Genomic DNA, 57,671 nt, shown 5'->3' with positions numbered 1-57,671 from the left:
CAACCTATAATAGAAGAGCCTATCACTAACCGTAACTAACCCTATGTTCTCTCTTACCTTTTTTTCGTCCTTTACTACGTCGTAACCGTTTACTGTTGCCGTACCAGAGGTTGGAATTACAAGGGTTGAAAGAATCTTAAGCATTGTAGTCTTTCCAGCACCGTTATGCCCAACAATGGAGGTGATCTCGCCTTTCCTTGCCTCAAAGGAAACACCGTCCAAGGCTTTAACCTCCTTTCCGCGGGTGCTATATATTTTTACAATGTCAGTAACGACTATCCCAGACATGTGATATAATAGCCTGAAGAGGTAATAATCTTTTATAAGGGATCTAGATAAGCGAAATGATTATCAGTTTACAGCCAAAAAGTAGATTGCAAGTAAACTCTTACAGAATTTTCTAGAATTGCGAAAGACAAACTTCTATTCTTCCCCTTCTTTTTCGTTTCTACCTTTTTCAGCATCAAAATTAAAGAACTCCACATTAATGTGAGGTTATCTGATCTTCGTCCACTTTTCATTGCTATACTTGAAGCTTAACTCCTTAGCTAGGTCTCTCTCTATCTGGGTCGTATTTCCTTCCTTTAAACCTAGCCATGAGAATCCATTTATTATTGCGGTCAATGCTTCTTCTCTGCTTACTCTTCTCCCCAGCAATAATGAGATAGTAGTTACCCTAGATGACGGTCTACCTCTTACGCTCTCTTTTGCAGAGGGAAGCCTTATAACGGAGAGCATTGACAAGTCGGTGTTGAACATGAAAGTACCGTGAATCAAGGTAGCTCTCCTTCTGGTCGCTCCGGCCATACCGCATATTTTCTTTCCCTCTGCCTCTACATCGTTTATCGGAGTAAACGTAGCTGAGACACCCAACTCCCTTGCGGCGTTGACTATAGATTTCCCCGCAATTTCGTATCCTTCAGTCATGGAGAAATTCCCTACGATGGTCCATGTTATTTCTCCTTTTTCGTCGTGAAGAGCTGGACCTCCTCCGGTAAACCTCCTAACTACGGGAATTGACAATTCTAATCTTTTACCTTCGTCTACCCAATCTTCGTATGCAAGAAACCTTCCTATGGAAAGAGTAGTTGGTAAGAAGTTCCATATCCTAACTGTGGGTTCCAATAACCCGTTTGAAAGTAGAATGAGCATGGATTCATCCATCGCCATTTGCTCCTCTCCAGACGCTCCACCAGATATGATGAGCCTCATTTTCTAACTCCCATTCTAAAACGATCGAAGAATTCCTCTGGTAGGGAACAACAAGCGTCATACATTTCCATGTTGTCTCTTAATGAAGGATGTGGATTCGCAATCCTATCAACGTAGTTCATTGCTATCTTGTCCAATTCCTTTTTCATGGGATAAGGCCTCATGCAGCCAAGTGAGGTCTTGTTCAATGATGACGATATTTTCATCGCTTTTACCACGTCTTCTAACTTGGGCATTTCGTAACTTTCTGAAGGGGTGCCCTTAGTAGGTATTAGCACGAGTAAGTTAATTAAGTAAGGATGAAATGATGAAGCAATCCTTATCGATGATTCAGGTTCATCTCCCGGAATTCCTACCATTACGTGAGGTATAACATACTTTGGACCTCTGTCCATAAGGATCTCTAACATTTTCAAGTAATCTTCTGGTTTCCTGTTTAGTCCCTTCTCCCTAATTGATTTCTCAGTGTAAGTGAACTCAAAGTCAACCATGTCAACCGCGTCAGACATATCCTCCACTACATCCTTTGTCTGCAACCCAGGATGAACGTTGAAGATCACTCCCAATTCCCTCTTTAACTTTCTCATGACTGGAATGTATTTACTTAAGTGAAGGGATCCCTCTCTATCGAAACCACCGCTCACTAGAAATCCATTTACACCTACTGAGTTCATCCTTCTGACTGCCTTTTCAAATTCATCTATAGACATTGCACCTTCCATAGAGGAAATATAGTGTGAGGAACAGTAGGAACATGATAGAGCACAAGAACCTCCTGTGAGGCTTATTGTGGCGAACTTCCGCAGCTGAACGAAACCCTTAATCCTTCATCACCACGGAGAAGTTATACGGAATAGGAGCAGTGGGAGATTCGTTATAGAAAGGTCTATCACATGTGGGACAGCCTGATGTTAAGTAATGGGTCGAGTCGCTGGGTAAAGTCAACTCTCCGTTCCTCATTAACTTGGAGAGAGGTATACCTCTAGAAAGATAGTACCTTACTGTCTGAACCAAGCGGTATTGATGTAAACTTGGAGGAGAGTTGTTCTCCATCGGCGTGCCCTTCACCGGAGTGAAGGCAAAGAGAGCTACCTCTGCTCCAATATTGTATATTTCCTGCATGAGGTTAAGAAATTCATCTAAGCTCTCACCCAACCCGAAAACTAGGTGTACGAATACCTTTCCCTTGCCGAATATCTTAACTCCTTCCCTAATGAAGTCCATGTAAGTGGAAAAGGAAAAGGGCTTACCCACCTTTGGGAACATTGACTCGGTTGTGTCTAGACCCACGCCTAGGTAGTCCACACCAACGTTCAAGAACCTCTTCAACTCATCTACTGGGACAGTCGTAATTGACTTCCCGCGTGTTTTCACCGTCTTCATGATCTCTAATGCTTCTTCGTCGAAGTTAGGCTTATACACGGTTTGGAGGCAGAATCGCATAAAATTAGAGGATATTATATCGCTGAAATCCTCCAAGTTGGCGGAGTACCATTTTACCCTTGAAAGGAAATTCTTAGGTGCTGATGAAAGTGTGGATTGCGAGCAAAAGGCGCATTTGCCTTGGCACCCTCCGTCCTGTAAAGCGTAAGCAGTGTTGCTGTATTTCCTTGCCTTACCTGTTATAAAAAAGAAAGTCCCAGAAGAAAACAGTAGCTTCATAACTTCATCTGGTTTATTACGGCATTTATTAAGCTTACTAAAGAGTTAACTAGGTTAGTTAAGATTCTCCTATAAACGAAAAGAATTATCCACCTCATATTGATGGTTAAGAGTATCCTCTTGGCAACCTTCAATTGTTTCGTAAGAAGTTCTCTGAAACTGAGGTCTGTAACCTCTCCGTAAATTGCCCTTGTAAATTCCACGAATTCCCTCACGACAGCTTTGAGCGACTTGGGGCTTTCCCTGTTGAGCTTAAGTTCGTCCTCGAATTGAGCCAATCTCTTCCTCATAATTGAGAAATTTAATACATCCCGAAAATCTGTCATGTATATATACTTACACAGTATATGCTATAAGGCATATGCCATTTCATAACCTTAGTTGAACCATTTCCTGTTTAATGTGTAATACTTCTACTTCAATTGAAATATTTTTCTATGGCTTTGATCTAAAGGTAGGCTTTTTCCATTCATGACGTCGTAGATTTAAAGTAGATATTATGAAACGTTTCTCCTTTCATGTGTCGCTTGAATGCTATAAAAAAGGTTTAAGGCTATTTGGGGTTATGATTGTCGTGATTTTCCACGTACTCCTGAACAGCCCTTAAACCTTCTCCTAATCTAATTTCCTCGCCAAGGGACTTCAGAACCCTCTCCAACACGCCTATTGTAATTAGAGCGTCGTTAATCGTAACCCATCCCATGTGACCTATTCTAAAGTACTTGAATGCAGGATGAACTCCTGGAGCGAACTCTATTCCCTCAGTAATACTAGCTTCCATTACCTTCTTAGGATCTGCGTTTCTTAATTCAACCCCGGTGACGCTATTGCTATAAGTCTCTGGAGCCTTAGCCACTATTCTAAGTCCCATACTTTCAATGCCTGCTCTTATAGCACCAGACACTAAGGAGTGTCTTTTAACTCTATTATGGATACCTTCCTTTCTTACGTCATCAAATGCTTGTGCCAACTGAAGAATTGTGTGCACCGGTGGCGTGGCGAAATACATGGCTTTTCCCTCCTCCATGGAGCGCATAACTGGTAACCAATTCTTCAGGTTTAAATAATATCCAGCTACAGAATCGTCGGATATCATTTCTACAGCTTTATTTGAAAGAACTAAGAGTCCAGCCCCAGGGGTGGAACCCAAAGCCTTCTGACTTGCGGAAATATAGACATCTACTCCCCACTCTTCCGCGTTAACTTCCTCTGCTCCCATGCCTGATACTCCATCAACAACAGTGATGTCAACGTCGTTCCTAACCTTCTTTACAGCCTCCCCAACGGGTTCCCTGACTCCAGTGCTGGTTTCTACGTGAGTGAAAGTCACTAACTTGTAATGTTTCTTCTCAGTAGCTTCCTTCACTTCATCAGGCTTAACGTAGTATCCAGGCTTAGGTCTTAGGACTTCTACATTAACTTGGTATCTCTTTAATATTGCCTCCCATCTATCGCCGAAGACTCCATTGGAAACCACTAAAACGTTATCTCCCTTCTTTAATAAGGAAGTTATACTCTCCATTGCTGACGTTCCGCCCCCAGGGATTATAAACGGTTGATATGACTTTGCATTGGTTATCTCCCTTAACCCTTTCAAGGACGTGGAGAAAGCGTCAACAAACTCCTTTGACGTAAAGCCTACGTTGTTTTTTACTCCTGCCAGAAGGATGTCGTCCTTGATCGTTACTGGACCTACGTGCATTAAAACTTTATCCATGGTGAATAATAGAGTTCAGTCCCTTTTTAAATTATATCATAAATTACAGTTTATCTTTATTTTATTAAATAAATATTTTAGCCAGAACGTGAAATGCCATGAAAGATGATTACGACGACGTTATCATTTCCACTTTTAAGAAGGATAAATGAACAACTCTACCAAAACGCTATGAAGGAAAAGAGAAAAAAATATTTATAAGCTCAAAATAATTTCATAAACAATTTTTAGCTTCTCTACCTCTATAAGTTACTTCCTCCTTAACAATAAGGCTATTCCTACAGCTATCAGAATTACAACTATTACAGCTATAATGTAAACAGTGTAGTTTTGAACGTTAGATGAAGCCGAAGAAGATGGAGTGGAAGTTGACATACTAGGAGAAATTGTTGAGGACGAAGTTGAGGAGGATGTATAGCTTGATTGCGACGATGAGCTTGAAGAGGACTTGAAGAGGACATACTTGAAGTTGAGGTATAGCTCGAGGATGAAGTAGAAACTTGGGACGTGTTATTAGTGTAAATTAAATAATATTGTTGTGCGGGGTCAGAGAACACAATTAAGGTGTTATTCGAAATGAAGTAGTCCTCGTGGTTTACCAGAATTAATTGCCCGTTTACGTTCTTATAAAGTAAGAATGAACCGTTTTGTACCGTTAGGTTAAACAGAGCGTATCCGCTAGCATTTATATCGGCTTCCAGTGCGTTATAAATTGTGGAGTTTACCTTAATATTAACATGTGTCAACTGCGGTTTAACTTGAGGAACAGTAGTTGCGTTGCTAGAATTCACGAACAAGTAGCTTGAGGAATTCACGAAAATCTTGACCAACAGTCCGTGTTGAACCTTATGAATTCCTTTCACGTAGGCTGTTGTAGAAACGTTATCATGATTGTAAACTACCATAACCTTTACTCCATTACTCTCTATCGTAAAAGTAGGTCCACTTAATAGGCTAACCCCCTCATATCTAACAATGAGGAGACGAGAATGTTGGAATGAATTACTCGCGAAACCTATCTGACCTTCGTTGGATACGAACATTGATCTTACGAAACCAGCTTCAGTGCCGTTAACTCCAAAGAACTCTACGTTCATATAATTGACCTCAGCACCATTGCCCACGATAACGCCAGTAGTCATAGCCCTCCATATCATAGAAGGTACGTATTTACCTTCGAAGTAGGAAGTTGAGAGTGAGTAATTTACGCCACCTATGTTAATATATGAGGAACCATTCATCATGAAGTTTCCAGAATGATACCTCTCAAATCCGTTCAACTCTACTGTAATTTCACTCTCACTTGTGCTCTTAATTGTCAACGAAGGTTCGTTCACAGTGTAGTTAATTGGTAAAGTGAAATTACCTTCTGCACTTACGTTAAGTTCTATCTTATCCATAGAGGTTCCGTTTAGGAAATAAGCAGTTAAAGTTCCCGTCCCGTTAATGTAAGCGTAGCCTTGAACTTCACTAGACGGTGCACCCGCCCACACTACTTCATTTTGGGAATCCGTGCTTACCTCAACTTCGGTAAGAGGAATTGGAGATCTCACGCTCACAAACCCGTCCTGATTTACATGTACTGTTAAGGTCCCATTCACGTGGGTTGTTTTACCTTCGCTTACTAAGTACGTGGCAGTCTGTTTCATAACCTTAAACTGACCTGATACCGTTCCGTTAAAAGTAGCATTGGATATGGTCATTGTAGTAGTACCAACATTCAAAACTGAATTAATAGAATGAAAAGAAATACTGTATTCAGAGAAATTAACCTGCGTAGTCTGAGCCTCACTTCCGCTCACTGTGAACGCAAACAGTAGGGAAGGAATCAGAAGCAAAAGAACCGAAAATACTTTTACTTTCATTTGTAACGTATCAGTAACAAAGAAATTAAAAAGTTTTCTATTTTTCAGAAATTAATTGGATGAATAGAATTTTATTATCAGCGAGATTAAATATGTAACCAACCTAATCTACGCTGATTCAACTTGTCTACCTTATCCATCATAATAATCAAGGGCATATTTGCTAGGTTTGAGAATAGCTCGTCGAACTGCGAAATGTCTTTCACCTCATGTTTTATTTGATCTAAGTATTCAGCCTTAACAGCGTAAAGCCACTCGTGATATTCGTTCTTACGTCGGGTCTGCTCAATTAAACCTCTCTCCTCCAAATCAAAAAGTATGTCCGTCACGTCCCTGGAGTAAAAGCCATGAAACCATCTTTTGAATTTTACTCCAGTTTTAATTTTATATTCTTTATCTAGGATATAGAATAAGTAAAGCAAATTAGTAGTAGAAAGTCCAAAGGTTGACTTAAGTATAAGGTAAAGCGCTACCTTATGCTTATCGTATTTAGTTCTGCTGAATAATCCCATTAGTTCCCTATCAAACTTTATATAGAAGTGAAGCTTAAATCTTTTTCTTAAAGTATTTGAAGGCTTAATGAAATGTTTCTCTCTTTCATGTAGGTTAATCTAAATGATAGTATTTGAGAAGTCGATAAATCTTTTCACTTTCAAGTAGGCTGGATGTATATACCCTCGATGAAAGACCTTGTAGCCCATATCCGCTATTTGTTCAATCTCACTCGTGTAAACGAAGACGTAATTGTAGCCATAAATTGCGTAAGCGTAAGCCGGATTAGTCTCCTCCGCTATCCTTCTGAAATCGCTTATCAACGAGGGGACTTCAACCACAGCACTGGGTCCTCCGCTCTCCTCTACTGCAGGGATACCCTCATCTATGGAGAATCCCTCTGCGTGTATGTCCTTTTTTGTAAAGGAAGCATGTACACTGTATTTTCCTCCTTCATACTCCATCACGAACGCTATTGGTTTATTCCTAGCTATTATGAAGGAGTATAACATGAAATATCCTGGATCAGGGGTTGTCCTTTCGTAAATGTATACGTGGTCTGGTCTCTTAAAGGTTCTCATCTTAGCGAAGCTGATTGCTCCCAACACTCCCTTTGAACCTATGAAACCCTTCCATGAGATTGGTCCCTTAGGCGTTATTGCTCTAACGTAGTCTGCGAAATTGCTAGGAGTCCCGAATCCTGTAGACAAGGAGCTCATGACGTTCATGGCTAAGGCTCCACCTACAGTACCGTCGTATATTAGAGGAAGTAGTAGATCTTGACTAGACGCCTCCTCCCTTATTTTAGGAACCAAGGCACCAGCCTGCGCCTCCACTATTCCGTCCTTTATGGAAAAGTCAGTCATTTCACTTGTAGATAAGATGTCCTCAGAATATCTAGGAAGCAATCTAGCGTCATGATTTCCTGTTCCTATAATCCTTATCTTCTTGTCTGACTTGCTGAACTCGCTTAGAATCTGCGAAACCTCTGTCTCATCTTTCGGCCTCATTATCATGAAGATATAGTTATCAAGGAAGATTTTTAAGAGGGATACCGAGGATTTTGAGTATTACAGAGTCAGAATCATAGAAGGAAATACTTTTAATTAAAGAGGTATCGCAAAAAGTTTTCTATTATTTGGGAGATAGAATTTTAAGTCTTAAGCTTTTAGTCTTAACTTGCGTTATTTTTATATTATGTTAGTTCTTTCTAGTTCTTTCTCCATTTATTTCATTAGATTGCTTGTAGCAAAAAGTGAAATTATCTCCATCCTTAGATATAGCTTTTATGCAAGTTCCCTTTTCTTCATCGTACCATTTATCTATCGGAATGAGATCAGAATCCAACTGTGGCTCATCCTGATGAAAATATAGTGAGCTTCTCTCCTTCATAGAAATTTTGTCATCTGATGAAAGAGGAGAGTCCTGATTCTTCTTTGAGAAATCTACGTTTTCATCTCTAAGTGGTGTAAATGCATTACCCAGGAAGGAAACAAAGAGTATTATTCCCTCAACTTCCAGAGCTATAATTAAATAAGAAAGGATTGGAGAGTGCATAAGGCTCTCTACTCCTGAAAGCACTAAAGTCACAGTGAATGCTATGGCTGCTATCATGAAAACGTCAACGAACATGTCATCAAGTTTACGCAAAACTAACACCTGTTTAAATTAGTTTATAATATCGAATGGGTAGCTTTTATGCCTTTTCATCACTACCAACTGACGTAATCTCTAAAAAGTTTTAATAAATTAACTCGAACGATTATAAAGATTAAAAATTTTAGGCGTTAATGTTTAGATTCCTTGTTGCTTATTTGAATCCTGATTACCTTTAATTTCCTTTAATTTCTCGTCATATTTCTTTAAAATACCCTGTATTTCTTTCTCTACCTCCTCATATATTTTCATCAATTCCTCCATCTCATGTGTTATAGCTGAACCTCCAGCATTTCTTCCTCCCTTTCTCATATTAACTCCATCTATTGAACTATCAATCCTCTTAACGTATTCCCAAGCGAACTTGTAGGACATACCGGTCTCCTTAGAAGCGTTAGTAAGAGATCCGGTCTTTTGTATAGCCTTAAGAAGCTCCAGCCCTCCTTTTCCGAGGATAGGCTTTCCTTCATCGGTTTCAATCCATAACTTGAAATTGAATCTCATAGATCTAAGCCTTTAATGTAAATTTGTTTCATTAAATTATCAATCTTTCCCTTTACTTCAGCCAAATCCTTGCCCACAACGTTTATGTGACCCATCTTTCTCCTCTTCCTGGCTTCCTTCTTGTTGTACCAGTACACTTTACCTTCTGAAATTTGCGGGATCTTTTCTACTCCCAATAAATTGAGCATCCCAGAAGGCGTGGTTACTTCAGTTGAAAGAGGACTTGAGCCAGTTATTACGTTAACGTGCTGATCAAACTGAGAGAACAGAGCTCCATCCAATGTGTAATGACCTGTGTTGTGAACCCTTGGGGCAAACTCGTTTATCATTACCTTTGAGCCTTTGACAAAGAATTCTACCCCCATTGCTCCTACATAATTAAGGGAATCTGCTAGTTTCCTTACTATTTCCTGCATTGCAGGATCTCCATAAGGACCATAGTTGTAAACTAGTATACCCTTTAGATTCAAGTTAAACGTTGGAGGATATGCTGAGAATTCTCCCCTTATAGATCTCACTCCTATTACTGAAGCCTCAAAGTCAAAGTCCACAAATTCCTCAACTACAAAGTAGCAATCCATACCTTTCACTTCGGACGCAACTGCTGGATCTCCCCTAACGAAATATTGTCCTTTACCATCATATCCTCCCTTTGACCTCTTAATAACACCGTAATTGTTGAACTCATCTTTGAGGGTCCTAAGGGCTTCGTCACCTCCCCTTACTACGGTAAATCGAGGGGTAGGCAAGCCGTGATTACGGTAATATTCCTTTTCCTTATACCTTTCCCTCTTTAGCTCTACCGCATCTAGTGAAGGATAAAGCTTTCTCTCGTCATGTGCGTAAATCAGAGCCTCTTCGCTCACATGTTCAAACTCAAACGTTACAACGTCACTGGAGTCCACAAATTCCTTGTAATTAGACGGGGAAAAACACTTATCAGCTATCATACACGCTGGAGAATCTGAGTCGTCCATTACGAAGAACTTAAAGGGTAGACGTCTACCCTCCATTATCATCATTAAACCTAGCTGACCTCCCCCCATAATTCCAACGGATACCATTTCAAAGCACCGTATTCATTACATCGTTCTTCATATCCTGCGAGAACTTTTCAAGTTTTTCTTTAAGTTCTTCATGTTTCAAGGAAAGAATTCTGATTGCCAACAGAGCTGCGTTTTTAGCATTACCTATGGCAACCGTTGCTACGGGAACTCCGTAGGGCATTTGGACTATTGATAAAAGAGAATCTATACCGTTAAGTGACTTGGATTGTACTGGAACTCCGATCACGGGTAACGTAGTTAGGGAAGCTACCATCCCTGGAAGATGGGCTGCACCCCCAGCTCCAGCAATTATGACTTCTAGGCCCCTTGTACGTGCTTCCCTGGCGTACTGAAACATGAAGTCAGGAGTTCTGTGTGCTGACACCACTTTGACTTCATGGTCTACGTTGAATTGCTGCAATACTTCCGATGCACCCTTCATTGTTTCCCAGTCAGATTTACTTCCCATTATGACTCCAACTAAAGGCATAATGATCTATTAAACAAGTGGAATTTAAGAACATCCTGACTTTCTCATAATGTGGCAAAATGCTTTCGCTCCTTTATAATTTGATAGGCTTTACGCTTAACATGAATCACTTTCAAAGAGGAGTATCTCAGCTACCGTGGCTTGTTCCCTGATAAACTAAAAAGGAAGGTATTTCTTTATTATTGACTTTAAAACAATTTTCGGTTTATCCTTCATTAATTAGGTGCTTATTACTCCCCTCCACATAAGGATAAATGATGGACGTAACAGAACTTACCGTGCTAACTTTGCTCTCGGAAGGCGAGCTTAGCGTAAAGGAGATTAGACGTTACTCTGGAATGAGGAGAAGTTCTCTGCTTCGAGCTCTAAAGTCGCTGGAAGACAAGGGACTAGTGGAAAAGAAGGTACTAATAGGAGATGACATAGTTTTAGGAATAACAGATCAAGGTATGGAGGAGCTTTACAAGTATTATTTGTACTTAAGAGATCTGGTAAACAACATGGAACAGACAGTGTGTCTAAGGTTTAATTGTTAGCATGGTATTTTTCAGTACAAACATTAATTATAATGCTAACTTCTTAATGATTGAGCTAGTCATAAAATAACGAAATGGTGTATCAATATTTTTGTTACGTTATTTGATATTATAATATGTTATATTTTTAAGTCTTAGTATATAAATTTCTACTTTTAAAACTATATTAAAATCAAAGAGTTCATCTTTCTAACTTAGAGACTCCGTCCACAGTATCATGGTAATTTACATTAAAACGCTTTTGACGCTCCAGAGGAACATGAAATAATTAATATTGTGAATCTTCATAGGAAAGTTTTTTAGTTTTTTATTAGATATAGAGAAAGAGGGGATATAGTTGGCAAACGTTTCAAACTGTGAAATCCCAGAAGACCTCTATTATTTTATAGAGGGAAAAAATACGGTATGGGCTAAAATGGAAGGCTCGGACACAATAATAGTAGGAATAACTGACGTTGCCCAGACCATGGCTGGAAAAGTTGTTAAGGTAAGAATAAAGAAAAAGGGAATGAAGATAGAGAGAGGAAAACCAGTTTCAACTATGGAGAGCGGAAAGTGGGCTGGTCCAGTCCCATCACCTGTCACGGGCGAGATATTAGAGTCCAATACTGAGGTAGAGAAGAGCCCCGTACTGGTGAATCAAGATCCGTACGGAAAAGGATGGCTAGTGAAGATGAAGGTCAATAATCCAGAGGAAATTAAGCAACTCCTTACTGGCTCAGACGCAGTAGCGAAAATGAGCGAGATAATAAACGGAGAAAAACTACAATGCAAGAGGCTCTGAAATGAGCTGGAGGTATATTACCTTACCTCCACAAGACGGCTACCATATGGTAACTTCTTTTGTTTCCGTAGCCGATTACGTGTCCAATGGAGGTAAGAATACTTTACTTCTTTTTAACGTTAAACAGCCTTTCGTCAATGTAGGCGTTCATCAGGAAGTATGGTTAGAGGTTGACCTTGAATATACCAAGAAAATGGGAATACCAGTAGTTAGGAGAGATCTTGGAGGAGGAACTGTAGTAATAACCCCTGGGGAGCAGGACTTCTTTCTAGTTGTAAGGCATGAGGATGCACCGTCATCTCCTTCTGCTCTGTATCAGAAGTTCCTGACTCCCATAGTTAACGTAATAAGATCCTATGGAATAGACGCCACATTAAAGGATCAAGATATAGTTGTAAAAGGAAAGAAGATAAGCGGAAACGGTGCCATGACTAGAGGTAAAGCAGTAGTAATCACGGGCAACATACTCTTAACCTTAGATGTGGAATTGATGAGCAAGTGCATAAAGGTTCCCTCCGAGAAATTTAGGGATAAAGTAGCGAAGGATATGAGAGGATGGTTAACGTCAATTCAGGACGAAATCGGTTACGTCCCTTCAAAGGAAGAGTTGTATAAGAAGATTAAGGAAGAGTTCGAAAAAGAGCTAAACGTAAAGTTCGAGGAATCTAACCTAACTCCAGAGGAGATAGAGGAATGGGATAAGCTTGCAAACGAGAAAATAGACGAGGAATGGATATATTTTAAGGATAATAGACATCCTGATTTGAAGACCGAAAGATGCGTGAAGATAAACTCTTCCCTCGCCTTGTGCCACATGGATTACAAGGCAAGGAAGCTACTTAGGATTACTCTTAGAGTGTTCAACAAAACCATAGATGAAGTATCCATATCCGGAGACTTCTTTGTTATGTCACCTCAGGGATTCCTTGAGAGACTTGAGGATGCATTAAAGGGTACTCCACCGTCAGAAGTTGACAGAAAAATAAAGGAAGTCTTCGATAAAGAGAAACCAGTGATATTCGGCTTTACTCAAGAGGATTTGATTAAGGCTTTCCAAGAGCTCATCAGTAAGCCTGAGATACAAGAAATAATTTAGGTTTTAAGTCAAAAACTAAATATTTGAACTTATTTTCTTATAGTTTATATATGTATTTTCTCTTGTCAGTATTTCATATATACATTATTGTAATCTATTTTAGGTTTTAAGATGACTAGCTTATTCAAGTCTAGATAATTGATTGCTATAAGGAAATTTTTTGTAAAAATTAATGTTAACCTTAAATAGTTCATTAACCAAGAGAATAGTAATGACAGACTATAATCTACTTAACTTTAACGAATCTGCAGCAAGGGTCACAGTGATGAAGATATTAAATGAAAATGAAAGAGCAACCTTCATAGTTGATGAGAAACTTGAAAAGATAGTCGAGGATATAGCAGATGAACTTGACATGGAGAAGAACGTGATGAAGGACGGTAATACAATAAAGATAACTGTTTATCCTTCAAGGAAGGAAGAAGTTTCCAAGTCTACGTTAATAGATGTTGACGTCGAACCCAAGATCGCGTTCAACATTATTAGGGACCCTACACTTCTCATGGCTATCATACCTCAAATAAAGTCTGTTTCCAAGTTGGGAGAGGACACATACTCGTTAAGAATAAAATGGGTAATCAGCTGGGATACCCCACTTTCGGTTCAGGCCTTATCACTAAAGGAGACCTCCTTCACTGTCAAGTTCAGTGCGTCCCAGAAGTTACCATTATTGAAGGTATCGTTTGGATTCGACTTCCTCATCTTCGAAGTGACTCAAGGAAAGTCCATGATCAAAATAAAGGAATGGTACACTGGACCCTTCTCCTCCTTAGCTAAGGGAGAGATGGAGAAACATCTCAAGAACGCTGAAAAAGAGTTACCTTCGATTATAGCCCAGCAGCGGACTTAATGGATTCTATCTCAGATATTAGGGGATCCACTTCGTTTGTTATCCTATCCTTGATAGTGGGTACAGATCTGCATTTGTCAACTAATGACTTGAATTCATTCCAATATTGCATGAATAAGTCTGGATTGTATCTGTGCATGGTCATAATTCCTAGAATAACGCTGAGCCTGGAAGATACACCAGCATCAGCAAGTGCTCTTTTATTTTTAGTAAGAATGTCGTTCATGATGTCTAACAACTCTCTAATGTAACCTTCCATTTCCTCTACTTGTCTCTCTCCAGGTTTGACTAACTCTTCACTCATAATTTCACCTGATTATATTTTCATGATTTAATTTAAAAAATCAACTTTCAATATCCCACTTGACCACGACCTTAACACTTCTTGCTAGGGTATCCCTCATAGGACATCTCTTTTCAGATTCTTCCAATATTTCCTTGATTCTTGGATCCTTACTCCTCACGGTCAAGTTGTACCTGACTTCAAGTACACCCGGTGGTATTGAAGGGTCACCTTGGAATCCTTTAGGATCCATGTCTCCTTGTATACAACCTTCAATGTCTTCAACCGCAACTCCCTTCTCCCTTGCGATATAGACAACTGTCAACATTAAACAAGAAAGAGAAGAAGCTAGCAACACCTCCTCTGGAGTCGGATATTCCCCTCCCATTAACCCGATCTGAAACTCCTGGCCACCAGCGCATACATTTACATGATCCCCCTCAACCTTTCCGTCAGCAGTAAACGTGATCAACTTATTACACCCACATCCTTCAGAATTGCGGCCTCTATTCCATACCTTACGTACATGTCAGTTCTCTCCTGTGATGTAAGAGATCTTCCTTTCTTTCTTTCTACCTCGTTTAGCTGTGCAGTTATCACTGTGCTTATGTTGGTCTCTACGTTTGGTCTACCAGCCTTAAATACGTCATAGATTGCCAACAAGAAGTTATGCATCTCCTCGGTAAGGTTCAAGATGAATTTGTCGAGTATAGGTATTCTATCCTCGCCCACCTCCAAAAGTTTACCTCGAAAGTAAGGTCTCCAAGTTAGCATGTGAGATTTCACGAACTCCCATGACGGTGGAAATCCCCTATACTCGTCAGCGTCTGGAACGTTAACAACTGTATATTCCTCACCTTCAATGTTAATCTTTCCTGCCACTTCCAACTCAAGGTTTCCGACTTTCACTTTAACACTGTCCACGTTTATCTTTATAAAATGAATGAGAAAAATTTTTTCCTTTGTAAACCTCTTAATTAATTGGTGATTGAAAGTTGGTAGAAGCTAAAATAGAGGATCCTTGCCTACAAGATTGTCTAGTAAATAAGAACGGAGCATGGGCTGAAACGATTACGGTAACTGAGTGCCTTCAGAAGTGTAAAGGATTTCGAATAGTGAAACCATGAAAGTTTCAGAGATAATGACAAAGGAAGTCGCCAGCGTTTCTGAGGATACTAAAGCTAGAGTAGCTTTAGATATAATGTTGAGATTGAACATAAGAAGGCTCCTAGTGAGGAACGGAAAGCTAACCGGAATATTGACAATAAGGGATATAGTTTACGATGGAAATCTGGAGAGGAAAGTAGGAGAGCTTGCATCTCGAGATCTACAATTCGTCATGCCTACTGCTTCCTTAAAGGAGGCGTGCATGATCATAACCTCGCAGGCTTTAGGTTCATTAATTGTAGGAAACGGCAACGACGTAGAAGGCATAGTTACTGAGAGGGATCTCCTAAGGTATTGTAAATCACCTCCATCTAACGTAGGTGATATCATGAACATTGAACCAGTGATAGCCAATAGGGACGCTACCTTAAAAGAGGTACTTGAATTTATGAAGAAGAAGTGGGTTAGACACGCCATAGTTATTGAGGACAGCCTTCCCGTAGGTATTGTCTCAGTTAGGGACATAGCCAGAGCCCTCCTAAGTAAGGGATTGGACGTGAAGGTTGGCGGCTTCATGTCCTTATCTCCTTTTAAGGTGACGCCAGATTCCACAGTGGAGACTGCAAGAAGGATAATGGTTGAACATAACATAGGTTTTCTCCCGGTAGTGGACCCAAGAACACTCCTAGGTAGCGTAAGCGAAAGGGAACTTATAGCTGCAATGTCAGTATAGAAAGGTCACTCCTTATTTTTAAGAGAATTTTTTTATTTCGCTTTTTGAATCATTGTCATTTCTTAGCAAGGATATAATCAGTCCAATTACATTTCCTTAATTAAAACTAGAGTTAATCTATAATAAATGAGAAAAGGAGAGAAGGAACTTCCTCGCTTAATAAAGCAATGGACTTCTAGCAAACGTTATAAGGTGATTGACTTATTTAGGTACTTTGTCATAATTATTTTTTCACTTATAATAAAACACTTCTTTTTAAAAATTTTTGTAATAAAAATTCTGTTTATCATAATATGGGTAGCCAAATATTTAGGACTATGATTGCAGTTGAACCTTCCCTAGATAGGAGCAACTATCACTTTATTTTTAATACTGTTAATTAAACTATATATAGCTTATATTATAAGAAGATTTTTATCCGAGTATGAATATGTATTATCATGGAAAAAAGGAAAGTAGTAAAAATAGAGAGAAAAATGGGTAGGTGTAACTACTCACCTTCATGGGGTCAGTGAGGTGAGTGAGGACGAAACTATCTAAATTCAATATTTTTCTTTATAATTATAATATACTTTTTAATACCCTAACTGGATACGCTGTGAAAGTTTCTGATGAGGAAATGAAGGCTCTCTCTGGCGGAGAAATTCCAGATAGTTTAAGTGATGTGATCGACGGTTTCGTTGATCAAGAATTTGACCCTGAATATATGATATTTAACAAGAAATATCTCGAACCTACCATTCTTCTAACGTATAATTGCAACTTCGATTGCCCATACTGTTTCCAAAAGGACTACAGAAGAAAGGATGTAGTACAAGACAAAGTAATCAGAGGTTTCATCAATTACATTAAGAGAAACAGTAAGGGAAGAAAAGTAAGGGTATCTTATTTCGGAGGAGAGCCGTTACTTCAATTAAAGAAAATAGAAGATATCTCCAAGGAAATAGATTCGTCTGGATTGGATTATTCCTTCAGTGTAATAACTAACGGCTCTTTGCTGAGCCCCAGCGTCTTGGATAAATTGGTCTCTTTAGGACTTACCCACGTTCAAATAACTCTTGACGGTCCAAGGGAAGTACACGACAAGAGAAGGTTCTTCGTGGGGGGAAAAGGATCCTTTGACTTGATCTTGGATCACCTTGCTTATGCCCAGGACAAAACCAACGTAGTTTTAAGGATTAACGTTGACTACAGAAACGTTGATGAAATTAGAGAGTTGTTGTCAACCTTAAAGGAGAGGGGCATTATAAGGGTTAGAATTGACCCCCATTTGGTTCACGAGAATATATTTAGAAATGAATACTGGGATAATCTAATAGCTAAGGAAAACGAAGGTGATATTCTGGCTAAAGTATGGGAGATTGCAAGAGAAGAGGGCTTCCAAGTACCACATGAAGCCTTCAGGTTAGGGATTTGTGTAGCTCACGTGGAGGACGACATTGTAGTTGATCCTTACGGGAACGTATATCCATGTTGGGCTTTCACAGGGAATCCTCTATATGTGAAGGGAACGTTAAATGAGGACGGCACAGTAAAACTAAATGGAAAGTTTTCCTCCAAGGTAGCCAGAGAAGTTTGGAAGGGAAAGTGTGACAATTGTCCATTCCTTCCCATGTGCATGGGAGGTTGTAGGTTCTTCTCAGTTCTTAACAGAAAAGGTTTTGACGGCGTTGATTGCCAGAAGAGAAGCTATGAGGAAATAGTCAAGTTAATACGATATTTCGTATAACTTAAATAAATATATTATAAGTTTTTATCCTGTAGATTATTAATTTTTAAATTATCCTCATTAGCAAAAATCTTTTTAAAAAAGTTATTATTAAATATAATGCATTTTAAACTAACAATTTACAGATTATAATCAACTAGATATCAAGTTGTTTTTCAAATAAGCGATTAAGGGTACGGAAAGGAGGACATTCACATGAGGTAACTTGTTGGTAAGTCCCTTCGAAGGCTTAGGATGAGACTGCACGATGTTGCTATTCATGAACTTAAGAGCATCATGGAGTATTAGCTTGGGAAATACGGTAAGGAGATTCTTTTCGTTAATCCTGCATTCACGTCCATGACTTATGCTAAATGTGGATACGTTAAGAGGAATTTGACGTTGGCTGATCTTGTGTTTAGTTGCCCTAATTGTGGTTGGGTCGTTGCTCGTGGCTACAACGCTTCCCTCAACATCCTGAGCAGATCGGGGTCGGTACGACCCTCAATGCGGAGCTTCGTCCTCTGCGTTGATAGATGAGGCTAGGAAGCAGGAAGTCTCGTCCCAAAGAGCGGGGTTAGTTCACTTTATAATGTAAATCCTTTTAATTTGTTACGTAATTTTGGTAAAGGCTTTTTTTGATAATTAACTTCAGCTACTTATGCCCTCGCTAGAAAGCAGAAGAAATTTCCTTAAAATGATGCTAGCCGCAACTTCGCTAATTGCAATATGGAAACTAGGTAGTAGTGGAGTTTTCACTTCTCACACTAACAAGTCATTAACTCCTTTTTCCTCATGGTATGTAGTCCAATATAGTAATTACACTCCTAATCTTTCCTTAAGTAATTACATTTTAACAGTAGACGGAGAAGTGAATAATCCACTTCAGCTAACTTATGAAGACCTAATTAAAATGCCTTCTATTTCTATTAAAGATACTATACAATGCGTCTCTGATCCATATTTTCTTAAGGCAAATGTTGAGTGGACTGGTGTGCCTCTCAAATATATTCTAAATATGGCAGGAGTCAAGCCCAACGCAACTAAAGTAATAACTTTCAGCGCTGATGGATATACGGCAGACCTACCATTGTATAAAGCTATGGAAGAGGACACGTTAGTTGCGTATATGGCTGATGGTAAACCTTTACCTCAGTTTCATGGATATCCAGTTAGACTTACTGTTCCAAGATGGTGGGGATATTGTTACACAAAGTGGTTAGTTAGAATTCATGTAACTGATAAAAACTATTTAGGTTATTGGGAATCAAGAGGGTATCCAGATGTTGCAAGGAAATAGAATAACACTAATTATAGGTACGTTACTAGCTTCAATTTCACCTTATTATTTACCTTTAGCTTTTCCAGGTTTAATAATGGTAGCTATGTCTAAAAAGGCTTTTAGCCCCAATTTAAAGGAATCTATTTACACACCGTCATTTCAGAGATCTACAGCATGGTTTTTGTTAGTACTAGCTTTGTTTGAAGGTATAACAGGTTTTGGTGCTGGACCTCAAACATCAACTACAATTTCAGATTTAACCTTTGGACTATTAAATAGAGGAAATAGCTTACAACTTCATATATTATTAATTGGTCCTTTAATTTTTTTCTTTGTACTACATTCAGCTTCAGGTATAGGCTCAATGTTACTTAGAAGAGGAATAAAGAACTGGTTAATATTTAAAATTATAATACCAAGTTTAACTATTGGCATTTACATAATAGGTATATACCTTTATGTGCTACTCTTGTAACTCTTGCAATAAATAAAAATTATTAATTGACTATATTTTAGATTAAAAATTTTTAGTTTTATATTTATATCTAATTAACTAGGTTTAACGAGATTATATTACACAATTAAAAATATTTGCCTATGATACAGCTTCCTCTGTTGAGAATTCTATTGGAATTTGAAAGATTTTGATAGATCTGATATCATTTGGTAGATGAAAATAGTTAATATAATGTCTTATTATTATTTCCTAATTAGATTCAATTATCATATATGTTTTTCATTTTCTAATTTTGTCGAATTGGATAGAAATTATCTAGGCAGTGAAAGCTACATCTACGTCACCATATAGATTCAGTTTTCGTTTCCAGAATCTTAGTTTCCATAAAGGTTTCTATAAAGAAAATGGAACTCGCTGTTATTTATATGGTTATAAATCTAGTGAAGTGCTTAGCCTTTACGGACGGATTCTCTAATAAGAAAGATGAATAAACATTTTAAACAAATTCTTTGCTTTATTTTTCTGGCTTTAATCAACTTATATTTATATTATGAGACATTAACTTTATCTTCTTTTTATTATAATATAAATGGCATTACTTATTAACTTAGTCGTATTTCAAATAGCACATGAAGATAGCCGTAGTAGGTTGTAGAGGATTCGGAAACGTTCACCTTAAGGCATATCAACAAATAAGAAAGGAGATAGACCTTGAGACCTACGTATTTAGCAGAGATATAAATAATGCTAAGCAATGCATGAATGAGTTTGAAGCCAACGGATACTTCATATCTTACGATGATGTGCTTAGCTCTGACGTTGATGTTGTAGACTTGATAGTGAGCCACGACTCCCACGAATCCATGGGAAGGTCAGCCATGGAGTCTGGGAAGCATCTGATGTTGGAGAAGCCGATTGGGAGAACTGAAGAGGAAGGAATCTCTTTGATAGAGACGTCAAATAAAACCAAAGTTAAGTTCATGGTTATGGAAAACCATTACTTTGACCCATCCGTTTGGAAAGCTAAAGAACTCATGGCTAAACTTGGAAGAATTTCTGCAATTATAGTCAGGAACACCAGATTTAATTCTCCTTCAGGCTGGAGAAGGAACAAAGCGATGATGGGAGGAGGAGCCTTAATAGATGGTGGAATACATTACGTTGATACACTACTAAACCTCGGGGGTGAATACAAAAGAATTGAAGGTCTATGCAAGTCCACGTTCGCTGGACTAGAGGGGGAGGATACGACCGAAGCCATTTTCGACTTTGGTGGATTTCTTGGTACCCTGATCTATTCCTGGGCTACTGAATCTCGTTATTTTCCTAGATTTGAAATATATGGGGAACATGGTAGCATAGTGGAGGATTACAAGTCGAGAACTTCCGAGAAACCCTATGGAAATCTTATCCTACAGTTGAATGGAGATGAAACGGAAACCATAGAGGTGAAAAAGGTAAACACCGTGGAGGAGGAAATAAAGGGTTTCCTACAGTCGTTGATAGAAGGGAAGAATGTGCCCATGAATCCCACCTTAGCGTTAAGGGATCTAAAGGCCGTTATTGACATATATAGAAGTTGCGGTGAGATTTAATGGCAACCTAATACTTTCAAATTAAGCTTCTATCTCAACACTATCACATAAACGTTTTAACGAACCTATGTAAATTTGTCTCTATGTGTGAGGAGTTCCTAAAGAGTAGGAGAAGCATAAGGAAATTCCAGGATAAGGACGTGCCAAATGAAGTTCTTATCAAGCTGGTAGAGATTGCAAATAATGCACCAAGTTCCAACAATAATGAGCCATGGAAATTTATTTTTATAAGAGATAAAAAAACTAAGCAAGAGCTTTCAAAGCTACACAAGGGAGCTTCCCATTTAGCTGACGCGCCGATTGTTGTGGCTGTAGTAGCTGAACCAGATAGGAATCCGAATACTTGGATGGTAGACGTACCTAACGCTGCCCTCTATTTTGCTTTGGCTGCGCACTGCTTGGGACTTGGAGTGGGATGGGTCGCTTCGTACTACAATAAGACTGCGTCGTCAATCTTGGGTATACCTTCCAATAAGGTCCTTGTAACCTTGATGTCAATAGGATATCCGGATTATACTCCTAAGCCAAAGACAAACCTTAAACCAGAGGATGTAATTCTTTATGAGAGGTGGTCATGATAACCGTAAAGTTCACGTTCTTTCACGATGTACTTTGCCCGTTCTGCTATATAACCTCAAAGAGACTCATGAAAGTGGTCAAGGAATACGGCAAGGAGGTAACCGTAGTACATAAGGCGTTCATGATAATATCATCTTTAGATGACTTGAAAGCTGCAGCTCCAGACGAAGAAAGCGCCGTAAACTTGTTTCGCGGTGAATTTTCTATCTTGAAAAACTACATCAAGGATTACGATCCTGACAAGGTATTATCGAAAGGTAAAATTAAGTGGGTTTGGTCCCTTCCTCCACTCATGGCATGCAAGGCAGCTGAACACCAAGGTGGAAACGAAGTTCATTGGAAGTACTTTGACAAGCTTCAAGACAAATTCTTCATGGAGGGAGAGGATGTAACTCAAGACGAGGTTTTACTTTCAACCGCCGAATCTTTAGGTCTTGACATGAAGAAATTTAAGGAGGACTATAAATCCAAGAAGGCTAAGCTCGAAGTTATAGAGGATGAGGAGGAAGCTCACGCTATGGGATTAAGGGGAGTTCCGGCAATTCTAGTAAATGATCATTGGCTTATAAGGGGAGTTCCTGAGGAGGATAAAATAAGGGCCGTTATAGAGGACATATTGAAGAATGGTGAGCCTAAGGAAACTAAACTTAAGGCTTACTGGGAGAAGTAAGGGGAGAATCAGACTTAAGAACTATAAAGAGAATAAAATATTTATGAAGAAAGTAAAAGAAGCCATGTCGAGCCCCATATTTCAAGTTGAAGCTAATACATCCCTTATGGAAGCATGCAAGTTAATGGTTGAAAGAGGTGTAGGATCGATAATAATAACTGAAAATGGAGTTCCAAAGGGAATATTCACAGATAGAGATGCTACTAAAGCCATCTCAATTGGACTAAGCCCAAACGACGCAGTCAGGTTAGCCTCTACCTTAGGTGAACTATTGACAGTTAGCGAAGATACTGACGTATTCGAGGCAATAAGCCTCATGACCAAGAACAAGATAAGGCATCTACCTGTTAAGGACAAGGATGGTAACATAGTAGGTATGTTTGCAATTACCGACATATCCAAGGTGCTCTCCAGTTTATAAAATACCATTTACTCCATACTTTCCCTTTTTCTTTTCTACATTTTACTTAGATTTATTTTATTTTCTTTTTAAATATAGCTAAAATTCACGTTATATTAAACAACTCTTAAAAAGGAACGGGTAGAATTATTTCTGTGAAGATAGGAGTTCTAAGGGGAAAGAATGGGGACATAACAAATCTAGTTAATGCCGTTTCAATTTCCACCTCTAACGGAAAACGAGAGGATATAATGCTGACCTATGAGAAGATTGAGAGCTTAAAGAGGACAGACCTTCTCATAGCTAGGGGTTTATTAGACGGAGAGAAGGGAATACTCAGGAATTTTACCGAGTTACTAATCGACTTAGAGCCGTTAAAGGAAATCAACGTTGAAACAAGTAACGTTGAAATAGGCAAGTTCGGACTTTGCGTTGAAGGTTCTTGCGTTAAGATAGGTCATCTTCTACCCATTAGGGATAACGTATTCAAGGAGGTAAGCGTTGTTGACATTTTAGATCTAGGTATACTTAAGGAAGTAAACAGGATAATTAAGGATAAGGGTACGCTTAGGTTGTTCTTAAGGGATAAAAGCATGGGAGGACCTGACCCTAAAAAGATAGTAGGTTACATAGAAGCATCACGCTTCATCGTAATCGAGGTAAAGGCTCATCAGTTTACTTGGGAATATCGTTGTTCTAAGCGAACTGGGAGGTTAAGTTAACGTAGTCAGGTATTAGCTTGTTCTCCATTTTCACGTCATAGTTGATCAGATGTTTAACCAGCCTAGTTACTTCTTTCACAACTAGGTCAAAGTACTCCTGGTCCCCTTGTACCGGTAAATCCGCGTCACTATGGTATAGAGGAATCATGTCGTCATTGTAGAGGGTTATGGCTGGAACGCCTCTTGAAATGAAGGACCATCCGTCAGAGAATGGAGTCGGCATTTCTATTCTCTTTAAAGGTATTTCGGACTCGAAGGAAAGGCTCCAAAGCTCAGGCACAGAGGAAAAGACCACTCTCTTGGGAAATAGGGAATCCAAGACTATGGCTGAACTAACGTTCCCCACGTCATATTGTAGGGATCCAGTACAACATCTAGGTCCTTCCTCTGAAGGGAAAAATACTAACTTTAAGCCTCTCTTGCCCTTAATACTAGAAAGGTTTTTCTTCAAGGAGAGAAGAACTGCAACGGAAAACAAGTTATCATGGAAGCCTGTGAGCCAATGGTCATAATGTGCTGAAACTACAACGTACTCGTCTCCCTCTTGAAGGGTAACCTCGTAAATAGTGGACTGCGAGTCTTTGAAAGACGACTGTGCATCGATTTCAATTTCCCCTTCTGGTCTAAAGGACATACTTAACGCAGGTAGATCCCCTGATATCCCTATTCTTCTCGTTTTACCTTCTTCGTAGAAAATCACTGCATCTGCACCGTTATCCTTAGCCACCGCGTAGAGGTCCTTAATCTTGAATGGATGATCTGGAAACCTAAATGCGTGAATATTGCCTCCTATTTTACCTTTAACCGAACCCTTGGAATAAGGCATAAGCGTAGCTCCAACGTCTCTTCCGTTCAAGGTTACCTTGCACGAATATATCCATTCCTTTGTGTTAACATGAATTTCCCTTCCTTTAGCGTGATGCTTTATGAAGTTTAGCACTTCCTTTTCTTTCTGGCTTCCATGGATAGCCTCTCCTATTTTTAATAGTTCCATAGCCTCAGAAATTGACATTAAAAGAAAATAGCAAAACGCTAAATAAAGAGTAATCCAGATCAAGGACAGCAAGAAAAGACTTATTGACTACTTTATCCCCTTTCTAATTTCGTCCCTCTTTCACGCTTCACGCTAATTCTTCATCACAATCACGGGGAACTTAGAAAGCTCCTCATTCATATCTCCAACCTCGGTTCCTCTAACTACATCGAAGCCCGAAATTTGAAGGTTTAACTTCCCCGCCCTAGAGAGAGTCCTCACAATAACGGTGTAACTTCCACGTTTGAAAGCTAGGTAACCTTTATCCACCTTTAAAGGCTTATACTCAGTTCCATATATTTCTCTTTTTACTTTCAATAATTTCCTTATTAAGTTAGTTTTCGTCGAATGTTTGCCTAAATCTAATGATGGGGTTTCGTCCCTAAGGGAATTCAACCAACGAAAGTCTACCTTAAGTCTATTGTCCGGATCCACCAGAAGGTAACGCCAAGTCTCTGTTCCTTGATAAAAATCAGCTATTCCGGGAGTCATTATCTTTAACGTTATCATTGCAAGCGATTTCTCTTTTCCTTTCAGATCCACTTCCTTTACAAAGGAAGAGACGTCATTCCTGAACCCGTCGTTGGAGAATCCATCCTCAACCATCTGAATCACCTTCTCTTCATACTCCAGATTAGGTTTCTCCCACGTGGTCTTCTCTTTGCTTTCTCTCATTGCTTTGATCATGTATGCCTTAAGCCTTTCTTTATATTCCTCAGTGAAGTTCTCTAGGGAACCCACTAGAACCTGATAAAATCTATATTCGTCTATAGGGTCTGCCTTAGGACGAAGCAAACTCCTCCATTCCTTTATTTTAGAACTCCACATGTCAGGTATCTCGGACAAGTAATCTATCCTAGCCCTAACATCCTCGCTTACCTTCGTATCATGAGTTGACGTAGAGTTCATTGTGGTTTCTTGCCTCGATGAAATGAATGAATGAAACTGATCCTGCGTGATTCCAAACCTTTCTAAGAATCCGCCTACCTCGTTTATTGAGAGAAGCTTGATAAAGCGATAAAACACCGTATCTTCTATACCTTTGGCGTAAGCGCCAGGGAGTATCTGCTGGAGCTTATTATATGTGTATGTATCCTTTTCACGAAGTTCTCTTACAACTCCATGAGGATCGCATTGGTCATATTCTCCGCTGTAAACCCTGTATACTGGCAGGCACTCAGCGAAGTTATAAATGTCCTCTGATACGTCCCTCCCCAGAGAAGAGGAAGCCAGCTTAGCTACATGAGAGAACTCGTTCTTCATGTAGTTTCTGATTACTGCCCTCTTGCTCTCCCTTATCATGGAATCTAAATTGTCGTGCTTGCCGGTAAACTCCTCGTATAGTCTCTCTATTTCATCATGGTTATCTCCATCTATGAGGAGGTGATTTACGTAATTCATGAAGTCATATCCTGTAGTTCCATCTGCTGGAATCTCCAGTTTCTCCCCCCAAGTTAATATCTTTTCAACTAAAACTAGGGGGTAAAGAGTCTTCATTCTCTTTACGTAATTTACAGGATCGAAAAGTCCATCAATATGATCTATTCTTATCCCATCTACCTTAGGTAAATTCCTGATTTGTTCTTGTAAAACTTCTTCCCTCTCTACATTAACACCTATCAGACAATTAACGTAAAAGAAGCGTCTATAAGACGGACCTTCAATCCACCATGTCAAGTGGTAGCATCTCCTTAAAGTCTCATCAACTGTGCTAACGTCATCGCATAGAGGAAGTCTCCAATCCCTGTAGATCAGTTCTCTCTTTTCTTTGTCTATACTGATCAGATGCTTAACTTTCTCTAACTTGTCCTCGAGTATCGGTAAAGTGATTACGTCCCCCCACCAATCGAACATGGAACTCCATTTGCTGTTCCTTCCTTTCCTTAGCACGTCCATTAGACGCCAATTCTCTGTGCTGACAGCCATGTGATTTGGAACAACGTCCTGTAGAATCCCTATTCCTTTTTCCTTCAATGATATACTCATTCTCTCATATCCTTCCCTGCCTCCTAGTCTATCGCTTATGACGTAGTCTACCACGTCATAACCGTGAGTGCTACCTTTCCTAGCTTTGAAAACCGGAGATAAATATACATGAGAAATGCCTAACCACGACAAATAATCTGAAATTTCTTCAACGTCCTTGAAGGTAGGACCGTCTTCCCTAAGCTGAATCCTGTAAGTTGATATCATGTTCATGAGGACACTCTCCTGTAAACTAAAACAGACTTTCCTTCAACTTCAAGTTCCTCTCCGCTGTTGACCTCTTTCTCTTTATCAGATAGATGTCTCATGTAAGAGTAAAGAACAATGTTCCACTTTCCATGACCAGGGATCTTTACCTTAATGTGACCTTGGTCAGAGTTCATTATGATCAGGAAAGTATCGTCGGCTATTCTGTTACCTAACTCGTCATGCTCGTCGATTACTCCTCCTTCTAGAACCAAAACCAAAATCTTAGTAGGAGAGCTCCACGTGTTCTCATCCACTTCCTCACCGTTTACCTTATACCAAGTAACGTCCTTAAAGGGCATTCCCAACAACTTCTTACCTTGGAAATATTTAGCTCTCCTGAAGATAGGATGTGCGTCATAGAACTTTACAGCTCTCCTGACGAAATTTAAGAAGTCGTACTCGCCGTCACTTAAGTTCCACCTGACCCATGAGATTTCGTTGTCCTGACAGAAGGCGTTGTTGTTACCACGTTGGGTCCTGCTAAGCTCGTCACCTCCTAACAACATAGGTATTCCCTCACTTATGAACAACGTGATGATGAAGTTCCTTTTCATTCTTTCCCTACATGCTATCACGTTAGGATCGTTAGTCTCACCTTCAAAACCGCAGTTCCAGCTAAAGTTCTCGTTTGTTCCGTCCTGATTGTTTAGACCGTTGGCTTCGTTGTGTTTAGAGTTATAGCTCACTAGATCCTGCAGGGTAAATCCATCGTGAGATGTTACGTAATTGACCGAGGCATAAGGCGTCTTTCCAGTACCTAGGTAAATGTCGGGAGATCCCATTATTCTGTTAGCTATCTCTTGGTATGGCAATGAATCTCCTCTCCAGAACTTCCTTACTGTGTCCCTATACTTACCGTTCCATTCTGCCCAAAAAGGGGGAAAATTACCCACCTGATATCCGCCTGGACCCACGTCCCAAGGCTCAGCTATCAGCTTCACCATAGAGAGAACAGGATCCTGTTGTATCGCTATGAAGAAAGTGGATAACATGTTAACGCTATAAAGTTCCCTGGCTAAGGCTGCTGCCAAATCGAACCTGAAACCGTCTACGTGCATTTCGGTCACCCAATACCTGAGACTGTCGAGAACCATCTGTAGAACCCTTGGATGGCTCATGTTTAGCGTATTACCTACTCCAGTATAATCTAGGTAATACCTCCTGTTCTCAGGGCTAAGCATGTAATAAGAAAGGTTGTCAATGCCCTTGAAGGAAAGGGTTGGACCCATATGGTTACCTTCAGCCGTATGGTTAAACACAACATCTAGTATTACTTCCAGTCCTGCATTGTGAAGTGCGTTAACCATTTCCTTGAATTCCTTAACTTGCTCTCCTCCACAGCCTGAGCTAGAGTATCTGCACTCCGGTGCAAAGAAACCAATTGTGTTGTACCCCCAATAGTTCTTTAGCCCTTTCTCCACTAGGAAACGATCGTCAACGAAGTGATGGACTGGCATTAGCTCTACGCTTGTTATTCCAAGATCCTTTAGATACTCCGTTACTTTGTCTGAAGCCAAAGCCTTGTAAGATCCCCTTATGTTTTCATCTAGATCTTCTCTAAGCTTCGTAAAGCCCTTTACGTGAAGCTCATAAATCACTGTCCTATTCCAGGCGAACCTCTTGAAATGGTGATCATCCCAATTGAAGTTAGGATCAATTACTACACTTTTAGGTATGAAGGGAGAAGAATCACGTTCGTCGAAGGAGAGATCCTCCCTTTGATCTCCTATTTTATAAGCGAAAAGCGAGTCGTCCCATTCTACTGATCCTGATATTGCCTTAGCGTAGGGATCTATCAATGCCTTGTTTGGATTAAAACGTAATCCCTCCTCCGGCTTATAAGGCCCGTGGACTCTATAAGCGTAAAGATGCCCTGGTCTTATCCCTGGGACGAATGTATGCCATATGTCTGCCATCCTGTTTCGAACTTCTATTACTTCCTTGGGATATTTCTTGTTCCTTGAGAACAACAATATCTCTACCTTGGTTGCATTCTCCGAAAATAGAGAGAAATTGACTCCATCCTCCTCTTCTAGCCAAGTCGAGCCTAATGGGTACGGATTTCCAGGCCTTAAAGGTACATCTCTCCAATCGACCATAATCTTTAATGGTAATCATGATTCATAAGTCCGTCTTTTAACTGAATTTGCTTAAAAGTGAAAACGACCTAAGTTAACGATAATCTAAAATAGATGTAAAAGTGGTTTAGCATTTAGTAGTACCTCTTTTCAAGAGGAAAACCAGCATAAAACAGCCTGTACATTATTAAATACCATGGAAATAGATAGTAAGATGCAGGAACTTCTAGATAAAGGATTACTGTGCCTAAAGGGTAAATATAGTTCCATAGTTATAAGGAAATCTAAGACTGGATATACCATAGAACTTAGGTTACCGGAGAAGGACGCAGTGAGAACTGAGTATATCTTGACTGATAGAGAGGGTGTAATAAAATACCTGAAAGATATGACAGGATATTCAATAGTTGATCTTAACGAAGCTAAGAACGTAAAGCCATTAAGCAGTTGGTTGTAAACTCTAATAAAACTGAAATTTCACAAGAACGTTTGAAAAGGTATATCAACTTCTCTCTCTTTTTGTTTTTATATAAATTCATATACATATATTATGTTTCTATCCTTTTTAAAAATGAGACTTTCAAGAAAGGAAACTATCACGTTATTGTCCAGTTTTAGCGTATAGAAAAACCCTAATGAAAGCAAGGAAGAGCTTTAAACTAAAATTAAAAAACCTACTTTAAGTTAGTTTGTAAGAAAATATATTTGTTCATAATAAATATTTAAATTTATATATTTTTAAATTAATTAGTTGATTAAAAGGGATAAATGCTACGCTTTATTGCCCTTAAATGAGAAAGAAGCACATAGAACATTACTAAAGCCGAGAAGAGTGATGAAACTATCAAGGACGTACTCCCGGCAAGGTAAGATATAACAAAGCCCACAAGCCATCCAATTTGTTGAAAAGCGTTAACTCTACCGAACTCTTCTGGAGAATAAGATTGACTTCCCTCCAATGAAACTGGAATGATTGCTTCCCATAATCCGAACGACAAGGAAAAATATGGGAAGAAGGTTTCCCCGCCAACTAGAGAGAAGATAAACAAGTAAAGGGACAAAGCCAGCCAGTTAGGCATTCTGGTTGAAAGATATGAAGTTACAAAGCCAATCATTTCTACTATGGTTGAAATAATGCCTATGTCTTCCAAAGAGAAGCCGAAATGAACTTTCAAGTAGAGATATACAAAGGGAAAAACTATGGCTATAGGTATCATAGAAAGGAAGGGTATAAATACATTGGATTTGCCTCCTTTAGCTTTGGGCTTAACGTGGACTCCCAGAATAGGTATCGAGGAAGCCAAAGCTAAAACAGATGCTAAAATGAAAACCCAATTAATTCCGTAATAGGTTGAAATTAGTCCTCCAATAAATGGCATAAATAGGGATGGAACGATAGAAAGGGACCATATCCTAGCTATGCACTTACTGTCCAATGCCATCATCATGGAGTAAAAGTTCGGAAGGGAAATGAAGAAGGCATAAGCCATAATCCCTGCTAAGATTACCGTAAAAGTAGATGATGATATTTGGATTAAAAATAAACCAGTACCACTAACTACCATCCCTATAAACGCTGATAAATTAACTCCTAACCTTCGATGAATTTGACCTCCAAAAAGAGAAAATGGAATTGCAGAAATTGTAAACACAACAAAAGCTAGGGAGAATCCACTGCCTATGATGTTCTCTAGATAAATTGAAAGATATGGATAATACAAGTAGTATGATGCACCCCATAGAAACCATGACGAAGCTATAGGAAGGTTAACTTTCACGTTTTAACATATAAGGACAAGAGTTAAAAGTGAGACGTTTTTCAAGCTTAACTCGTGAACATAATTAAGAAAGGAATAGGATCTGAGTGAGGTAGTTAAAGAAAAAGATTTAAAAATTATTTTATTTCTATTTCTCTTCTTTTATAAGTTATATTTCCTAAAGACGAAGTTCTTCACTGTATCCATAGCTATCATCCAAGTGAAGGCTAACCCCAGAGCAAATAACACTGCGTCAAAAGGAACAGGAGTTACGAGTATACCTAACACTGAGATTAAGCTTATCACCAAAATGTCACCAGCTATGGAGAGGGACAGCCACTTGCTGGGAGAGGAATGCCAGAACCTCTTTCTTTCCCTTATCATAAGGACTGTGAAAAGACCGGAGAAAACCAGAAGGTCAAACACGAAGGTCTGTATCTGAATGTGATTTAGTCCAAGATAAAAAGAAATGAAAATTCCTACAAATCCCTCTAGAACCAACATCGACGAAAGGATCGCGGAACTCGTAATTAGAGGTTTGACGCTCCACTTTTCAGGAGACTTCGAGTATCTTACATTATCCGTTGCTATTGACATGGTAACGAAGTCGTTGGCAAAAAGAAGAAGAATTATATCAAAAGGCGTTGTAACGAAGAACCTAAATACGAAAAACGACGTAGTCAGAAATATAACTACTTGAATAGTCTTCATTATCTTGTTCAAAGTATAGGTTAGCATCCTCTGATAGATCTTCCTACCGCTTTTCACTGCGTCAACTATGTCAGTTATTCCCTCGTGGGTTAGAACTATGCTAGCAGCTGCCTTTGCCACGTCAGTGGCATTACTAACTGCTATGCCTACTTCGGCTTGCTTTAGGGCGGGAGCATCATTTACACCGTCTCCAGTCATACCTGTAACATGACCTTCTGATTGAAGGCTCTTTACAACGAAGAACTTGTCCTCAGGGAATACTTCAGCAAAGACTCCGCACTCGTCAACCTTTTCTTTTCCTTCCTTGACGTCGGAAATTGCACATGGACGGTCAGTAATTCCAACCTCTTTAGCTATCTCTCCCGCTATTGCTTTGTTGTCTCCGGTTATCATCTTAACGGAGACACCTAGATCTTTCAATTCGTGAATCAAGATTGGAGAGTCCTTTCTAGGTCTATCCAAGAGTGGAAGTAGACCAACTAAGTTGAGCTTTTCTTCCTCTCCCTTGCCTACTGCAATTACTCTAAAACCCCTCAAAGCAAGTTTATCTACTACATCCTTAATTTGATCCGTCATTCCACATAGAGATCCTACTACCTGAGGTGCACCTTTAACCACTTTAATTTCTTTACCGTTTTCCTCAACTATTCCCTCACTTCTCTTTGTGGAAGGATCGAATGGAGTGAAACTCTTCCTTTTAGAGAAATCTACTTTTATTCCCTTTTCTTTAGCGTAATTTATTATAGCTTTGTCTATTGGGTCCTCTCCTACCTCCTCTGACGCGAGCACAGCATATCTTATGAGATCATCTTCCTTTCCTTGGATAACTATTGGATCTATAACGTAGAGCTTATTTTCAGTAATAGTGCCAGTCTTGTCCATACAAAGTACATCCATAGACGACGCGTCCTCAATTGCATTAAGTCTGGTCACCAGAACTCCCTTCTTAGACATTTCCAGTGCTCCTATTGCCATTGCAATGGTAAAGGTAGCTGGTAAGGCTACTGGTATTGATGCTATCAGAACTACCAAGGCGAAAGGTAAGACGTTAGTCAGAGGAACACCAGTTAGGAAGGAGTAAAGTGACATCAAGAGAACCAAGGCTACGTCAATTGTAATTAAATACTTCACTATTCCAAGAATTAAGGACTCGATGTGAGATTGTACCTTCGCACTTTGAACTAACTCTGTAGTCTTACCGAAGTAAGTGTTTACACCGGTATTTACAACTACCCCGTAAGCTTCTCCCCTTTTAATTACCGAACCTGAGTAAAGAAGAGAACCTACCTTTCTCTCTACACTTATAGACTCTCCAGTAAGGGCTGACTGGTCAACTTCAACTTCTCCATCTATCACCTTTACGTCAGCTGGCACTATGTCGCCCAGCCTAACGTGAATTATGTCGCCCGGTACAAGCTCTCTTGCTGGAATACTTTTCCACTCTCCATTCCTTAGAACTGAAGCTTGAACTGAAAGTTTTTTCCTCAAAAGCTCTACCGCACTCTCTGCACGGGATTCTTGCACGAAGCTAACTATTGCGTTAAATATTAGAAGAAAAAGTATTATGCCCATATCATCATATTTCCTCAATAGGAAGGTAACTACTGCTGTTACTTCTAACATCCATGGAACAGGGGCGGAGAACTTTGATAAGAACTTCCTCAAAGGACTTTCCTTCTTTTCCTTTACTTCGTTGTATCCATACTTCTCCAAACGTAGTTTCGCTTCCTCTGAAGTTAGGCCTGAACGTGAAGTGGAAAGTAAAGAGAATACTTCATCAAGAGTTGCTTTAGAATAGTCCATCATATTATCATTTAGCCTTGTAGATAATAAATCAACATAATGTGATATTAATGGCATGTCCTCTTTCTATGGATAAAAACTGTTAATATGCAATGTCTTCACGACTTGAGGGCTGATTTGCCCTTACTACCTATCTCCGAGAACGCAACCCAGAACGGATCGTGGTCAGGCCTACCTATTTTCTTTCCATCTACCTCAACTCCGTCTCCTTCCACGACTTTACCCACAACTCCAGCCTCTATCCCTTCCTTCGTGAGTGAGCTTACAACGCCATCTCCGTCCGATGTAATTATGACCATGGTTCCCTCGCTTATTGAGGTGTAAGGATCTATTCCCACTAGGGAAGTTACTTCCTTCACAGCCCTTGGCATCGGGATCTCACTTTTCCTAACCTCTATTCCTTTACCACTTGCCTCGCTCATCTCGACTAAAGCGTTCCATAATCCTCCTTCAGTAGCGTCATGCATAGCCTTAACGCCTACGTTGGACGCTATTAAACCGTCCTTCCAGCACGACATCTTCCAATACATATCCAAAGCTTCCTTCATTACGTCGTTATCAAGTTCGTCTTGAAAAACCGTTGGGAACGTGTTTACCAACAGCGCTGTAGCTTCTATTGCTGGACCTTTAGTAACTACAACTTGGTCTCCAACCTCTACCTTAGATGGATTAGCCAGCTTTTTCTTCTCCCCTATCCCAAGCATTGTGAAACCTCCTAACATTGGATAGTTAACTCCCTCATATCTACCTGTATGACCGCCTATGACCATTACTCCTATTTCCTTTAATGAGTCACTTATTCCCTTCCACATTTCCTCAAATTCCTGATCTGTCATTGAAGGCGGCAAGTTAAGGTCTATCAAGGCGTATTGAGGTGATATCCCAGAAGTCATTAGGTCGCTCGCAAGTATATGAACCGCGAACCATGCTGCCTTTCTAAGACCGTACTCCTTTACTATGAAAACTGGATCAGTTTTAGTTACGAGTACCCTCCCGTCCATTAGGTCAACTACTCCCACGTCAACTCCATTCATTGGAGGAACAATAACCTCATTTCTCCTTTCCCCTAGATTTGGATAGATGATGTTATCGAATGTATCCTTACCTATCTTTCCTAACATTGGTTAAAATATGTCATAATTTTTTAAATCTTCATCTTAAAGGCTCAAGGAAAACGACAACTTTAATAAAGTTCTATCCTAAATGAATTAGTGTAACCCTAAAATGAGCAAAATTGGGCATGATTGTTGCAACATGACTAGGAAAACTGCATCTGACTTCCTTATGAAGCCAATGTATAAGACAAGTAAGATAGAAGGATATAATATTAAAACGATAAGGACTAAAAGGGAAATTATACAAGTGTTATGGATTAAGGAAAGGGACAAGTTGGCCGTAAGGTATTCAGGAATGCCATGCTTAACCAGTAAGGTGGCTTTAGAAGCCTTATGTGAATGGATAGACAAGGGAGAGGTAAGGACAACTAAAGAAGCTCTGACTAAGTTATCTAACATAAAAGGATTTAAGGTGACCAAGGAGGTGGAGGAATTAGTAAGGGAAGTTATGAGCACGGTAAGAGGATGAAAATAGCTTATGTTATTTTATAATTCAATAAAGAGATGAATGGGTTTATAATAATTAGATCTAGACAAATCCTCTCTTTGCTTTAATTTAGTTTTATTTTTTTCTTTCCATCTTAAAAATAAATATTTAAACTGATTAACCGAACCTCTCTTCCACGCCCTTATTTCCATTCACTGATAAGACATGTTTTGCAAGTTCCTTTACATCATTGAAGAAGTTAAGCTTCGCTACATTTCTCTCGTCCACATATTGGGGAAAGGCCTTCTCTAACAAGTCTGAGCTCATTCCATTTCCCTTCAAGATAAATGTGGGTTTTCCCATTGCGTAAGCTAACAAAATCTCTATGATAGTTCCAGCACCTCCTCCTAGGGCTACAACAGCATCGGCTGATCTAATTAGAGGAACAGACCTTGCTCTGTACTCCATTCCACTATCGATTCTCATGACTTCCTTCGGTACTTCAATATTCCTCTCTATCGGTAAGATCATGATCACTGGGATATCATCCTTTATAGCTTCGTCTGCAACAACCTTCATGAGACCCCAATATCCTCCCAACAAAATTGCCACTTCATTTCCCTTTATGAACTGCACGAACTCTCTAGCCTTTTTTGACAAATCCTCTGAAGGAGGAGAGCTATGTGCAGCTATAGCAATCTGGAACATGGTTAAAGATTAGCTCGTTTTTAATTATTAACGTTGAATATATACACAGAACATACGAACATGGAAACCACATAGGATAAAAATAAGACAATTTACAGAAAATCATTATAAGCATAATTATACTTTAGTATATAAGTTAAAAAAGTAATTAAAATATATTAACCTTCCTGTTCCTCTATTATCCTTTCTATTTCTTCAGTCCTAAATGCGCTCCTCACTGCTGCAAAGTGGAAAATAAGACCTACTATTGCAGCTACTATAGTATCCTCAGGGAATGGTATTAGAGGAGAACTCAAAGGACCGAAGCCTCCGAAGAAACTTGTCGCGTATAGTACCAATATTAGACCTATGAGCCAGAAACCACTCTTTATCTCTCTCCTACCCTCCTCATTAGAGAAGGAGTAGCCTATTATTGTTGGTACTACAAGCATACCTATGAAGCCTAGATAGTACAGAATAAAGGAGGATTCTAAGCTGGGTGAGGAATTTAATATTACGTTATAATACCCGAAGGATATCAAGCCTAACGACGCTAGGAGTTGTCCTATACCTAATAGGTAAGCTAGAGTTCTATTCATTTTTATGTGGTTTACAGCGTAGTATAACCAGAATAGAGGCACGCCTATAGTAAGGCCGCTCAATATGTAAAATAATGTAGTGAAGCCGGACCAATAAACTATCAATATAGCAGCAATGGTAGCTATAGGGGCAATTATTCTAGCTGCAGGTACTCTATAAGGTCTTTTTAGGTCAGATGCATTTCTCCTTAGTGACTCTAAACCTATTCCTCCCATTATATAAGTAAAGACAGTAGCCGAGGAAATGAAACCTACCAATAGGTACCAGCTTGGGAATGGAGCAAGGAATATGCTCCCTACTATCAATGATGCTAGAAGTGCAAAGAATGGAATTCCAGTCCTACCTACTTTAGCGAATATATTAGGGAAATATGAGTCCATCGCAAGACCGTATATAGTTCTGGTAGAGGTTCCAGTATATACCAAACCTGTTCCAGTTGGAGATATTATTGCGTCTATCAGAAGGATAGTTCCCCAAGCCCCAAACAGAGCTATTCCAGTAGAAGTAAATTCAGAGTAGAATGGCGAGGAAGCAAAGTTACTACTCAATAACGCTCCCCAGTCTCCTGGAGTTATTCCTGCTTTACCCCAATCTAAAGCCCCTATGAAAGAAACTTGTAACATTGTGTATATTGTTATTCCTAATATTAAGGAGAGTATGACTGCTCTACCTACGTCTTTTTGAGGGTTTCTTGCTTCTCCTGAGTACTCTACCGCTTGTCTAAATCCTAAATAGGAAAATATTATTCCAGAGCTTGGAATAGCGTAAAGCATAGCTGCAGGTCCTATGATTCCAGAAGAAGCGTCAGTTACGTTTGATGGAAATAAGCCTCCATAAGAACTAAAGTTAGCTGAATGGTAAACTGCAAATAATAGAATGAAAGTAATGGTGGGTATTACAACTTTCCATGCCGTTATTCCGGTGTTGGACTTTCCTAGAACCTTTATTCCCCCGTAGTTTAGGAAGAAGAAGAACAACATCAACAGGAATGCTAAACCTAATCCTTCGTAATTAAGCACTGTAACTGTGCTACCGTTTATAGTGGTTGTGTAAGAAAGTATAAAATTAGGGTTTACGCTAGAAATATATTCTATGGCTCCTTCTGCCTCAATGGCAGGCAAAGTAATTGCCGAAAGGAGATATAGAAAGCCTAGGATATATCCAGTATAGCTACCATGAGTATAGTGTGGATATCTTACTATTCCTCCAGTTTTAGGGATAGCGCTTGCTATTTCAGAATATGCTAAACCAACAAAGATTATTAGAAATCCTGCAATTAACCAGGAAAGTATAGCAGATGGTCCTGCAGTTGACGCAGCGTCTAATGATGCAAAGAGCCATCCAGAACCTATTATGCCTCCCATAGATAAAAACGTGAGATCGAGGAGGTTCAATTGTTTCCTTAAGAGCTTATCTGAATTTTTGACCTCTGTTTCCGAAGCCATCGAAGTATAAATAAACAGGAAGATTGTTATAACCTTTACGGTAGTTCGTCTACAGAATTTATCTAATTATGATGTCATTTTTAACAAAATGAAGCGTTGACGTTTTAAGCTTTAGAAAGAGATTAACATGATTGAAATGCCTTGCAAGGGAATTCACGCTATACCTTCCGGGCCACCCCAATTCCCGGAAATCATGACCACTTACGTTGTCTGCGGTGACAAAACTGCGATAATTGACCCGGGTCCGGCAAATTCAGTGGTTGATCTGGGTTTCGTTGATACAGCAAGTTATGTTGTACTTACCCACCTTCATATAGATCACGTTGGTTTAGTTAAGGAAGTAATGGAAAGATACAAGGAAGCTAAACTGGTGATCAAGTCTGGATTCAAGAGATACATGGTGACGGAGGACGGTGTAAAGAGACTTAACGAAACTGCAAGGGAAGTTCTTGGAGATTTGGTGGACATATATGGCGAGGTCGAACCATCAAGGGATGATGTAATAGAGGTTAATGATGGAGACGTTATAGATCTAGGAGGAAAGTCAATAAAGGTAGTTTACACCCCTGGTCATGCAAAACATCATATATCCCTCTTTTATGAGGGAATGTTATTTTCAGGCGATTCCACAGGGGTGATGCTTAACGGAGTCATGCTACCTTCTACTCCTCCTCCGTTAGATTTACAAAAGTACAAGGAAAGCATAAAGAAGCAGATATCTCTTGCACCTTTCTCTGTAGCCTTGGCTCATGGAGGAATAGTGGATGGAAATTTCTTATCTGACTACTTGGAGGCGTTGGAAAAGGCAGATTTCAAGGTGAATGAGGAAGATCTGGATCTAGGAGGAGAAAAAGGGGAAATATTGAAGAAACATTACAAGATAAACATGGAAGGACTTACATCCTCTTTAAAGGAAAATAATAATGCATGAAGTAAGTTTTTAGATTTAAGAGCGTTAGGTACCTTGAGGATTCTAACATTCACATAAGATAAATATAGGACTTTTTATGTGAGTTTTTAAATTGAAGTTTCTCTTTAAATTCATGAAAACTTTGAAAATCGGGAAGGCTGATGTTGTTCCGGGTAGTCCTAACACTCTTCTTTACGACGGAATTGTTGTGGACTTAGGAGGAAAGAACTCAGAACTACCAATACAAGGAGAAATTCAACTTGCTACACATGGACACGCAGACCATATAGCTGGATTGTTTAGAGAAGCGAAAAGCAAATTTCTACCGCCTGAGGATAGATGGGGTATATCGTTATTGGGTAGAAGGATGGCAGTGTATGGATTCTCGTGCAATGAATCCTCTCTCTTTACCTATGATCTAATAAAGGAAGACTTACAAGCAACATTCAAGGACCCTGAGGTACAAGTTATTAGTACTCCAGGCCATACTCCAGGACATGTAAGTTATGTTATAGGAGACGTGCTTTATGCGGGAGATGCCTTCTTTGGACAGAGAGTTTTGGAGGGCTTCGTTTTTCCTTTTTACGTGGATTTCTGGAAAGCTATGGAGTCCTTGGCCAAGATAAAGGAGATATCAAACTCGGTGGAAGGGATCGTTATTTCGCACGGCCCATTATACGACAAAAGGAAGATGCTAGATTTAATAGAATTTAATATAAACTACGGACAAAAACTTGTGAATCGCGTTAAGGATAGTCTGAGCGATTGGGTTACCTCTCAGCAAGTGGTGGTAAAAGTTATGGAAGGGATGGGAAAGAAGGTAGAAGAGATTTCTCCTACCTCCATCATAATGAATGAAAGGACTGCTCTCTCAATAATTAACGGGCTTAACGTGGATATTACTACTACAATTGATGGAGTTAAGTTTAGATTACATCATTGATGAGAGGAAAATGGAAAAGTTTAGATTTTCTCTATTTATTGAATGAAGTAAAGGAAGAGATAGCAAATATTTTAAGAAACTTTTCTATAAAGAAAAACAAACAATATATAGAGTTAGAAAAAATACTTACTTGTTTATTCCTGGCTTTATCAATTTCTTCATGTCTAATATCTTATCTATATCCTGATCAGTGTAACCCAGTTCTCTTAGCGCCTCCCTTATAGACAATCCTTTGTTTAGTTTCTTACCTATCTCTGTTGCCTTATCATAACCAATCACAGGGGATAAAACTGTTATGAGCGAAGGCGAAGACTCGGCATATCTCAACATTTTTTCCTTGTTAGGTACAGTGCCCGCAACTACTAATTCTGAGAACTTCCTTAATCCTTCCGACAGAAGGGATATCTCAGTCACTACATCATACCCAACTAGGGGAACACCCATGGCGAGTTCAAACTCTCCTAGCATAGAAGCGAATTGAACTGCATGATCCAATCCTATGATCTGAGCCGATATCAACATCGTAGCCTCAGCGGTAACAGGGTTAGTCTTTCCAGGCATTATTGAGGAGCCAGCTATCTCTTCCTGAGAAGGAATGTCTATCTCACCAATTGACGTGAAGGGACCAGAGAACATGAGCCTAAAGTCTTGAGCCATTCTGTATAAGTCAACTGCAATAGTTCTCATAGACGCGCTAAGTGACAACATATCCGTGAGAAGTCTAAGTCCCCTGAAAGTATTTGCTGGTTTAAATCCAATGCCGGTAAGCCCGTTTAGCTCGGTTATCACTTTGTTTTGAAAGTCCGGATGAGCGTTAAGACCAGTTCCTGTTGCAGTACCTCCTATGGGGAGCTCTTTTACGTAGTCCAAGGTTGAAAGCACTAAATTCTTATCGTTAATTAAGGCGTCTGCATACGCGCCTAACTCTTGACCGAAAGTAACTGGAAGGGCATCCCTTAGATGTGTTCTGCCTGCTTTCACGTAATCTGCGTATTCCCTGGATTTTTGGGTTATGATTGATATTGTTTTATCCATAGAAGGAAGAAGAGAATTAATTATGTGATTGACAGCCGCAACCCTTATGGTGGTGGGTACGACATCGTTTGATGATTGGCCCATGTTAACATGGTCGTTAGGGTGAACCTTAACGCTAGCATAGGAGGTTGCAAGCTCCGCAATTACTTCATTAACGTTCATGTTGAGTCCCGTTCCAGAACCGGTTTGAAACACGTCAAGTATTATCTTGTCATCATGTTTTCCTTCCATGAGCTCCTTTGAAGCCCTCATGATGGCATCGGCTCTATCTTTGTCCAATAAACCCAGAGAAAAATTGGCCTTTGCACAAGCCCATTTGACTGCCCCTATTCCCCATATTATTTCCCTGGGAAAACGAGTGCCAGTGTTCATGAAAAGTTTTGGTGCATGTTCTGTGTATTTCATCTCTACATGGAAATTGGAGATAGAAAATAAAATCGTTCCTCCGCTTCTATAAGGTTTATTCCCTATCTTGAGATTTATGTTAGAGAAAAGAGTTTTGAAACATATATTATGTGATCAAATGTCATAATTTCAATATATTAAGATAGTGTTTTCAATAAGTCGTAAACAAAAAAGTATATATAAAGATTATTTATAAACAAAATAATAATTTTTATGTAAAAATATATACATGAAACATTTGTTTCAAGTCTTTCATGTATGATGTTCTGTAATTCTTTCCTTCATAGCTATGAAGGACGAATAGGCGACCTCAGATAAGGTAACCTCCTTAGGCTTAACGTCAAATATCTTAATGCCTGGTTCGGCGAAAAGCAACTTCTTTCCCGCCTTCTTTCCTATCAAGTATGAGGGCATGCAGAATGAGCCATGAGCTCCAAGAATTTCGTCTGCCTTTAATTTTATACATTCCTTTGTAGCTTCAGGTCTTCTGGCTGGGGTTTTTAGGGCTACGTTTTCCTCCTTATATACCACTTCCTTCTTTTCAGGATCATATAGAATCATGATCTCACCCTTGCTGAAAATTTGAATCTTCATTTCTTTATCTACGGTTGTACATATCATGAAAACATAAATAGATTAAAAAATTAAAAAGACATGTTTACGTGGTCGGAACGTGTAAATCAAAAACTGATGAAATTACTTTCTATAATGAGGCATCACACATTTTTCCTTTACCATTTAAATAACATCTGGAACGCGACTGTCTTACTTTTTTGGTTCATATCTCATTTTTTACTGTCATTATTCTTCCTTGCAGCTTCTTGCAATTCTTCCTCCACTATGTTTACTCTTGTACCAGCTTTCTTTAATATGTCAGGCCTTTTCTTCCAAACGTTTAAGGTATATGCCAACATTATTCCTATATAAACAAAGGTAAATATCACAGCTTGGGTAACTGGGTAAACTGGAGGCCATATTGAGGCATAAAGTACGTAAATGAAGATCCCAGTAGCTATAGCTGGTAAAACGTAGTGCTGTAGTGGATGTAGAAGTAAATTAAACCCATAATGTCTCTCCTTAAGTTTTCTATAGAGAGTTATGACTGCGGTGTTAAGCATCAAATGAGTTACTACCAGTCCTACTAAAGCTATTGTTGTGAGAAAGTCGAATGCATCACTGAGAGCTCCATAAACTTGGGGAGAAGTTGCAGGTAAGGTCAACATTTGACTTGGACTTACACCTGCAAAGTACGCTATAGTAAATCCTCCAACTATAGAAAAGATTGACGCGGTTATTGCGATGAACGCTAAGGACTTAATTGGAGTTACGTATTTTGGATGAACTTCAGAGAATGACTTAGGGAGTAATCCATCTCTTGCCATTGCGAAGTAAACTCTACCAGCATTTGACTGCATAGCAACTGAATCTGAGAAGGCAGAGTTGAAAGCGAAGAGGGCCAAAATGAATCCTCCAGCCAGTGTTAGATAGGTGGAGTAAACCACTATTCCTGGAATTGGGTTATTTACAAACGACTCCATTCCAGCTGGCGTAAGTCCGCCAGGCCATCCAACTACGCTAACATATGCCTCTTCTACTAGAACTATACCTACAATTAATACTCCGAATATCAAAGCTTTGGTTATGCTCTTACTGCTCTTAGCTTCCTCTCCTAATGGTGCTGAACCACCGTAACCTATGAAGCTAGTTATTCCGAATATCATTCCCAGACCCAGAGAACCTATGGCACCTCCGTTGGGGGCAAACAAACTAGCGAATTGGGGCCATGCAAATGGATTAAATACCTGAAGTGTATTGTGAGGTATCTTAAGAATAATTATTAATGCGGTTATCCCTAAGAAGGCAACCTCTCCCAGTGCAGCGTACCTTATGTATTTCATCTGAGGTCTTATTCCCACCATTGCTAGCAATATTGGAACTATTATGAAAGTAAGAATAAATGGTATCCAAACCCAGCCCGGTAGGGTAATTCCAAAGAAGTACTTCAGAACTCCAGGGAGAACAACGCCAGCCACATATACTGGTATCGCTGCAGTGCTAGCTACTTGATAAAGGACATAAAGGAAGCCTGAAACTGCTGCAGGAATCGGATTGAAAGCTGTAGATATGTAACCATAGTATCCCCCTGCACTGGCATGTCTTCTAGACAAATGATATAGCGTGTTGACCTCTAAGTACATGGTTAACATTGCTATCAGGAAAGCTAGAGGGGTCAACACGAAGGCAAACGCAGCTGCAGAGGTTATGAATGCTACCGTATCGCATGCTGGAGCCATTGCGGCTATCTCCTGACCTACTGCCTCTAAGGTTCCGACTACGCCACGCTTTAATCTTGGCACACTTTCTGCCTTGCTCATTAGGGTTACCCGAACACTTAGAAGATACATTGTTTTTAAAGTTAACTAATAGCATGAACACTTTAAGATAACATTAATGGAAAGACTAAACTTCAGTTACGAAATGGACAGTTAAAGACTAAGTGAAGATGAGCGTATTGCCCGTATATCTCACATTATTAGGATAACATGATATAAACTAAAGATGAAACAAAGAAAATATTTATTTAAAAGCAAGGAATATTAGCTAAAGCTTCCTTTTAATTAAACTGAATTTTATTCAATTTATTAAATTAGATTTCTAAATGATAATGTAATTACTTTATACTTGGTATAAAAGGAAAACTCACGTAAAGAGGATTAATAAAATTATGTAGAAAGTAGTTTATTAACTGTTGTATAGCATATTTCCTGTGAAACATGGAAAATCGCTACAAGATAGTTCTACTTGGAATAAAGGGCGGCGTAGGAAAATCAACGTTGGGACTTGCGCTAGCTAAATATTTGTCAAGGGATCATAACGTCATTTTTATAGATAGAGATACCTCGGGTTATGCCTCAGACCTCGCAAATATAAAAGGTAAGGGATTGCTAAACTCGATAGTTGAAAGGACTAATCCGTGTGAGAACATTAAGAGAATAGATACAGTAAAGGGTAGAATGACAGTCGTTAAGTTATTCAGTAAAGAAAGAACGGGGGAATTATTATCAAAAATTCACACCGATCCCACGTTAATGCAAGATTTCAGGAAAGTTTATTCCAAGATATTGCTCGAAAGCAAATATGACTTCTTCATTGTAGATAATCCTCCGGGAATTAGTTATTCTACAGATATCGTTAGACATGAATCTGAGGTATTCTACAGCGTAATTCCGAATACAAAATCCCTGAGGATTTACGTTACAGATACGTTAAAGATCAACTTTGAAAACACGTTGAATTATCTTGTGAATTCAGAGATGACGTCTGGAGTCCCTGGCATACCGTTAGCTTTTATAGCGAACAAAGTTCCAAAGGAAAGCGATAAGTTTCTTTACATAAGAGACAAAGTTCAGGACGTTATCAATAGATTCAACGTAAGATATGGAGTTTTAGTCAACAAAGAGCTTTCTCTTGAAGATTTCTCTGGGTCTTTACTGGAGCTTCCAGTTCCCTCTCCTATTAAGGTCCTTGGGGACAAAGTTAAGAATGAACAATTAGATGGCGGAGTCATTTTACCAACTTATGATTCATTGGAGAAGATTGAAAGTAACACTATATTGATATCAGGAAAACCTAACACTAGAAAAGTGGAAATGGCTCTACGTTTGATAAAGGGAAAAGCCATATTGCTCTACACGAATGATAAGATACTAAATGTTGCAAAAGGAGAATTCAAGAAGGTAGCTGTCACGGAGAAGTTCAGGGAAAAGAGATTTACGCTAAAGGACATAAAGGACGTCATGAAACTTGCTAAGTCTCTCTCCGCTGAGGTGTTGAAAAGAATAGAGAAGAAAGATAAGAATGAGGAAGAACAACCAACGGTAATAGTGTATAGAGTAAATGATATATCTCCTGCATCAAACTGTTGCGAGATCTCTAGCCAAAAATACGAGTTCTGGAACACCTTTTTAGGATCTTTGAGGGATATGGCGAGGGTTGCCTTAATATGCGACGAGGTACAGGAGGGAGAGTGCACTGCGTTGGTCCCACTTGTTGACATTTCAGTAAAGACAGATCAGGATGGATATCAGGTAATCAGCTCGTGAATTCGAATGCGAGCTATTAACTTGTTGCTTTTTGCCTCACCTTTCATAGCATCCGCGATTTTAACTTGGCTCACCCTTGGAGTCTCTTACTTATTTTGGTTAAACTTTCTAGTATGGTTAGCAACTTTTGCTGGCGGATTCATTTTTCTGAACTTCATGAGCCTTTCTAGGGGTCGCGACGAAGAGATGTACCTTACATCTGAAGCTAGGGATCTGAGAGTAGCTAGCTTAGTTACATCGTTTAATGAAGATCCAGAGATGGTTGAAACCACTCTCATTTCTGTAATAGAGGCTACAAGAGGAAGAGGGGACGTTTATCTACTTGATGACTCAACTAATATAAATATATCTCGGGAACTTAGAAGTTTTTGTTATACTCACAATGTGACGTATGTTCACAGGGAAGACAGAAAGGGATTTAAGGCAGGAGCTATAAACAATGTATTGAGATCCCTTAGAGGATATGACGTTATAGCCATATTCGATGCGGATCAGAGACCTAAGAGAAACTTCTTTGACGATGTGTTACAGTATTTCTCGGATCCAGATGTAGCGATGGTACAAGTTCCGCAGACATATAGCGAAAGTCCCACTTTGGTAGCTAAAGGTTCTACTTATAAACAAGAGCCGTTCCTAAGGCTTATTATGCGTGGTAGGAATAGAAGGTCTGCATTTTCCTTAGGTTCAGGATCGGTCTTCAGGTTAAGTGCACTTAGAGAAGTAAACTTCTTTGACGAGGAAAGCATCACAGAGGATGCTGCAACCACCATTAGGCTCTATCAAAGAGGATACAAGGTAGTCTACGTTGATACTCCTCTCATATGGTACGGAGAGCCTCCAAAAGATGCTTCCGGTTTCATATCACAACAAACAAGGTGGGCTTTAGGATATTTTCAACTACTTAAAAACTTGTTAAGATCAAATCTTAAAGCTAAGGTATTCTTTGATTTCGTATCTGGCTTCTTTTATTGGCTTAAAGAGGGACCTTTAGCCTTGATTGAGCTAATAGCTCCATCGGTGTTTCTCCTCTCTGGCTTACCATTTATAACTTTGAACCCAATAATTTACATGGTAGCTTACTCACCTTATATCATACTTTCCATGACTTTCTTCTTTTACGCAATGAAGGGAAAAGATTACGGAATTAAAGGTTTCCTTTATCATCAGTTCGTGGAATATTTGGAGTTCTTCGGAATTACATTGGCTTTTTTAGCTTGGGTTCTTAGAAGAAAGGTTCCTTTCAAGGTGACCCCTAAGAGAAAGGGCAGAGTATCTTTAAGGGTGATAATGCCTCACCTTTCGATACTAATCCTTTTAATAATTTCTATAGTTAAGGGAACGCTTGAACTAAGCACGACATCGGATATGTTACTAGTATATTCAATTTACGTTAATTTATTTTGGGCCTTCTATCAATCGTTCTTCCTATCTGGTTCCATATTATTTGCAGTCAAGATGGGAGGGGAGGAAGAGGCAAATCTTGTTAAAGAGAAAACATAGCTATATATCTTGAGAAATGCAACATCAGTGATATCTCTTCCTAGTTAGCGAAATTTTTCTGTTAAATGCCTAAAACGCTCTTCACTATTCCATAAGCTGCTAATGAAATTATGATAGATAGTAAAGGCGAGATTAACCAGCCCTTAGCAACTTGTCTAATCTGTTTGGCAACATCCCTGGTCATAGCGCGCAAGCTTAACCCTATTATTCCACCTAATATTGTTTGAGTTATAGATATAGGAATCCCAAAGAGAGTAAAAACTTGATTTACTACGTTGCTTCCTATAATAGACGACGATGCACCAACGTATCCTAGCTTGGTTAACCTAAACCCAACCGTAATTGCAGTCTTCTTAGAGAAAAATATTCCAATTGAAGCAGAGACAGAGTAGGCTAAAACTACTAAAAGTAACGGAGCTGCAGTTAGACCTGCAGAAATTATTATTCCAACTGCGTTAGCACCCACCACGAATGAGGTAAATGCTGATGAGGTCATTATCAAGTATCTATATATTTTCATCTGTCTACTTAGTCTACTCTCTCCTTTTATTCTTGACTTCATCGTTTTATACATCAAGAGAGAAGCTACTATTGCAACCAACGGAGAAATTATCCAAGACCCTACAGTGAACCAAAACTTGAACCAATTGAACAGTATTTCTCCGTGTGATACTAGCACCAGAACTGCAAGAGAGGGATATAACATCTGGCTAAGGGAAGAGGGTACTCCAATCTTATTTAGATAATAAAAGGAGAAAACCGATGAGAATAGAACCGAGAAAACCGAAGCCTCAACGTAATCCTGTGGTCCTTGAACGATTGAGTACACGCTATCATACATAGTCACGCTTCCTACAGAAGCACCTAGAAACATAGCTACTGTATTTATTATATAGGAATTCCTTCTCCTTGCGGCGTTGGTAGCGAATAAGACTCCCAGAGACGTAGCGTTATTATTTCCGCTTACTATGAATGCAGCTATTAATCCTACTGTAAACAGGAATAGATCAAGTATTGAGAGACCGTTCATTTTGTTTCAGGTACTTAAGATAGGTCTCTATTGCCTCCCTTATAAGGTCACTTCGATTAGAATAGCCTAATTTCTTGGCTATCTTATCTATTTCTCCTATAAAAGAGTCTTCCAATTTAAACGAGACTGTCACGGTTCCTGTGACGTCTAGAAGATAGGTCGTATCATTCAATTTGCGAATTTCCTCCATGCTATCTCATGTCATTTTGGGATGATAGGTAGATAAACCTTCCTGTGTGAAGAGAGTATTATGATTTATATAGACTTATAAAGGTAATATTAACAGGGCAGTTGGTATTACCAGGGATTTTTCATAAACCCGACTTAAAAAATGATAGGAAGTACGGGCAAAAGGGCTTTTAAATGTTCTTGAATAATACGATAGGATTCTATGGAGTATACTTTCATGGACATTGAGGATTTACCTCTTGATTTCGCCAAGGAAATCCTGAAACGCAGAGGAATTGTCAAGCTTAATCCTCCACAGAGTGAGGCGATAAAGAAGGGCTTATTGGAGGGGAAAAGGCTAGTTGTAGCGTCTCCTACTGCTTCAGGTAAAACTTTGATAGCCGAATTAGGAGCAGTAAGCCATCTAAAGGACGGAGGAGGTAAGGTTATATATGTAACGCCTCTGAGGGCTTTAACTAGTGAAAAGTATTCAACATTCAAGGAATGGGAACCTTTGGGCATAAAGGTAGGTATGACTTCAGGTGAATACGACAGTGAGGATAACTACCTGAAAAATTATGACGTGATTGTTACAACTTACGAAAAATTGGACTCGCTTTGGAGACATAGACCAGCTTGGTTAGAGGAAGCTGATTACTTTATCCTCGATGAGTTACACTACCTTAACGACCCTTCAAGAGGACCCGTAGTGGAAACTGTGGCAGTGAGGGCAAAGAGGAAAGGAATGTTAGCCCTCAGTGCAACCATTTCTAACTTCCATGAGATATCCCGTTGGCTTAAGGCTGAGTATATTGCTACGTCTTGGAGACCCGTAAAGCTGGTTGAGGGGGTAATTTATCCAGCTGGCAAATATTATTCTGTCACGTTCAAGGACGGAACCACCAAAAAGGTCAAGGGAGAAGATCCAATTGAGGCTTATACTATGGACAGCATTTCTAGAGGAGGACAAGTGTTAGTTTTCAGGAATTCAAGGAGGAATGCTGAATCTACTGCTAAGAGTTTATCACTGAAGTTTAAGGAATCCTCAGAACTCAGAGAGATAGCCTCAGAGATTGAGGAAGTTGAGGACGCCGGATCAATGGAGAAAGAGAATTTATCATCTTTAGTTAAGAGAGGCGTAGCTTACCATCATGCGGGTTTATCCAGGGGTTTAAGGGAGATAATAGAGAGGGGTTTTAGAGAAAGAAAAATAAAGGTAATTGTGGCTACTCCAACGCTTGCAGCTGGCGTTAATCTGCCAGCAAGGACCGTAATAATAGGCGATATCTTTAGATATAATAGGAAGGTTACTGGATTCAGGGAGGAGATTCCAGTCATGGAGTATAAGCAAATGAGCGGTAGGGCTGGAAGGCCGGGTTTTGACAGCGAGGGTGAAGCAATAATAGTTGTGAGAGACAAGAGGAACTTTGAAAGAATATTTGAAAAATACATGAGCTCTGATGTGGAGCCAATAGAGTCCAAACTTGGCGCTGAGAATGCCTTCTACTCATTCCTCCTTGGTACACTATCCTCTGAGGGAGAAATGACTAGAAATGCCCTCAGGACTTACGTTGAGGAGACTTTGTTAAGCGATGAAATAATAGAAAGTAAATTCGACAATGGAGTTGACTGGCTTAAGGATCATAATTTCGTAATTGAGGAAGACGTAGTAAAGCTAACTGAATTTGGCAAAAGGGTAGCGGACATTTACGTTAATCCTTTCACCGCTGTTACAATAAAGGATGCGTTGAAAGGAAAGCCAACGTCCTGTGAGTTAGCTTACCTTCACATTCTAGCATACACGCCTGATTCTCCTATAGTAGGGACTTCCAACATAGACGAAACACTTCTGTACGATGTTGACTGCAAAATGTTCTTAGAAGAACCAACTGATGAGTTAGAGTTATCACTCTATCTATCTGCCCTAAAAATTGCGTTCATAATTCAGGACTGGATTGAGGAAGTGGATGAGGATGCTATTTTAGCAAAGTACGGTATAGGCTCAGGTGATCTAAGGAACATGGTTGAGTCAATGGATTGGTTAACGTATAGCGGATACAAGTTAGCTCAAGTAATGAAGGAGGAAGGACATGAGGAGATTCTTAGAAGGCTTAACATGAGAGTTAAAGACGGAGTAAAAGAAGAGTTGGTCGAGCTAGTTCAAATTCCTGGAATAGGAAGGAAAAGGGCAAGACAGCTCTGGAATGAAGGAATAAAATCTCTGGGAGACGTAGTAATGGAACCAGACAAGGTTAAAAGAATTTTAGGTGAAAAAATAGGAGAGAGAACTATACATGAAGCTGCAAGAATACTTAGCAAAGGTAATCCTAGCTGAGGAGGGGGATACACTGACCTTTTTTGATGAAGTGGAAACATTAAAGGAACTTTCCCTTTTATTGAAGTGCGTAGGGCTAGAACCAGTTATAGAAGGAAAAAAGCTGACAGTAACTAAAAGAAGAAAGTAGACAATATAAAGTAGACAATATAAAGCGATTTTTTCTATTATTGTGGTACAAAATCTCCAATAAGAATTATCTTAGCTTTTAAAAAGATAGTAATATAGTAATAAATAACTAAATAATCTAATTCGTAAAAAAGCTCAGAAACAATTTAACATCAAGAATATAAAATTTCCTTTTGAAAAACAATTATAAAAAGGAGACTAGGTTAGAGAGGCATATTCCCATGCTTCTTTGGATATCTATATTCTCTCTTATTCTTTAGCATGGAGAGAGCGCTCATTATCACTTTTCTTGTATCCTTAGGCTCTATTACGTCGTCAATTAGTCCCTTCTTTGCTGCCCAGTACGGATTAGCAAACAGCTTCTTGTATTCAGCTATTCTCTGTTTAAGAAGCTCGTCTGGATTTGAAGCTGCTTGAAGCTCCTTTTTATAAAGTATCCTAACTGCTCCCTCAGGTCCAGTTACAGCTATTTCTGCTGAGGGCCATGCATAAATCACGTCTGCACCTAGACTCTTTATGCTCATGGCTATATGAGCTCCTCCGTAGGACCTCCTCACGACAACTGTTATCTTTGGTACTGTGGCCTCTGCGAAGGCATATAACATTTTAGCTCCGTGCCTTATGATTCCTCTGTATTCTTGGTCAGTACCTGGTATGTAACCGGGCGTATCAACTATGCTAACTAGAGGAATATTAAACGCATCACAGAACCTTATGAATCTAGCTGCTTTATCTGCTGCATCAATATCGATTGCACCGCTGGCATATGCTGAGTTGTTGGCAACTATTCCCACAACGTTTCCTGCTACCCTGGCGAAGCCTACAGTTATGTTCTGAGCCCAGTGCTTATGTACCTCGAGGAACTCTCCGTTGTCAACAACTGCATAGACCAAATCTCTAATATCGAAGGTTTTAGCCGAGTCAGTGGGCACTATACTCTCTGCGTCTTTAACTTCTCTGTCATTAGTGTCACCTGTGTCCATGTAAGGAGGTTCCTCCATGTTGTTAGATGGAAGATATGAAAGTAGCCTCTTAGCTGTATTTATGGCCTCCTGTTCGCTGTCAACCATGAAATGAACTACGCCAGACTTGCTTGCGTGAACTACTGCACCTCCTAGATCCTGCATTGAGACGTCCTCTCCTAGGACTACCTTAGTGATCTCAGGACCAGTTACGAACATGTAGTAAGCGTCTCCCTTTACCATAATCAGGAAATCTGTTAGAGCTGGAGAATAAACCGCACCGCCTGCAGCTGGACCAGCCATTATAGTTATCTGAGGAATAACTCCCGATGCCATTACGTTATTCTTGAACACCAGACCGTATCCCTCTAACGATGCTGCACCTTCTTGTATTCTTGCACCACCAGAATCATTTATTCCTATTACAGGAGCTCCAACTTTCAGCGCTAATTCATAAACCTTACCTATCTTGCTTGCATGCATCTCTCCTAAAGTTCCTCCAAGTGAGGTAAAGTCTTGAGAATACACGAAAGCAGTTCTTCCGTCTATTTTACCCCAACCAGTTACTACGCCATCCCCATACAAATCCGTTTTATCAAGACCGAATTCTGTGGACTGTGTCCTTGCAAATGTCATTATTTCGCTGAAGGTACCTTCGTCGAATAGCAATGCAATTCTCTCCCTAGCAGTCATCTTTCCCTTTTCATGTTGAGCTTTAATCTTGTCCTCTCCGCCTCCTGCTATCGCCTTTGCCTTTAAACTCTTCATTTCCTCGATGAGCTTATCCATAGGTGGCTTTTCATATGAAATATTTCATCCCCGATAGAGAGTAAGGTAACTTGCTTAAAAACTTTATATTCATTATATCTTATTAATTCTTCATAGAAGATGATTTTTTCTTAAAAGTAATCAAAGCTCCGTCTTATTTAGCCACGTTAAAGTTAATACATTAGAAACACGATAATCAGTTAACCCGTGTGATGACGAATCCGGGAACCGATCTGTGAGGACAAATTCGAACGCTGAGTAAATTTATTGAAATGTAAAAGCTTTTTAAACTAGACTAAACATTATAAGTTGAGATGCCACCATTTGGAAAAGTACTTGTTTCAAATAGAGGAGAGATAGCCGTAAGCGTAATGAAGAGAATTAAAGAGATGGGAATGAAGGCAGTAGCTGTCTACTCTGAGGCAGATAAATATGCCCTCCACGTAAAATATGCGGACGAAGCCTACTACATAGGACCTGCACCTTCTATTGAGAGTTATCTGAACATTGAAAGGATTATAGATGCAGCGGAGAAAGCACATGCAGACGCAGTACATCCGGGTTACGGTTTCCTGTCGGAGAGAGCAGACTTCGCTGAGGCCGTAGAGAAGGCAGGTATGACTTTCATTGGACCCTCATCTGAGGTAATGAACAGGGTAAAGAGTAAGCTAGACGGAAAAAGAATTGCAAAAGAAGCAGGAACGCCTATTGCCCCCGGATCTGACGGACCAGTTGGATCGTTGGATGAGGCATTGAAACTTGCAGAGAAAATAGGATACCCAGTAATGGTAAAAGCAGCTTATGGAGGTGGAGGTATAGGGATAACAAGAGCCGACAATCCTGATCAGTTGATGGACATATGGGGTAGAAACCAAAGGTTAGCTAAGGAAGCCTTCGGTAGGCCAGACTTGTATATAGAGAAAGCTGCGGTTAGACCGAGACACATCGAGACTCAGCTTATTGGAGATAAATACGGAACTTATGTAGTTGCATTTGAAAGAGAGTGTACAATCCAGAGGAGAAATCAGAAACTTATAGAGGAGGCTCCGTCTCCGGCCCTAACTTGGGAAAAGAGGGAAGAGTTCATTGATGCATCAGTTAAGTTCGGCAAGAAGATTGGTTACTTCGCTTTAGGAACTATGGAATTCGCATACTCTGACACGACCAAGGATCTGTACTTCCTGGAGCTTAACAAGAGATTACAAGTAGAGCATGGAATTACTGAGCTTGTAACTGGGATCGATCTAGTGAAACTCCAAATAAGGTTAGTAGCAGGAGAACATATGCCTTTCACTCAGGAGGAACTAAAGAAGAGACTCAGAGGACACGCAATAGAATATAGGATAAACGCTGAAGATCCGTTAAACAACTTCACCGGTAGTTCAGGTTTTGTAACATATTATAAGGAACCAAGCGGACCTGGAGTGAGGCTTGATACAGGGATAATGGAAGGAAGCTATGTACCTCCATTCTATGATTCATTGGTAGCTAAGCTCATGGTATACGGAGAGAACAGAGCTAGGGCAATAGAAGTAGGAAGGAGAGCATTGAGAGACCTACAGATAGGAGGTATAAAGACCACAATACCTCTCTACAAGCTAATAATGGATGACGAAGATTACCAGAATGGAAACTTCACTACCGCATACATAGCGGATAAGAGTGAGATATTCACAAAGAAGCTCAGGGAGAAGGAAATGCTGAAGACAGCTTTAGCTGCATCAGTCTACAATAGAGGATTGCTGAGAGGATCTAGCGGAAATAAAAACGTACAAGCTCAAGATAACGGCAAACCTAGATCTGCATGGAAGACATATGGAGTTCAGGCTCAGGCCTCTGCAAGGGTGATGTGGTAATGAAGCTCCTCAGAGTTTACATGGAAACTGGAGAAACCTACATTGCAAGCTATGACCAGAAGGATAACAAGGACACAGTGAAAATGGAAGAAGGAGAGTTAAATGTAGAATTCTTAGGTAGAGGTACAAGAGAAAACGAGTACTTGTTCAAGGTTGGAAACGAAGTACACAGCATTACAATTGATAGGGGATTCCTAATATTAGATCAGGAAGAAGAGTATAAGGTAGACAGGATAACAGAAATTCCAGTAAAGGAGGGTCAATCAGTAGAGGAATTAATGAAAGGAAAAGAAGGAGAAGTATTATCGCCATTGCAAGGTAGAGTTGTAGCTATAAGAGTAAAGGAAGGTGACGCAGTAACTAAAGGTCAGCCTCTTCTATCTGTAGAAGCAATGAAATCTGAGACCATAATATCTGCACCAATAGCTGGAGTTATAGAGAAAATTGCGGTAAAACCAGGGCAGGGAGTAAAGAAAGGAGACTTGCTGGTTGTACTAAAATAAATTCTGAAAACGATTGTTTCTATAATAGATTGATTTTTTGCTATAGATATTATATTTATATATTTTTTATATTATTTATTTTATTACTATTTCTACTATCCAATCTCTTCTCATGTATTTTTCTTAATGCTCTCGTTGATCCAGTTAAAGATCCACGAGAAGTAACGTCAGAACAGATAGTCTAAAGCTGATAAAAATTTACATACTATTTGTCTCATTTAACTCTTATGAACATGGAGAAAGGTCTTTCATTGGAAAAAGAATTCGTCGTGGAAAATCAGCATTCTGCAGCTAAAGTAGCCAGCGGAGCAGTCAACGTATTATCTACACCTTCAGTTGTTGCATTCATCGAAAACACTTCCTTTGAATTAGCCCAGAAATTCATGGAAAATGGTAAGACAACTGTAGGCTTTCATATAGAAGTATTTCACCTAGCTCCAGTACCGTTAGGAGAGAAAGTGAAAGTAGTTTCAATTATAGATGATATAAAAGAGAGAAAAATAAAATTTATTGTGACAGTCTACTGGAAGGAGAGAAAAATAGCCGAAGGAATCCATGAAAGGGTAATAGTCATAGAAGATGAGTTTTACAAGAAAATAAGTAAACTTTAAAGTGAAAAGAATAGGTAGCTGACTCCTCTATTCCTCGATTATGCTTTCAGCATTTTTTAAGAGGTATATTTTGTAGTATATATATAGCACATATTTGCATAATTAATACGTGAATATATACTATATTATTATATTCAAAATATTTATTAAAAATACTTCCTTATTTCTTTTAGTAAAATCAATATGATAAGTTTTATGCAACATTCTCAGTAATTTCCTGTGTTTGCTTAGTTTTTTCCTTCCTAGCTGTGAAAGTATAATTCTTAAGGAACAGAGATATAATTAATGTTGTTACCATAATACCTACGCCAAAGAGCGAAATATAATTAAAAGCTAGGGATGAGGGTACAAAGCCTAAAACGAGCGGTTGTCCGTTCATTATCATCACTATAGGGTCCTCGTAAGTCTCCATCATTGCTGTAGCTACAACTGGACCTACTGATCCTCCTAAGGTTCTTAGTAATGTGTTCATTCCTAATCCAGTAGTTCTATATCCGTCTGGAAGTGAAAGTGCAACTATGTTTACTAGAGGAAGTATCACAGCAACAAGTCCCACGGAAGAAATGAAGCCGTCTATAAGGACATCAACTGGAGTAGATCTAAAGGATAATAGCATGAAGTAAGACAAGATGGACAGAAGCGAACCAGCTATAATCACTGGTTTTGGTCCCACCTTAGGCATTAACTTACCAAATAGAGGACCGAATATTATCATTCCTAATGCAACTGGAGACATCAAAAGACCAGACTGTATTATACTGAGCCCTAGCCCGTAAGGAGAAGGTATCTGAGCGTAATAGACCAAGAAGATGAACACCATGAACATCCCTATTCCAGATACTAGACCTATCAAGTTAGCTACAGCGAAGTTCCTGATCTTAAATAAATCCAATCGTAATAGAGGTTCCTTAACCTTTCTCTCAAATAGAACGAATGCTATGTATAGTAAGGCTCCTATTCCCAAGAACATAAAATTCTCAGCCGATAACCATCCCAAGGTTGGTCCCTCAGTAACGTAGACCAGAGTCATGACGGTTCCTGAACCTATTAATGAAGCACCAATGTAATCTACCTTCTCCTGTTTTCTTACTCCAGTATGAGGCAGGTAAACGAGCGAGAGAACGAAAAGTATAGCTGATAGAATGGCTGCAGTGTGAAATGCATAAGGCCATCCTAAGTCCTCCACTACATATGAACCTATGAGCAATCCTAAAGCTGGACCTATCCCTATCATTGCACTTAAGAGGGATTGAGCAAATGCTACCCTTTCCCTAGGGTATAAATCAGTAATGTAAGCTATAGCAATGGGGAACATTGAAAAGCCTATTCCTTGTATTCCTCTAGCGATTAAGAGAACCCATATGTTAGGAGAAAATCCTGCAATTGCTACAGCTAGAATGTAAAAGCCAACAGCCAAAGTGTAAATTTTCTTCTTACCATAAGTATCAGCTAGCTTGCCCATTAGAGGAGAAGCAGCAGCTGCAACGATCATATATGCAGAAGTTACCCAGCCTGCCAGGGTTGTAGATATGGAAAAATCCTTCTCGATTGTAGGAAGAGCAGGCACCACCATCGTCTCTACATAATTTACAATAAGCAGCATAGCAGACAATAGTATTAGGGTCCTTGTTCTTAGATCCATAAAGGAATTCCATCTCCCTTATAAAAAAGGTTTTCGATATATCTTTTTAATATAAAAGCGGAACGATACGTCTTGTTAAAAACAAGGCATAATAGATGCCACTTCATCATGGCACAGAATAACAAGTAGAATGTTTAAAGCAATAGAGTGTAATAAGAAGAATTTTTGTTTAAAAATTAAAAATTAATTGATAGTAAATGATAAAAACAGTTAGCAGGGAATTAAGAAGGAAGCTATGTTTTCTTTAACATGCTGAATGATGCTTAAAAACAAGGGGAATCGAGTTTTAAATATTACTAAGTTTAGAACTAAAAAAAAAGAAAAAAGATTATCCTCCTTCTCTTTTTACGAAAAGGTATCTCATATACATTTTTTTCGTTATAATTTGATGTAAAGACTAGAAAGCCTCATTCACTCCTCTAGCATTCTTCGTAGGCTTCCTCTATTATCTTCCTTGCTAGGCTCTCGGGTATCTTCATCTTAAACTTGTAATTTTCGTGTACAACATTGATCTCCATATCAAATGATCTTTCACCTGCAAGGTCAAAGGTTAACGGTTGAAGTGTGCTGAAAGCTTCTCCTTGATCGTACCCGTTTTCTGGTTCTCCTTGAATTAGTTTACTACCTACCTTTAGGAAAATTGAATCGTATATCTTAGGTAGCGTTCTGAAAACTTCTAACAAGTCAGAATTATCCTTAGCATAAATGTAAAGGGTAGCTTTAACCTTGCCTCCACAAGGTAACCAGTTTTTGTATACCTCTATCTCGTGCTCTCTGTCCTTCTCACTGCTGAGCCTATCTAGATATACCATTTCCTGAATTTGGTGCAGTACTGTATCCTTGTTTTCAAAAAGAATTGACATTCTATCTCCCAACTCTATACGTCTTTCCTTTTTCAATTCAACTATCTTCGCTATTCTATCTTTCCTTATTTTCTCATATTCGTTCCAAGGTAAAACTTCTTCACTTTTGATCATTTTCCATCGCCTTCTTAAGGAGTTGTATTGGATGCAGTGGTTTTCTACCTGAAGCTTTTTCGATTTGCATTCCGGCTAATGGACACTCCGTGACGAATACATCAGCCTTGTTCTCCGAGAAGGCTTCCATCATCTTGGAGCCAACAACCTTTGCCTTGTCATAGTTCCTTAATCCCCATCCTCCATCTATGCCGGAACAGCCCTTGTCCGCAAGTTCTACCTTAATTTTTAGTCCCCTCATAGTCTGAACTCCAGGGTATCCAACTCCAAGATATTTTAAGTGGCAAGGAGCGTGATAGAACGCACTTAAAGGAATCTTGTAGTCCATTTTTATTTTGCCTTCCTTTTTGAGCTTCATAAGGTATTCCATAGCGTCATATACTTTCACTGGCTCCTTATCAAGGACGTATTGATATTCCTTAGTTAGCATTAAAGTGCAAGTTGGTATCGGTGACAC

General features: G+C 39.3%; 58 protein-coding genes and 1 pseudogene (2 of these 59 cut by a window edge). 26 read left to right on the top strand and 33 right to left on the bottom strand.

The annotated features are described in order from the left end of the window. The 13 genes from RQ359_RS06670 to purE form a co-directional block, all read right to left on the bottom strand. Positions 1-288: the start of an ABC transporter ATP-binding protein gene (locus RQ359_RS06670; protein ID WP_156017276.1), read on the bottom strand. It extends 633 nt beyond the left edge of the window; 288 of the gene's 921 nt are visible here — the first part of the coding sequence; its start codon is at positions 286-288; its stop codon lies off the left edge, out of view. A 207-nt stretch (positions 289-495) separates the two neighbouring features. Beyond that, positions 496-1,212, bottom strand: coding sequence for a lipoate--protein ligase family protein (locus RQ359_RS06665; protein ID WP_054838698.1), 717 nt, complete (start codon positions 1,210-1,212; stop codon positions 496-498). Further along, positions 1,209-2,000 (bottom strand): radical SAM protein, encoded by a 792-nt coding sequence (locus RQ359_RS06660; protein WP_256202046.1) that lies wholly within the window; start codon positions 1,998-2,000, stop codon positions 1,209-1,211. Before RQ359_RS06660 ends, RQ359_RS06665 begins: the two co-directional genes overlap by 4 nt. A gap of 31 nt (positions 2,001-2,031) precedes the next feature. Next, a complete protein-coding gene (locus RQ359_RS06655) occupies positions 2,032-2,874 on the bottom strand; it encodes a radical SAM protein (RefSeq protein ID WP_054838696.1) in 843 nt (280 codons plus the stop codon). Next, entirely contained in the window at positions 2,871-3,200 is a 330-nt protein-coding gene (locus RQ359_RS06650) for a hypothetical protein (RefSeq protein WP_156017282.1), read from the bottom strand. Before RQ359_RS06650 ends, RQ359_RS06655 begins: the two co-directional genes overlap by 4 nt. A 227-nt stretch (positions 3,201-3,427) precedes the next feature. Continuing rightward, entirely contained in the window at positions 3,428-4,591 is a 1,164-nt protein-coding gene (locus tag RQ359_RS06645) for a pyridoxal-phosphate-dependent aminotransferase family protein (RefSeq protein ID WP_054838694.1), read from the bottom strand. A 308-nt stretch (positions 4,592-4,899) separates the two neighbouring features. Continuing rightward, the gene (locus RQ359_RS06640; protein ID WP_457921144.1) at positions 4,900-6,456 is read right to left on the bottom strand and encodes a hypothetical protein; all 1,557 of its coding nucleotides are present in this window, start codon (positions 6,454-6,456) and stop codon (positions 4,900-4,902) included. Positions 6,457-6,542: 86 nt separating this feature from the next. Further along, positions 6,543-6,968 (bottom strand): hypothetical protein, encoded by a 426-nt coding sequence (locus RQ359_RS06635; protein ID WP_054838691.1) that lies wholly within the window; start codon positions 6,966-6,968, stop codon positions 6,543-6,545. Between the two features lie 99 nt (positions 6,969-7,067). Further along, the gene (locus RQ359_RS06630) at positions 7,068-7,964 is read right to left on the bottom strand and encodes an FAD-binding oxidoreductase (protein ID WP_054838690.1); all 897 of its coding nucleotides are present in this window, start codon (positions 7,962-7,964) and stop codon (positions 7,068-7,070) included. Positions 7,965-8,148: 184 nt separating this feature from the next. Then, on the bottom strand, positions 8,149-8,598 hold the full coding sequence (locus tag RQ359_RS06625) for a hypothetical protein (protein WP_156017288.1): 450 nt from the start codon (positions 8,596-8,598) through the stop codon (positions 8,149-8,151). Positions 8,599-8,742: 144 nt separating this feature from the next. Further along, positions 8,743-9,108, bottom strand: coding sequence for a winged helix-turn-helix domain-containing protein (locus RQ359_RS06620; RefSeq protein ID WP_054838688.1), 366 nt, complete (start codon positions 9,106-9,108; stop codon positions 8,743-8,745). After that, complete coding sequence (locus RQ359_RS06615; protein WP_156017291.1) at positions 9,105-10,172, bottom strand: 5-(carboxyamino)imidazole ribonucleotide synthase; 1,068 nt, start codon at positions 10,170-10,172, stop codon at positions 9,105-9,107. The genes RQ359_RS06620 and RQ359_RS06615 overlap by 4 nt, the downstream gene beginning before the upstream one ends. 1 nt (position 10,173) lies before the next feature. Continuing rightward, a complete protein-coding gene (gene purE / locus RQ359_RS06610) occupies positions 10,174-10,644 on the bottom strand; it encodes a 5-(carboxyamino)imidazole ribonucleotide mutase (RefSeq protein ID WP_054838687.1) in 471 nt (156 codons plus the stop codon). Between the two features lie 257 nt (positions 10,645-10,901). On the opposite strand from purE, the gene RQ359_RS06605 reads away from it, so the two are divergent. From RQ359_RS06605 to RQ359_RS06590, 4 genes are all read left to right on the top strand, one after another. Further along, complete coding sequence (locus RQ359_RS06605) at positions 10,902-11,180, top strand: MarR family transcriptional regulator (RefSeq protein ID WP_054838686.1); 279 nt, start codon at positions 10,902-10,904, stop codon at positions 11,178-11,180. Between the two features lie 337 nt (positions 11,181-11,517). After that, the gene (gene gcvH, locus RQ359_RS06600; RefSeq protein WP_156017294.1) at positions 11,518-11,964 is read left to right on the top strand and encodes a glycine cleavage system protein H; all 447 of its coding nucleotides are present in this window, start codon (positions 11,518-11,520) and stop codon (positions 11,962-11,964) included. Position 11,965: 1 nt separating this feature from the next. Further along, a complete protein-coding gene (locus RQ359_RS06595; protein ID WP_054838685.1) occupies positions 11,966-13,060 on the top strand; it encodes a lipoyl protein ligase domain-containing protein in 1,095 nt (364 codons plus the stop codon). Positions 13,061-13,271: 211 nt separating this feature from the next. Beyond that, a complete protein-coding gene (locus RQ359_RS06590) occupies positions 13,272-13,910 on the top strand; it encodes a hypothetical protein (RefSeq protein ID WP_156017297.1) in 639 nt (212 codons plus the stop codon). On the opposite strand, the gene RQ359_RS06585 is transcribed toward RQ359_RS06590, so the two are convergent. The 3 genes from RQ359_RS06585 to RQ359_RS06575 are packed head-to-tail and all read right to left on the bottom strand — an operon-like array spanning position 13,888 to position 15,117. After that, positions 13,888-14,214 carry a hypothetical protein gene (locus RQ359_RS06585; protein WP_054838683.1) on the bottom strand — a complete coding sequence of 109 codons (327 nt, stop codon included), beginning with the start codon at positions 14,212-14,214 and terminating at the stop codon, positions 13,888-13,890. The two genes, RQ359_RS06590 and RQ359_RS06585, sit on opposite strands and share 23 nt — an antisense overlap. Positions 14,215-14,254: 40 nt before the next feature. Then, the gene (locus RQ359_RS06580; RefSeq protein ID WP_054838682.1) at positions 14,255-14,665 is read right to left on the bottom strand and encodes an OsmC family protein; all 411 of its coding nucleotides are present in this window, start codon (positions 14,663-14,665) and stop codon (positions 14,255-14,257) included. After that, entirely contained in the window at positions 14,662-15,117 is a 456-nt protein-coding gene (locus RQ359_RS06575; protein WP_054838681.1) for a hypothetical protein, read from the bottom strand. Before RQ359_RS06575 ends, RQ359_RS06580 begins: the two co-directional genes overlap by 4 nt. 71 nt (positions 15,118-15,188) lie before the next feature. Between RQ359_RS06575 and RQ359_RS06570 the strand changes: the two genes are divergently transcribed. From RQ359_RS06570 to RQ359_RS06520, 11 genes and pseudogenes are all read left to right on the top strand, one after another. Next, on the top strand, positions 15,189-15,320 hold the full coding sequence (locus RQ359_RS06570; protein ID WP_256202044.1) for a hypothetical protein: 132 nt from the start codon (positions 15,189-15,191) through the stop codon (positions 15,318-15,320). Beyond that, positions 15,317-16,033 carry a CBS domain-containing protein gene (locus RQ359_RS06565; protein ID WP_156017300.1) on the top strand — a complete coding sequence of 239 codons (717 nt, stop codon included), beginning with the start codon at positions 15,317-15,319 and terminating at the stop codon, positions 16,031-16,033. Before RQ359_RS06570 ends, RQ359_RS06565 begins: the two co-directional genes overlap by 4 nt. A gap of 598 nt (positions 16,034-16,631) precedes the next feature. Further along, the gene (locus tag RQ359_RS06560) at positions 16,632-17,762 is read left to right on the top strand and encodes a radical SAM/SPASM domain-containing protein (RefSeq protein ID WP_338116996.1); all 1,131 of its coding nucleotides are present in this window, start codon (positions 16,632-16,634) and stop codon (positions 17,760-17,762) included. A 183-nt stretch (positions 17,763-17,945) separates the two neighbouring features. Beyond that, a pseudogene (locus RQ359_RS06555) lies at positions 17,946-18,281 on the top strand (zinc ribbon domain-containing protein); the annotation flags it as partial. Between the two features lie 121 nt (positions 18,282-18,402). Next, entirely contained in the window at positions 18,403-19,041 is a 639-nt protein-coding gene (locus tag RQ359_RS06550; RefSeq protein ID WP_054838679.1) for a molybdopterin-dependent oxidoreductase, read from the top strand. Then, positions 19,025-19,498 (top strand): hypothetical protein, encoded by a 474-nt coding sequence (locus RQ359_RS06545; protein WP_206338992.1) that lies wholly within the window; start codon positions 19,025-19,027, stop codon positions 19,496-19,498. Before RQ359_RS06550 ends, RQ359_RS06545 begins: the two co-directional genes overlap by 17 nt. Positions 19,499-20,109: 611 nt before the next feature. Then, positions 20,110-21,075, top strand: a complete 966-nt coding sequence (locus RQ359_RS06540) for a Gfo/Idh/MocA family protein (RefSeq protein ID WP_054838677.1) — start codon at positions 20,110-20,112, stop codon at positions 21,073-21,075. Positions 21,076-21,158: 83 nt separating this feature from the next. Further along, positions 21,159-21,653 carry a nitroreductase family protein gene (locus RQ359_RS06535; RefSeq protein WP_156017303.1) on the top strand — a complete coding sequence of 165 codons (495 nt, stop codon included), beginning with the start codon at positions 21,159-21,161 and terminating at the stop codon, positions 21,651-21,653. Beyond that, positions 21,653-22,324 (top strand): DsbA family oxidoreductase, encoded by a 672-nt coding sequence (locus RQ359_RS06530; protein ID WP_173571504.1) that lies wholly within the window; start codon positions 21,653-21,655, stop codon positions 22,322-22,324. The genes RQ359_RS06535 and RQ359_RS06530 overlap by 1 nt, the downstream gene beginning before the upstream one ends. A 43-nt stretch (positions 22,325-22,367) precedes the next feature. Further along, positions 22,368-22,745 carry a CBS domain-containing protein gene (locus RQ359_RS06525; RefSeq protein ID WP_054838707.1) on the top strand — a complete coding sequence of 126 codons (378 nt, stop codon included), beginning with the start codon at positions 22,368-22,370 and terminating at the stop codon, positions 22,743-22,745. 134 nt (positions 22,746-22,879) lie between these two features. Further along, complete coding sequence (locus RQ359_RS06520) at positions 22,880-23,446, top strand: hypothetical protein (protein WP_054838675.1); 567 nt, start codon at positions 22,880-22,882, stop codon at positions 23,444-23,446. On the opposite strand, the gene RQ359_RS06515 is transcribed toward RQ359_RS06520, so the two are convergent. The 3 genes from RQ359_RS06515 to glgX all read right to left on the bottom strand — a co-directional run bounded on the left by RQ359_RS06515 (position 23,421) and on the right by glgX (position 28,813). Further along, positions 23,421-24,458: a M28 family peptidase gene (locus RQ359_RS06515; protein WP_156017307.1), complete on the bottom strand. Its 1,038-nt coding sequence runs from the start codon at positions 24,456-24,458 to the stop codon at positions 23,421-23,423. The two genes, RQ359_RS06520 and RQ359_RS06515, sit on opposite strands and share 26 nt — an antisense overlap. A gap of 114 nt (positions 24,459-24,572) precedes the next feature. Beyond that, positions 24,573-26,678, bottom strand: coding sequence for an alpha-amylase family glycosyl hydrolase (locus RQ359_RS06510; RefSeq protein ID WP_156017309.1), 2,106 nt, complete (start codon positions 26,676-26,678; stop codon positions 24,573-24,575). Beyond that, positions 26,675-28,813: a glycogen debranching protein GlgX gene (gene glgX, locus RQ359_RS06505; protein ID WP_457921143.1), complete on the bottom strand. Its 2,139-nt coding sequence runs from the start codon at positions 28,811-28,813 to the stop codon at positions 26,675-26,677. The genes RQ359_RS06510 and glgX overlap by 4 nt, the downstream gene beginning before the upstream one ends. A 175-nt stretch (positions 28,814-28,988) precedes the next feature. Here glgX and RQ359_RS06500 point away from each other — a divergent pair, with 175 nt between their 5' ends. Next, a complete protein-coding gene (locus RQ359_RS06500; protein WP_054838672.1) occupies positions 28,989-29,249 on the top strand; it encodes a hypothetical protein in 261 nt (86 codons plus the stop codon). A gap of 298 nt (positions 29,250-29,547) precedes the next feature. On the opposite strand, the gene RQ359_RS06495 is transcribed toward RQ359_RS06500, so the two are convergent. From RQ359_RS06495 to RQ359_RS06485, 3 genes are all read right to left on the bottom strand, one after another. Then, positions 29,548-30,570 (bottom strand): MFS transporter, encoded by a 1,023-nt coding sequence (locus RQ359_RS06495; RefSeq protein WP_054838671.1) that lies wholly within the window; start codon positions 30,568-30,570, stop codon positions 29,548-29,550. Positions 30,571-30,711: 141 nt separating this feature from the next. After that, the gene (locus RQ359_RS06490; RefSeq protein WP_206339005.1) at positions 30,712-33,066 is read right to left on the bottom strand and encodes a plasma-membrane proton-efflux P-type ATPase; all 2,355 of its coding nucleotides are present in this window, start codon (positions 33,064-33,066) and stop codon (positions 30,712-30,714) included. Between the two features lie 95 nt (positions 33,067-33,161). Continuing rightward, the gene (locus tag RQ359_RS06485; RefSeq protein WP_054838670.1) at positions 33,162-34,184 is read right to left on the bottom strand and encodes an AIR synthase family protein; all 1,023 of its coding nucleotides are present in this window, start codon (positions 34,182-34,184) and stop codon (positions 33,162-33,164) included. Between the two features lie 103 nt (positions 34,185-34,287). Between RQ359_RS06485 and RQ359_RS06480 the strand changes: the two genes are divergently transcribed. After that, on the top strand, positions 34,288-34,647 hold the full coding sequence (locus tag RQ359_RS06480; RefSeq protein ID WP_156017318.1) for a hypothetical protein: 360 nt from the start codon (positions 34,288-34,290) through the stop codon (positions 34,645-34,647). Between the two features lie 135 nt (positions 34,648-34,782). Here RQ359_RS06480 and RQ359_RS06475 read toward each other — a convergent pair whose 3' ends face one another. Both RQ359_RS06475 and RQ359_RS06470 read right to left on the bottom strand, forming a co-directional pair. Beyond that, entirely contained in the window at positions 34,783-35,313 is a 531-nt protein-coding gene (locus tag RQ359_RS06475) for an SLOG cluster 4 domain-containing protein (protein ID WP_156017322.1), read from the bottom strand. A 158-nt stretch (positions 35,314-35,471) separates the two neighbouring features. Beyond that, positions 35,472-37,337 carry an APC family permease gene (locus RQ359_RS06470; protein WP_156017325.1) on the bottom strand — a complete coding sequence of 622 codons (1,866 nt, stop codon included), beginning with the start codon at positions 37,335-37,337 and terminating at the stop codon, positions 35,472-35,474. Between the two features lie 127 nt (positions 37,338-37,464). Between RQ359_RS06470 and RQ359_RS06465 the strand changes: the two genes are divergently transcribed. Both RQ359_RS06465 and RQ359_RS06460 read left to right on the top strand, forming a co-directional pair. Next, positions 37,465-38,268, top strand: coding sequence for an MBL fold metallo-hydrolase (locus RQ359_RS06465; protein ID WP_240900178.1), 804 nt, complete (start codon positions 37,465-37,467; stop codon positions 38,266-38,268). A 112-nt stretch (positions 38,269-38,380) separates the two neighbouring features. After that, positions 38,381-39,190 carry an MBL fold metallo-hydrolase gene (locus RQ359_RS06460; RefSeq protein ID WP_156017328.1) on the top strand — a complete coding sequence of 270 codons (810 nt, stop codon included), beginning with the start codon at positions 38,381-38,383 and terminating at the stop codon, positions 39,188-39,190. A 126-nt stretch (positions 39,191-39,316) separates the two neighbouring features. Here RQ359_RS06460 and RQ359_RS06455 read toward each other — a convergent pair whose 3' ends face one another. The 3 genes from RQ359_RS06455 to RQ359_RS06445 form a co-directional block, all read right to left on the bottom strand. Continuing rightward, positions 39,317-40,630, bottom strand: a complete 1,314-nt coding sequence (locus RQ359_RS06455; protein ID WP_156017331.1) for a class II fumarate hydratase — start codon at positions 40,628-40,630, stop codon at positions 39,317-39,319. A gap of 252 nt (positions 40,631-40,882) precedes the next feature. Next, positions 40,883-41,251: a hypothetical protein gene (locus RQ359_RS06450; protein ID WP_240900180.1), complete on the bottom strand. Its 369-nt coding sequence runs from the start codon at positions 41,249-41,251 to the stop codon at positions 40,883-40,885. 164 nt (positions 41,252-41,415) lie between these two features. Then, positions 41,416-43,005, bottom strand: coding sequence for an APC family permease (locus RQ359_RS06445; RefSeq protein ID WP_156017335.1), 1,590 nt, complete (start codon positions 43,003-43,005; stop codon positions 41,416-41,418). A 399-nt stretch (positions 43,006-43,404) separates the two neighbouring features. Between RQ359_RS06445 and RQ359_RS06440 the strand changes: the two genes are divergently transcribed. Both RQ359_RS06440 and RQ359_RS06435 read left to right on the top strand, forming a co-directional pair. Continuing rightward, complete coding sequence (locus RQ359_RS06440) at positions 43,405-44,733, top strand: ParA family protein (RefSeq protein WP_156017338.1); 1,329 nt, start codon at positions 43,405-43,407, stop codon at positions 44,731-44,733. Positions 44,734-44,739: 6 nt separating this feature from the next. Further along, positions 44,740-46,233: a glycosyltransferase family 2 protein gene (locus RQ359_RS06435; protein ID WP_156017341.1), complete on the top strand. Its 1,494-nt coding sequence runs from the start codon at positions 44,740-44,742 to the stop codon at positions 46,231-46,233. Between the two features lie 61 nt (positions 46,234-46,294). Here the strand turns inward: RQ359_RS06435 and RQ359_RS06430 are convergent, their stop codons facing one another. Both RQ359_RS06430 and RQ359_RS06425 read right to left on the bottom strand, forming a co-directional pair. Continuing rightward, a complete protein-coding gene (locus tag RQ359_RS06430) occupies positions 46,295-47,263 on the bottom strand; it encodes an inorganic phosphate transporter (protein ID WP_156017344.1) in 969 nt (322 codons plus the stop codon). Then, on the bottom strand, positions 47,241-47,453 hold the full coding sequence (locus tag RQ359_RS06425) for a ribbon-helix-helix domain-containing protein (RefSeq protein ID WP_054838858.1): 213 nt from the start codon (positions 47,451-47,453) through the stop codon (positions 47,241-47,243). The genes RQ359_RS06430 and RQ359_RS06425 overlap by 23 nt, the downstream gene beginning before the upstream one ends. 201 nt (positions 47,454-47,654) lie before the next feature. On the opposite strand from RQ359_RS06425, the gene hel308 reads away from it, so the two are divergent. Continuing rightward, positions 47,655-49,766: an ATP-dependent DNA helicase Hel308 gene (gene hel308, locus RQ359_RS06420; RefSeq protein WP_156017348.1), complete on the top strand. Its 2,112-nt coding sequence runs from the start codon at positions 47,655-47,657 to the stop codon at positions 49,764-49,766. Next, positions 49,726-49,896, top strand: coding sequence for a hypothetical protein (locus RQ359_RS06415; RefSeq protein WP_156017351.1), 171 nt, complete (start codon positions 49,726-49,728; stop codon positions 49,894-49,896). The genes hel308 and RQ359_RS06415 overlap by 41 nt, the downstream gene beginning before the upstream one ends. Before the next feature lie 202 nt (positions 49,897-50,098). Here RQ359_RS06415 and RQ359_RS06410 read toward each other — a convergent pair whose 3' ends face one another. Then, positions 50,099-51,646 carry an acyl-CoA carboxylase subunit beta gene (locus RQ359_RS06410; protein ID WP_156017353.1) on the bottom strand — a complete coding sequence of 516 codons (1,548 nt, stop codon included), beginning with the start codon at positions 51,644-51,646 and terminating at the stop codon, positions 50,099-50,101. Positions 51,647-51,939: 293 nt separating this feature from the next. On the opposite strand from RQ359_RS06410, the gene RQ359_RS06405 reads away from it, so the two are divergent. The 3 genes from RQ359_RS06405 to RQ359_RS06395 all read left to right on the top strand — a co-directional run bounded on the left by RQ359_RS06405 (position 51,940) and on the right by RQ359_RS06395 (position 54,595). Beyond that, complete coding sequence (locus RQ359_RS06405) at positions 51,940-53,481, top strand: acetyl-CoA carboxylase biotin carboxylase subunit (protein ID WP_457921142.1); 1,542 nt, start codon at positions 51,940-51,942, stop codon at positions 53,479-53,481. Continuing rightward, on the top strand, positions 53,481-53,984 hold the full coding sequence (locus tag RQ359_RS06400; RefSeq protein WP_054838855.1) for a biotin/lipoyl-binding protein: 504 nt from the start codon (positions 53,481-53,483) through the stop codon (positions 53,982-53,984). Before RQ359_RS06405 ends, RQ359_RS06400 begins: the two co-directional genes overlap by 1 nt. Before the next feature lie 227 nt (positions 53,985-54,211). Beyond that, entirely contained in the window at positions 54,212-54,595 is a 384-nt protein-coding gene (locus RQ359_RS06395; RefSeq protein ID WP_457921141.1) for a thioesterase family protein, read from the top strand. A 193-nt stretch (positions 54,596-54,788) separates the two neighbouring features. Here the strand turns inward: RQ359_RS06395 and RQ359_RS06390 are convergent, their stop codons facing one another. From RQ359_RS06390 to RQ359_RS06380, 3 genes are all read right to left on the bottom strand, one after another. Next, the gene (locus tag RQ359_RS06390; RefSeq protein ID WP_457921140.1) at positions 54,789-56,237 is read right to left on the bottom strand and encodes an MFS transporter; all 1,449 of its coding nucleotides are present in this window, start codon (positions 56,235-56,237) and stop codon (positions 54,789-54,791) included. 419 nt (positions 56,238-56,656) lie between these two features. Further along, complete coding sequence (locus tag RQ359_RS06385; protein ID WP_054838854.1) at positions 56,657-57,214, bottom strand: DUF3501 family protein; 558 nt, start codon at positions 57,212-57,214, stop codon at positions 56,657-56,659. Next, a protein-coding gene (locus tag RQ359_RS06380) for a heterodisulfide reductase-related iron-sulfur binding cluster (protein WP_156017361.1) crosses the window boundary here: on the bottom strand, positions 57,201-57,671 show its 3' portion. 711 nt of this gene lie beyond the right edge of the window; only the last 471 of its 1,182 coding nucleotides appear in the window; its start codon lies beyond the right edge, outside the window — the gene reads right to left on this strand; its stop codon occupies positions 57,201-57,203. Before RQ359_RS06380 ends, RQ359_RS06385 begins: the two co-directional genes overlap by 14 nt.

This window comes from Sulfuracidifex metallicus DSM 6482 = JCM 9184, from assembly GCA_032834875.1.
Lineage (GTDB): Archaea > Thermoproteota > Thermoprotei_A > Sulfolobales > Sulfolobaceae > Sulfuracidifex > Sulfuracidifex metallicus.
The sequence above is the reverse complement of the archived record's forward strand: the minus strand, read 5'-3'. Positions and strand labels throughout refer to the sequence as shown.

What these genes read in the sequence shown, in the direction of transcription:
- purE (WP_054838687.1), bottom strand. Translation starts at nt 10,644, where the DNA reads ATGCCTTTAGTTGGAGTCATAATGGGAAGTAAATCTGACTGGGAAACA.
- hel308 (WP_156017348.1), top strand. Translation starts at nt 47,655, where the DNA reads ATGGAGTATACTTTCATGGACATTGAGGATTTACCTCTTGATTTCGCC.
- RQ359_RS06480 (WP_156017318.1), top strand. Translation starts at nt 34,288, where the DNA reads ATGAGCAAAATTGGGCATGATTGTTGCAACATGACTAGGAAAACTGCA.
- RQ359_RS06470 (WP_156017325.1), bottom strand. Translation starts at nt 37,337, where the DNA reads ATGGCTTCGGAAACAGAGGTCAAAAATTCAGATAAGCTCTTAAGGAAA.
- RQ359_RS06415 (WP_156017351.1), top strand. Translation starts at nt 49,726, where the DNA reads ATGAAGCTGCAAGAATACTTAGCAAAGGTAATCCTAGCTGAGGAGGGG.
- RQ359_RS06630 (WP_054838690.1), bottom strand. Translation starts at nt 7,964, where the DNA reads ATGATAATGAGGCCGAAAGATGAGACAGAGGTTTCGCAGATTCTAAGC.
- RQ359_RS06445 (WP_156017335.1), bottom strand. Translation starts at nt 43,005, where the DNA reads ATGAGCAAGGCAGAAAGTGTGCCAAGATTAAAGCGTGGCGTAGTCGGA.
- RQ359_RS06450 (WP_240900180.1), bottom strand. Translation starts at nt 41,251, where the DNA reads ATGATATGTACAACCGTAGATAAAGAAATGAAGATTCAAATTTTCAGC.
- RQ359_RS06465 (WP_240900178.1), top strand. Translation starts at nt 37,465, where the DNA reads ATGATTGAAATGCCTTGCAAGGGAATTCACGCTATACCTTCCGGGCCA.
- RQ359_RS06485 (WP_054838670.1), bottom strand. Translation starts at nt 34,184, where the DNA reads ATGTTAGGAAAGATAGGTAAGGATACATTCGATAACATCATCTATCCA.
- RQ359_RS06460 (WP_156017328.1), top strand. Translation starts at nt 38,381, where the DNA reads ATGAAAACTTTGAAAATCGGGAAGGCTGATGTTGTTCCGGGTAGTCCT.
- RQ359_RS06440 (WP_156017338.1), top strand. Translation starts at nt 43,405, where the DNA reads ATGGAAAATCGCTACAAGATAGTTCTACTTGGAATAAAGGGCGGCGTA.
- RQ359_RS06545 (WP_206338992.1), top strand. Translation starts at nt 19,025, where the DNA reads ATGTTGCAAGGAAATAGAATAACACTAATTATAGGTACGTTACTAGCT.
- RQ359_RS06645 (WP_054838694.1), bottom strand. Translation starts at nt 4,591, where the DNA reads ATGGATAAAGTTTTAATGCACGTAGGTCCAGTAACGATCAAGGACGAC.
- RQ359_RS06525 (WP_054838707.1), top strand. Translation starts at nt 22,368, where the DNA reads ATGAAGAAAGTAAAAGAAGCCATGTCGAGCCCCATATTTCAAGTTGAA.
- RQ359_RS06410 (WP_156017353.1), bottom strand. Translation starts at nt 51,646, where the DNA reads ATGGATAAGCTCATCGAGGAAATGAAGAGTTTAAAGGCAAAGGCGATA.
- RQ359_RS06535 (WP_156017303.1), top strand. Translation starts at nt 21,159, where the DNA reads ATGTGTGAGGAGTTCCTAAAGAGTAGGAGAAGCATAAGGAAATTCCAG.
- RQ359_RS06435 (WP_156017341.1), top strand. Translation starts at nt 44,740, where the DNA reads ATGCGAGCTATTAACTTGTTGCTTTTTGCCTCACCTTTCATAGCATCC.
- RQ359_RS06510 (WP_156017309.1), bottom strand. Translation starts at nt 26,678, where the DNA reads ATGAACATGATATCAACTTACAGGATTCAGCTTAGGGAAGACGGTCCT.
- RQ359_RS06500 (WP_054838672.1), top strand. Translation starts at nt 28,989, where the DNA reads ATGGAAATAGATAGTAAGATGCAGGAACTTCTAGATAAAGGATTACTG.
- RQ359_RS06430 (WP_156017344.1), bottom strand. Translation starts at nt 47,263, where the DNA reads ATGAACGGTCTCTCAATACTTGATCTATTCCTGTTTACAGTAGGATTA.
- RQ359_RS06635 (WP_054838691.1), bottom strand. Translation starts at nt 6,968, where the DNA reads ATGGGATTATTCAGCAGAACTAAATACGATAAGCATAAGGTAGCGCTT.
- RQ359_RS06640 (WP_457921144.1), bottom strand. Translation starts at nt 6,456, where the DNA reads ATGAAAGTAAAAGTATTTTCGGTTCTTTTGCTTCTGATTCCTTCCCTA.
- RQ359_RS06565 (WP_156017300.1), top strand. Translation starts at nt 15,317, where the DNA reads ATGAAAGTTTCAGAGATAATGACAAAGGAAGTCGCCAGCGTTTCTGAG.
- RQ359_RS06655 (WP_054838696.1), bottom strand. Translation starts at nt 2,874, where the DNA reads ATGAAGCTACTGTTTTCTTCTGGGACTTTCTTTTTTATAACAGGTAAG.
- RQ359_RS06585 (WP_054838683.1), bottom strand. Translation starts at nt 14,214, where the DNA reads ATGAGTGAAGAGTTAGTCAAACCTGGAGAGAGACAAGTAGAGGAAATG.
- RQ359_RS06490 (WP_206339005.1), bottom strand. Translation starts at nt 33,066, where the DNA reads ATGATGGACTATTCTAAAGCAACTCTTGATGAAGTATTCTCTTTACTT.
- RQ359_RS06395 (WP_457921141.1), top strand. Translation starts at nt 54,212, where the DNA reads ATGAACATGGAGAAAGGTCTTTCATTGGAAAAAGAATTCGTCGTGGAA.
- RQ359_RS06615 (WP_156017291.1), bottom strand. Translation starts at nt 10,172, where the DNA reads ATGGTATCCGTTGGAATTATGGGGGGAGGTCAGCTAGGTTTAATGATG.
- RQ359_RS06385 (WP_054838854.1), bottom strand. Translation starts at nt 57,214, where the DNA reads ATGATCAAAAGTGAAGAAGTTTTACCTTGGAACGAATATGAGAAAATA.
- RQ359_RS06425 (WP_054838858.1), bottom strand. Translation starts at nt 47,453, where the DNA reads ATGGAGGAAATTCGCAAATTGAATGATACGACCTATCTTCTAGACGTC.
- RQ359_RS06550 (WP_054838679.1), top strand. Translation starts at nt 18,403, where the DNA reads ATGCCCTCGCTAGAAAGCAGAAGAAATTTCCTTAAAATGATGCTAGCC.
- RQ359_RS06620 (WP_054838688.1), bottom strand. Translation starts at nt 9,108, where the DNA reads ATGAGATTCAATTTCAAGTTATGGATTGAAACCGATGAAGGAAAGCCT.
- RQ359_RS06515 (WP_156017307.1), bottom strand. Translation starts at nt 24,458, where the DNA reads ATGTCAATTTCTGAGGCTATGGAACTATTAAAAATAGGAGAGGCTATC.
- glgX (WP_457921143.1), bottom strand. Translation starts at nt 28,813, where the DNA reads ATGGTCGATTGGAGAGATGTACCTTTAAGGCCTGGAAATCCGTACCCA.
- RQ359_RS06475 (WP_156017322.1), bottom strand. Translation starts at nt 35,313, where the DNA reads ATGTTCCAGATTGCTATAGCTGCACATAGCTCTCCTCCTTCAGAGGAT.
- RQ359_RS06405 (WP_457921142.1), top strand. Translation starts at nt 51,940, where the DNA reads ATGCCACCATTTGGAAAAGTACTTGTTTCAAATAGAGGAGAGATAGCC.
- RQ359_RS06650 (WP_156017282.1), bottom strand. Translation starts at nt 3,200, where the DNA reads ATGACAGATTTTCGGGATGTATTAAATTTCTCAATTATGAGGAAGAGA.
- RQ359_RS06400 (WP_054838855.1), top strand. Translation starts at nt 53,481, where the DNA reads ATGAAGCTCCTCAGAGTTTACATGGAAACTGGAGAAACCTACATTGCA.
- RQ359_RS06455 (WP_156017331.1), bottom strand. Translation starts at nt 40,630, where the DNA reads ATGAAATACACAGAACATGCACCAAAACTTTTCATGAACACTGGCACT.
- RQ359_RS06390 (WP_457921140.1), bottom strand. Translation starts at nt 56,237, where the DNA reads ATGGATCTAAGAACAAGGACCCTAATACTATTGTCTGCTATGCTGCTT.
- RQ359_RS06590 (WP_156017297.1), top strand. Translation starts at nt 13,272, where the DNA reads ATGACAGACTATAATCTACTTAACTTTAACGAATCTGCAGCAAGGGTC.
- RQ359_RS06665 (WP_054838698.1), bottom strand. Translation starts at nt 1,212, where the DNA reads ATGAGGCTCATCATATCTGGTGGAGCGTCTGGAGAGGAGCAAATGGCG.
- RQ359_RS06605 (WP_054838686.1), top strand. Translation starts at nt 10,902, where the DNA reads ATGGACGTAACAGAACTTACCGTGCTAACTTTGCTCTCGGAAGGCGAG.
- RQ359_RS06595 (WP_054838685.1), top strand. Translation starts at nt 11,966, where the DNA reads ATGAGCTGGAGGTATATTACCTTACCTCCACAAGACGGCTACCATATG.
- RQ359_RS06540 (WP_054838677.1), top strand. Translation starts at nt 20,110, where the DNA reads ATGAAGATAGCCGTAGTAGGTTGTAGAGGATTCGGAAACGTTCACCTT.